Origin of the sequence: Neolewinella lacunae (assembly GCF_014349155.1) — a bacterium.
Classification (GTDB): domain Bacteria; phylum Bacteroidota; class Bacteroidia; order Chitinophagales; family Saprospiraceae; genus Neolewinella; species Neolewinella lacunae.
In genome coordinates this window covers 1-57,671 of the sequence record NZ_JACSIT010000106.1, presented here as the reverse complement: position 1 = coordinate 57,671, position 57,671 = coordinate 1, and the positions used below count along the sequence as shown (strand labels likewise).

The window sequence follows — 57,671 nt, the reverse complement described above, 5'->3', positions numbered from 1 at the left end:
CGAACCGGGGCGTGCCGAAGGTAATGCAGTCGGCAAAGACACTATAAAGGTCGTTGTTGAGTACGTTGAGTTTTACTTCACCGTCGATGGCCGCGTAAGCACGGTCTTCAACGGCAAATTTGTTCCGCTGCACGTCCAGGGTAGTGACGTGGAATACCAGCGGGGCGGGGGTGCCTTCCACGGCGTAGGCGAGGAACTCATCACCGAGGAATCCTTCGTTGGGCAAGTAAGCCATCACGCCGTTGGAGTCGATCATCGACCCGTTGCTGGGGCTGCTGAGCGGAGTTGCGCCCTCCGGAGCGAAGATGAACTGTCCATCCCGACCCGAGAAAACCCGGACGGTATCGGGACCGACGTCGCCCGGGCCTGCCGTAACGTTGATCGTGACCGTACCCAGGTCGCAAGTGCCGAAGGTGCAAATAACGTAGTTGAGGTCCGTAAGGCCAACGAAGCCGGGGTTGGGGGTGAACAGGATTTCCTCGCCGACGATTTCGGCGGTACCGGCGTTGACTACGGGCACGGAGGCCAGGGAGATCTGCCCGGTGTTGGATTTATCGTTGTTCAGTACCGGGATGCGGACGGGCGTGGCCTTGGTCGTTACCGCCAAGTCGTGCTCCGCCGAAATGATGGCTTCGAGCACGGAGACGCGGAATTCAGTAAACGCTACGTTGACCCCGAAAGGGAAACTGACGAGCAGAAAGTCGTCGCTCCCCTGGAAGTCTTCGCCCGGCGTGTACGTCAGCGTGTAGAAAAAAGTAGGATCCTGCACCAGGCGAACCGTTCCGTTCTCTGCGGCGCGACCGATGACCGGTGCGAAACGCGAGGTAAAGGTGTAGGTGACCGGTTCATCCGTCACCGTGACCAACTCCTGAACCTGCGCAGACACGCCGCGAACGGTGCCCAGCAGGAGCAACAGCAACGCTATTTTAAGCAGCCGTACGTTCATGAGTTAGATTTGTTTAAACCGGTTGAGGGCACAATATAGCAATTAGCTCGGACGTAATAGGGTATTCGGGATAAAATTGCGTGTTTGCTCGTGAATTTTTTTTCGCCCCCCTCGGCTCATTTTTTGCTGGTTACTAGGTGTTTAGCCCGTAACTTTGTGAACAATGAATGAAAAATCCAATAAGTTAATTAGCCTTTTTGCCAGCCTGGACCGTACCCAATTGCGCTCCTGCCGCAAATTGGTGCAATCCCCCTTCTTCTCCAGCAACGAGGACTTACTGCGCTTTTTCGACGAAATCGCCGCCCGACTGGAGCGCAAGGCAAGCCTGGATAAGCGACAGATCTGGCAGTCCGTTTTCGGCAAGAACAAGCCCTACAACGACGTTCGTTTCCGCAAATTCACCTCCGATTTGTTCAAGCTTATTAAGGACTATCTGGTCCAGGAATCCCTGGAGCAGGAGCCAGAACTGTGGCGCTACCTCTACTTCTCAGCGTTGGAAAGACAGCGGTCCACGAAGCTGATCAAGGGCATCGAACGCAACTGGGAAGACCTCACCACGGTCAACTCCACCGACGATGGCCTCCAGTACCTTTACCTCCACCTCCTCGAAAAGAAGAAGTACCAGCTGCTCAATTACGAGCAAAAACCCGGCGAACGCTCCAACGTCGAAGACATCAGCAAGTCGCTGGATACCTACTATTTCATCTCCAAACTCCGCGACGCCACCAACGCCAAAGCCCGGGCCCTGAGCGAAAAACAGGACTACTCCCTCTACATGGCCCAGGAGGTGGTCGCCTTCCTCGACGCCAGCCCCGAGCACCTCAACGAGCCTTACGTCCGGGCCTACTACTACATGTACAAGATGATGGCCCAGGACGAAAACGACGAGGCCTACTTCAACTACAAAGAGATCATCCTCAACCGCCACGAGCTTAAAGTGGCCACGAAGTACAACTTCATCCAGCCCGCCCTCAACTACTGCGCGGTCAAAATCTCGAAGGGCCAGCGCTCCTTCCTCGAAGATTACCTGGAGATCTATAAGTTTGCCCTGTCCCTGAACATGGACTCATTAGACGGATTCATTAACTCGGCCGCCTTCAAAAACACGGTGCAGGTTGCCATGCAGCTCGGGGAGTTCGACTGGGCCGAAGGCTACATCCGCACCTACCAGGATAGCCTCCCGCCAGAGGAACGCGCCAACACCGTCAACTTCAACCTGGCCACCATCTACTTCTACCAGAAAAAGTTCAGCGAAGCCCAGGAGTACCTCCGCGAAGTCGAATACAGCAACATCGCCCTGAACCTGAACACCAAGATGATGCTCATCGCGATCTACTACGAACTCGGCGAAGGCATGGCCCTGGAATCCCTCTTCGACTCCACCATCGCCTACCTCAACCGCCACAAGGAATTGCCCGAAGACCGCGACAAAAACTACCGCAACCTCATCCTCTACACCCGCCGCCTCTCCCGCCTCACCCCGGGCGATACGGAAGCTTACCAGAAGCTCAAAAAAGAAGTACAACACGAGAAATACCTGGCGTCCAAAGGCTGGCTGGAGGAGAAAATTGACTCCTTTAGGCCCTGAGGTAGTTCAGTAGTTCATAGTTCAGTAGTGCAGTAGTTCATAGTGCAGTAGGGGGCGGGCCTCTTTACTCCCTCTGCCTCGCCTATCCCTCGCGGCAGCTCATTCACGCATTCACGCATTCACGCATTCACGCATTCACTCCTCCCGCCACCATCCGCCACTTCCCCCGCATATCCTGCCGGCGGCGGGCGTTCTGCGCCCCGGCGGAGGCCAGCAGCGCCAATACCTGATCGTTGCTGAACTCATTGGTTTCCACGTACACCTGGGTGGGCGCCGTTTGGCGGGCCAGCGCAAAAATCCGCCGGTAAAAAAGCAGGGGATCGCCTTCGGGTACGAACAGCGCCAGGGCGGGTTCGTGGGCCAGGGTAGCGGCGTCCATCACCGCCCGTTCGGAGGGAGGAATGTAGGGAGGGTTGGAGACGATCAGATCCCAGTGTCCGGACGCCTGGTCTTCCAGCACATTGAAGCGATTGAAAGTGACTTCCAGGCCCAGCGCGTGGGCGTTGCTGGTGGCGACTTCCAGGGCGTCGGGGCTCACGTCGTAGCCCGTCACGTGCCAGCCCGGCCGGCGGGCCTTGAGCGCCAGGGCGATGCAGCCCGAGCCCGTCCCCAGGTCCAGCACCCGCAGCGGAGTGTCGGCGGGGTGTTCTTCCAGGATCCACTCCACCAGCTCTTCGGTTTCGGGGCGGGGAATGAGCACGGCGGGGGATACCCGCAGGCGGAGACCGTAGAAGTCGGCCACCCCTGTTACGTACTGCGTCGGCTCCCCGGCTTTGAGGCGGTTCAGGGTGGCCCAGGCCAGGATTTCTTCGTCCTGGCTCAGCAGTCTTGGCCGTTGCCCGTGCCGCCAGCCGAAGAGGTCTTCCAGCACCAGCCGGGCCACGCTGGCCGTTTCGCCAGCCCCCAGCAGCGGGGCCAGCTCATCCACTAAATGCTGGGAAAGTTGATCAGTTCGCATCATGGCCCATCGCTCCTAAAAGTCATTTTTCCACATCATCGACTCCATCGGCCGCACTTGGACCTGGTTGTATTTGGCACTTGCTTTCTTGTTGTAGTAGTTCTCAATCTCCCCATCCACACCAAAGTAAATCAACTGCCCGATGGGCATCCCGGCGTACACGCGCACGGGGTGGGTACAGCTGATCTCCAGCGTCCAGTGGTTGCAGAAGCCAACGTCGCCCTTGCCCGCCGTCGCGTGAATATCGATGCCCAGGCGCCCCACGCTCGATTTGCCCTCCAAAAAAGGCACACTGCTGTGGGTCTCGGTATACTCCAGCGTCACACCCAGGTACAGCGTGTTGGGGTGGAGCAAAAAGCCCTCCTCCGGGATTTCATCGTGGATGATGGCGTTGTGGGCCCGGGCGTCCAGAATGTGGTCTTTGTACCGGGCAATGTACTTGCCCAGGTGCACATCGTAGCTGTTGGTGCCCAGGTGCTTGCGGTCGAAAGGCTCGATCACGATTTCTCCCTTCGCGATGGCGGCCAGGATTTTTTTGTCGCTCCAAATCATGCGGCGAAGATAAGCGCAACGGCCGGATGTCCGTAGCTTCGCCAATCCACAGTCCCACAGCATGAAAATTGTTTTTCTCTACCTCAAGCGTTTTGCCCTGTTCATCGTGGCATTTTTGCTGCTTTACGTGGTCTTTTCCCTCCTTCTCACCTACCTGCCCACCCGGCCCCAGGCCAGCAAGGGCGAGAAAAACCGGGTGATGTACATTTCTTCCAATGGCGTCCACCTCGACATCATCCTGCCGGTCAACGCGCTGCCCGATGCCTTTCTCCGGCAACTTCGGCCAGCAGCCAGCACCGAGCTACTGGCTTTTGGTTGGGGAGACAAGGGCTTTTACCTCGATACGCCCACCTGGGCGGAACTCCGGGCCAGCGTCGCTTTCAAGGCCATGTTCCTGCCCAGCCCCACGGCCATGCACGTCACCGAGCACCGCGCAGTAGCGCAAGGGTGGAGTAAGGTGGCGCTGACGCAGGTGCAAAGTGAGGTCTTAATCGCCTACCTGCTGCGGTCGTTCCGGACGACGGCAGACGGCCAGATCACCGAAATCCCCGACGCTGGCTACACCAGCAAAGACCGTTTTTACGAGGCCGTTGGCAACTACAGCTGCTTCAAAACCTGCAATACCTGGGCCAATACCGCCATGAAACGCATCGGCGTCCGCACCGCCGTCTGGACGCCCATCGACCGCGGCGTCCTCCGCTACCTCTAACGCGCAACTTTTGGGCCTGCGGAGGGGATTGTCCGCTGCAAGTTCCCGCAAAGAAGATAAGTTAGCACCCAGAAGAACCAGCCACACTGTCTACTTACCTATGCCCCCAGCCCTCGACTACGATTCGCCCGCCGAAGCAGCGGAATTTGCCCGGGAGTTTGCGGCCCTGAGCGCCGGTCGTTACTGGGGGGCCGATCGTCCCGCGCACCTGCTGGTCATTTATCGCCGGCTCGTGGCTGCGCTCGGGCCCTTCGCCCAGCAACTGCGGGCCGCCACTCCCCTCCCCCAACGCCCGCCCCTGCTGGCCCCCTGGCTGGCGGAGTGGATCGACGAGGAAGCTTTTGACGATGCCCTCTTCGACGTCCAGCTCTTCCTCGACGCCCGGGGGGTGCCAGGCGAAGTTTTGCGGGCAAGCTTCGGCCAGCCCCTCCCCTTGCGCTCAACGAACGCGCTCGGCATCCTGCGTTCCGCGCCCCCGGAAGCCGTCCGGCAATGGACCGACCTCAAGCAACACTACCCCCTAACCCTCAACGACGAACGCATCGTCACCGGCTACCACCTCGTGCTGGAAGCTTTTTTCCACGACCAGGGCAGCGCCGGAACGACCGCCGAACTCGTCCTTTTCCTCACCGAAATTCTTCCCCACTTCGAGGCCAAACTGCCGGACTACGCACCCGGCCAGGAGATTTACCGCTGTGGCGACTGGTTCAGTATCTGGCGGCAGCACCTGCTGCGGACCGTACCCAACCTGCCCGCCGACGACGCTTACTACGACCTCGATTTTTCCCTCATCATCCGCAACCTGCCCGCCGCCATCTGGTGGAACAATGGCCTGCCCTACCGCAACCAGGAAAAAGCTTTTCACTACTACAGCCAGGATTTTTTCTGGCTGGCCCGGGGCGGTAGCCTCCGCAAAATCCCCGATCACCCGCCCTACTCCCGGCGCATGGCCATGGAGTTCCTGGACCTACCCGCTGAGCTGAATACGGGAGAAGCCGATATTTACGTCTACTGCTTTCTGCGTTCGCTGGGTTGTTCGCACGCCATGTGCCTGGCCCTGCAACGCTTTTTTCACCGCCCGGAAGACCCCGCCAGCCTGGGCACGTGGTTGCAGCGCCTCGATCCCATCGTCCAAAAACTGCGCGAATTGCCCAGCACGTGGCGGGAACACGACGACGAAACCAATGCCCTGCTGGGCTACGTCTACCACTGCTTCCGCGATCAGCCCGGCTTTTCCATCTCCGGCCGCCCCATCGCCGCCATCCAGCGGGAAGCCGACGCCTACTACGCCCGCATCGCCGAACGGCAGGCGCTCGCCCAACGGCGCGAAGCCGAACGACGGGCCGCAGCCGACCGCGAGCAAGACATTAACAAAGCATCCTGGAAACCCCTCGCCAAGGTCCAGCCCTGGAGCCAGCACTACGCCCGGTACGAACGCGTCCTGGCCCACACCATCACGGAACTGACCACGCGGGAGGCCTTGGAAAGGGAATCCGCCACCATGCACCACTGCGTGGGGGGCTACTGGCAGCGTTGCAAACAAGGCTACTCCTCCATCTGGTCGCTACGGGAGCAGCGCCACAATGGGCAGTGGTTCAGCGTGCTGACCATCGAAATTTCCCCACCCAGCAGGAACATCATCCAGGTGCGGGGTCGCTTCAACGCTTCCCCCAATGCGGGGCAAATGCGCATCATCGAGCAGTGGGCCCACCGGGAAAAACTCGGCATCAATTTGGGTTGGGATTGGGCGTAGCGGAGGATAAGGGCGGGAAAGCTGCGACCTCCGCAATTGACAAACCTGGCGTGCGCCAAGCAAAAAAATCCGCGGGAAGCCGTACCTTCCACCGCTCCCCGGGGGCACTCCGCTAACCACTGAAAATTTTAGTCTTTTGATGCGTAATCTATCCTTACTGCTTTTGCTGCTCGTCAGCTTTTGCCTATCCGCCCAAAACCTGGGCTACCAGAAACCCGACAAAGCCATTCTCGACCTCATCGACGTCCCCCTCGCGCCCATCGTACTGATGGATGACACCCGGGAAAACATGGTGCTCCTCTACCGCGACGCCTACGGCTCCATTGAAGAGTTGAGCCGCGAGGAACTCCGCCTGGGGGGCCTGCGGATTGACCCGGTGACGAACATCGGCAGCCGGACGCGCTACTACAACCGCGTGGCCGTCCGCAAGATCGCCGCTACCACCGCCGAGGCCACCCCCGTAACCGGCCTGCCCGAAAATCCCCGCCTGGCCAACCTCAGCTGGAGCCCCGACCAACGCCTGGTGGCCATGACCCACACAACCAGCACGGGCGTGGAACTGTGGGTACTCGACGTGGCCAAAGCCAGCGCCCGCCGCGTCACCGATGCCACTACCCTGCCGATCAACGCCAACCTCGGCGACGCCATCAACTGGTTCGAAGACGGTCAGGCCCTCCTCGTTAAGGTGCTTCCCGCCGACCGCAAAAAACTCATCGACGGGGCCACGGCCGTACCCACCGGACCCACCGTATCCACTGCCGACGGCAAAAAGGCCCAGAACAGGACCTACCAGGACCTCCTGAAAAACCCCAACGACGAGCACAATTTTGAACAGTTGGCCCGCTCGACCATCGTTCGGGTGGCCCTCGATGGCAGCGTCACGCCGTTTTTGCCCACGGGCATGTACGCGGGCATCAACTTCAGCCCCGACGGCGCCTACGTGCTGGTCTCCCAGCTGGAGCGACCCTTTTCCTACCTCGTCCCCTACAGCCGCTTTCCGGAGGTGACCACCGTGTACGCCAAAGACGGCAGCAAGGTTAATACCGTCAATACCGTGCCCCTCATCGAAGACCTGCCACAGGGTTTCATGGCTACCCAGCCCGGCCGCCGCAACGTCAGCTGGCGGCAAGACCGCCCCTCCTCCCTCATCTACGTCGAAGCCCTCGACGGGGGAGACCCCGCGCAGGAAGTGCCGTTCCGCGACGAAGTGTTCCGCCTCCCGCCGCCTTTCTCCGGCAAGGGCATCCCTATGCTCAAGACCATCAACCGCTTCGCCGGCATCCAGTGGGGAGATGATGACACGGCCATCGCCTACGACCGGTGGTGGGACAGCCGCAACACCAAAACTTACGTCTTTAACCCGGGAGACGCCCGTGTGAAACCCACCATCATTGCCGACCGCAATTACCAGGACCAGTACAGCGATCCCGGTCGCTTCGTCACCACCCACAACCGGTACGGCAGCACCGTGCTGGCCCTGCAAGACGGCGCCGCCTTCCTGCTGGGCGATGGCTACTCCGAAAAAGGGCAGTTCCCCTTCCTCGACCGGATCGACCTCGGCAGCGGCAAAACCGAACGCCTCTACCAATCGAAGTACACCGACCGGCTGGAAAACCTCCAGGACTACGACCCGGCTGCCAACCGCCTGATGGTCCGCATCGAATCCCCGACGGACTACCCCAACTACTACTTCCGCGACGTAAAAAGCGGCAAGCTGACGCAGGTGACCGACTTTGCCAACCCCTTCGCGGCGCTCGGGGAGGTCCACAAAGAAGTCATTACCTACCAGCGCGAAGACGGCCTGGAACTTTCCGGCACCCTTTACCTTCCGATGGGCTACGACCGCAGCAAAAAAGAAAAGATGCCGATGATCCTCTGGGCTTATCCCCGGGAATTCAAAGACAAGGCCAGTGCGGCCCAGACGACTTCCAACCCCAACGAATTCATCTACCCCTCCTACGGCAGCCCAATCTACTGGGTCACGCGGGGCTACGTCGTGCTGGATGACGCGGCCTTCCCCATCGTCGGGGAAGGCGAAGAGGAGCCCAACGACAGTTTCCGCAAGCAGCTGGTGGGCAACGCCAAAGCCGCCATCGACGCGGTAGATAAGCTGGGCTACATTGACCGGACGCGGGTGGCGGTGGGTGGCCACAGCTACGGGGCCTTCATGGTGGCCAACCTGTTGAGCCACAGCAACCTGTTTGCCGCCGGCATCGCCCGTTCCGGTGCCTACAACCGGACGCTGACGCCCTTCGGCTTCCAGAGCGAGCAGCGCAATTACTGGGAAGCGCCGGAGGTCTACAACGCCATGTCTCCCTTCATGCACGCCGAAAAAATGAAGACGCCCCTGCTGCTCGTCCACGGCGAGGCCGACAATAATTCGGGCACCTACCCCCTGCAAAGCGAGCGCTATTTCAATGCGCTCAAAGGCCTGGGTGCTACCGTCCGCCTGGTCATGTTGCCCAAGGAAAGCCACGGCTACCAGGCCCGCGAGTCCATCTTCCACCTGCTGTGGGAGCAAGACCAGTGGCTGGAGAAATGGGTAAAAAACAAGGGAGAAGTTAAACCCTAGCAGGCAGGCTCAACCCGTTGTAAAACTGGATTGTTTCAAAGGGCGCGGCCGCAGGTGCAAGGGGAAAGACGGAGGAGCAGGCATTGCTCCCTCATCCCTTTACTTGCACCTGCGGCCGCGCCCAATTCCTGAAGTGCCAAATCGCCATGCTCGTCAACAAAGTCGCCAATTCCCGCCTCGTCACCCTCAAACTTGAGGACTACTGGCCAGCGGCCCCCTTCGCCGTTTTTGACCTCAAAGACCACCTCTTCATGGAGTTGATTTTGAAGGAAAAAGACTTTCGCGAAGCCGTTGGGGCGCACGATTTTAGTCAGTACCGGGACAAAATCCTGTTAGTTTACTGTTCCGCCGACGCCATCATTCCCGCCTGGGCCTACATGCTGGTGGCGGCTGCGGCCAGTCCTTTTGCCGCCGATATTTACCAGGGCACGGAGGAAGAATACCTGCGGGCGCACTTCCACCGGGCGATTGCGGGCCTTGACGCCCAGGCATTTGAAGGCGAGCGCGTAGTGATCAAAGGCTGCGGGGAAAAAGCGGTTCCTGCCTCGGCGTATTTGGACATCACGGCCAAGCTGCGGCCCGTGGTAAAGTCCATCATGTACGGCGAGCCATGCAGTACGGTACCGGTGTATAAAGAGCCGATGGCGCGAAAGTAGGATTTGTGCTTATCTTGGGCCTTCCCGGCGGCCCAGCAGCCGCCCACTTTACTCCCAAGAATAACCGCCAACCCATGCGCTGTAGCCGCCTACTCTTTTTACTCTGCCTCGCCCTCGGATCTTTTGGCCTGCGGGCGCAAGACGTCCATTACACCCTCCACGACTACGCACCCCTGTGGCTCAACCCCGCCAACACGGGGGCTTTTTCGGGTTCCATCCGGGCCGGGGGCATCTACCGTGGGCAGTGGCACAGCCTCAATGATATCAAATCCCCCACGCTTTACGTGGATGCGCCCTTGCCTTTTGCCTTTCGCAAACAAGACTGGATTGGGGTGGGCCTCAGCCTGGTCAACGACAATTCCGGTGTAACCGGGGTGAATAGCACTCCTGACCAGAGAATCTCCCTGGACATCGTCCAGAATTTTTTCGGCTTTAGCGGTTCTTACCACCTTTCGCTGGATAAAAAGCGGACCAATATCGTAACGCTAGGCGTTCAGTACGGCAGCATCTCCTACGGCTTGACGCCCGAGGGGGTACTCAACCAGCAGCTCAACATTGATGATGAACTGGGCGGACAGGGCATGACTGGCCGCAGTGAGTTGGATGGCATGGGCATGGGTGGCTCCGGCGGCGGCATGGGAAACATGAACGACAACAACCAGAGCGTCAATGACCTCAACGCGGGCGTCAAACTGAAGATGCTCATCGATCCCGACAAAAACAACGTCTTTGAGGCGGGCATTGCCCTGCTGCACCTGACGGCCCCCAAGCGGATGTCCCTCACCCGGCGGGATACCGCCTCGGTGCCACGGCCAGATACGGGCCCCATGGAAACGGAAGACACCCGCCGCCGCCGGGGCACCATCCACGCCCACGCGCGTTTGGACCTGGAAATGAGCGAAAAATGGCGCTTCCAGCCCACGGTGTTTTTCCAGAACTCCGCAGGAAGCAGCTCCATCTCGCTGCAGGCCTGGGGCAGCCGCAACCTGAAGGAAGACCTCGACCTGCGCCTGGGCCTCGGCTACCGCACCAGCGACGCGGCCAAGGTGATGGTCGGCTTCGACTTTGCCCAACTGCGCACGGCCCTGAGCTACGACATCACCCTGAGCCAGGCCCGAGCGGTGACCAACTTCCAGGGGGCCTTCGAGCTTTCGGCGGCCTACATCTTCAATATCTACAAAAAACCAACGGTGACGCCCACCCTGCTTTGCCCCAGGATATAAGAGTATGTCTAAATTTTTGCTTCCTGATAATCAAGCACTTATGAACCTGGCGTCACAAAAAACAGCTTACGTAGTCCACTATGCGCGCTCTTTTTTGTGTAGCCAGAACCATAAGTCATTGACCATCAGTTCTCAAATATTCCAGACAAACTCTTAACGCTTCCCTTGCAAGCCTGCCGCTGCCCGGCGCGTTAGTGTTTCCGGGCCCACGCCCACCAACCTTGTTCTTTCAGCCTCCACCGATGAAATATATCCTTTCCGCATCCCTCGCCTTGTTTCTCGCCTTACCGGCCTTTGCCCAGCCTCTTTCGGGTGCGGCCAAGGAGGAGCAGCTGCTGTGGGCCGCCGACTCCGCCCGGAGCATGCAAAACTGGTTCGTTGCCCTGCAGAACTACCAGGAAGCCTACGACCAAAGTGAAGACCCGGAACTGCGGCCCGTCATTGCGCTGATGAACCTGCACCTGCGGGACATCGCCTCGGCCGTCCGCATTTACACCCAGGTTTTCCGTAAAGCGGAGCCGGGGGATACGACCAACAACGTCCACCGCTACCACTTCGCGCGGGCCCTGAAGATGGATGGGCAGTACGACGAAGCCCGCACCTACTTCGAGAATTTTCTGCAACACGCCGAAGACGAACGCCTCATCGCCCTGGCCAGGCTGGAGCTGGAAGGCATCAAGTTGTACCGCGATGCTCCGCAGGAAACCAGCGAAGTGACCCTGGAAAACGCGGGCCGCAAAGTCAATGCGTCCTTTAGTGAGTATTCTCCCGTCCTTTCCAGCGACGGGGAAACGCTTTACTTTTCTACCTGGCTCTCCAGCGAAGCCATCGTGCAGGGCGGCAACGCGGAAGGTACGTTCAGCCAGGTCTACATGGCCTCCAAAGACAACAAGGGCGAATGGGGCAAACCCGAAGTGTTGGGCAAAGAGGTGAACCGCCCCGGCGTCCACTCCGCCAACCCGGCGCTTAGTGCTGATGGCCGCCGACTCCTCTACAACCGCCTGGAGCTGGAAAGCCACCGCATCGTCGGGGCCAAAATTTACGTCAGCGACGTCGACGACAACGGCTGGAAAAGCGGCAACCCCGTAAGCGGCATCAACAGCGACGACTACCTGGCCCTGCAACCCGCTACTGGCGAGCTCTTCGGTCGGGAAGTATTGTTTTTCGTCTCCGACATGGCTGGCGGCTTCGGGGGGATGGACATCTACTACGCCAACTACGAAGGCGACGGCAAGTACGGGGCACCCATTAACCTGGGCCCCACCGTCAACACCGTTGGTGATGAATGGACGCCGTTTTACCACGATGGAAACCTTTACTTCGCCACCGACGGGCTGCCCACCATGGGGGGGCTTGACCTGTTTTACGCCACCTGGAACGGCAGCGAATGGAGCAGCCCCCAAAACATGGGGCCGGGCTTCAACAGCAGCGTCGACGACCAGAGCCTGAGCATCTTCGGCGACGGACTGGTCGGCTTCATGACCAGCAACCGCGAGGGTGGACGTTCCGTGAAGAGCAAAACCTGCTGCGACGATATTTACACCTTCCAGATCGCCAGCCTCTACGCCAACCTGGTGGTGGGCCTCTTCAGCGAAGCCAAGCAGCCACTTTCCAACGGCACCATTGAGCTGCAACCCCTCGTAAACGGCAACCCCGCCGGGGCTGGCCAGCAGAAAAGCCGCACGGATGGCAACCGCTTCGACTTCGGGCTGGCCCTCGAAACCCAGTACCAAATCGTGGCCTCCCACCCCGGCTACTACCCCGATACTGTAGAGATCAATACCCTCGGATTGGAAGAGAGCAAGGAATTCCAGCAAGTCTTCTTTCTCAAACCCATCCCCGCGCCGGTGGAGCCAACGGAGTTTTACGATACCGTAGCCATTGAAGAGGCCATCACGCTGGAGAACATCCTTTACGATTTCAGCGACGATAAAATCCTGCCCGCCGCCGAAGGAGACCTGCGCGTAGTGCAGAGCATCATGGAACAGTACCCCGACCTGGTCATCGAGCTGGGTGCCCACACGGATAGCCGTGGCGATGCCGTTTATAACCTGGCGCTGAGCAAGCGCCGCGCCGCCAATGCCCGCAAGTGGCTCATCGTCACTGGCGGCATTGATGGCCGGCGGATCAAGACCCAGGGCTACGGCAAGACGGTGCCCCAAACCGTCAGCGCCCGCCTGGCCGAGCGCGTCGACTTCCTCTCCGAAGGCGACGTACTGACCGATGCCTTCATCAACGCCCTGCCCGATAAGGAGACCCAGGAACGGGCCCACAATTTCAACCGCCGCACCGAGTTTAAAATCCTGGAGGGCCCAACGAGCATCATCATCCGCCGCGACGTCATTGAACGCAAAATTGAAGGACCCCGCCGCGGCGCCGAACCCCGCTCCTCCGTTCCACAGCCCGCACCTGCGGCCGCGCCCCAGCGCCAGGCCATCCCCAGCCGGGCCCAGGCTGGCGTAAAAAAGGCCGCCAGCCCCGCAGCAGAACTGCCCCTGAAAACGGTGGCCGCCACCGACACCATTACGCCCTTCTCCAGCCTCTACGGACAAAAGCAGATCGCTGGCCTGCCCGTCCTGCAATTCAAGCCCCGCACCATCCAGCTGGGCGAAGTGAAAAAAGGCGAAAAACGCAGCTTCAAGTACACCTTCACCAACACGAGCAAGGTGCCCGCCAAGATCCAGCTCATCCAGGCCTGCGACTGTACGACCTACGAGCACAACAACGCCAAGATCTACCAGCCCGGGGAGCAGGGCGTGATCAACGTGACCTTCGACAGCAGCGAAAAGGAAGAAGACGAGACGATCACGATCGATATTTACCTCGCCCAAAAGGACAGCCGCGGAATGCCCATCATGGAGATGGTAGAGTACAGTTTTAAGCTGAAGAAGTAGCTACTCCTGCTCCCTTGCCCGTCTGGGTGCAAAAGCGAAATTCTGCGGGCAACTGGTGGGGCTATTGCAGATTCCTGTACAGTTGTTATCTTTAAGGCGTAACGCAAACGATTTACGCCCCATCAACGTTTGGGTCAATCCTTCGTTTGGCCAGTTACCTTCAATCACTTTTTCACCCATCAAAACTTCCTATCACCTATGGTTGAGTATTACAAGTTGGCGTTAAGTAAGTACGCCGAATTCACGGGGCGCTCCCGTCGCAGCGAATACTGGTATTTCGTTTTGGGCAACTTGCTCGTGTATCTGGCCCTTGCCGCTGTGGGTACCCTCCTTGGCGCATTGGTCGGAGGCGGAGAGACCGCTATGTTCCTGATGATCGGTCTGATCGGCCTGTTTGGCCTGGCCATCTTCGTTCCCAGCCTGGCCGTTGCCATTCGCCGCCTTCACGACACTGGCCGCAGTGGCTGGTGGTACCTGATCGTACTGGTTCCCTACGTAGGCGGTATCGTACTGATCGTGTTCATGTGCCTGGATAGCCAGCCCGGTGCCAACAAGTGGGGCCCTAACCCCAAAACCGGTGCCACGTTCAACGACGTAACCAGCCACCTGGTGGACTAATCCCAGCCGCAACGCAAACCAAGAAGCCCGCCCCGGAACTGCTCCGGTGGCGGGCTTTTCTTTTGCCGGCTAGCGCATGAACTCCCAGGCCGTTTGGTAGCGGCCGTACTTTTCTACGTACTCCAGGAAGCCGGCGAAGAAGGCGTCGTGGCCGATGGTCGCGCTATCGCCCACCACGATGAGGTATTTTTTGGCGCGGGTGAGGGCCACGTTCATGCGGCGGTAGTCCGCCAGAAAGCCAATTTCCTGGCGCTCGTTGGAGCGCACGAGCGAGAGGTAAACCACGTCCCGCTCCCGCCCCTGGAAGCCATCGACGGTGTTGATGGTGATGCGCATACCCGCCAGGCGGCTTTCGTTTTCCAGGCGGTCTTCGGCCTGTACCGCCTGCTCGCGGTAGGGAGTGATGATGGCCACGGTGGGCAACAGGTCTTCGGGTGGGATGCTGCCGTGCAGTTCCAGCAGGTGCTCGATCAAGACGTCGAGTTCACCGTCATTGTAGCGGCTCTGGAAGCGGGGGTGCAGCTTTTCCTCGAAGCCCGTACCGGCCGTATCGATGAACACCACCGACTCGGCGTGGGGAATGCCGGGCAGGGTCCGCTGCGCCACCAACTCCGCCGCCCGGAGGCGACCGCCGTAAAAGTACTCGTTGCTGAAGCCCATGATGCGTTCGTTCATCCGGTACTGCACTTCCAGCAGCGCGTGTTCGAAGGCGCGGGGGTGAAAGCGCACTTTGTCTTGCGCAGCTTTCCCCTTGCCCGATGTGGGGGTGGCCGACTGCGGCACCGGCGGCAGGCATTTTTCCAGCAGGGTGATGTTGAGGCCACCGCGTTCGGCATCCCGGCTTTTTACGGTGGGCGGCAGCTGGAAGGGGTCGCCGGCCAACACCACGCGGTTCGCCTTCAGGATGGGGATCCAGGTGGCGGGTTCCAGGGCCTGGGCGGCTTCGTCGATGATGACGGTTTTGAATTCGTGGTTGTTGAGCAGCGAGGTGGCGGCCCCTACCAGGGTGCAGACGATGACTTCGGCCGTATCCAGGAGGTGATCGAGCGTACGGTCTTCGAGCTGGCGGGCCCAGTTGTTGAGGCGGCCGGCGTCGCGGAAGAGCAGGCCCTTGTCTTTACCGCCCGCTTTGTGGGCTTTCTTGCGGAGGTCGGCGGCCTCCTGGCGGAGTTTTTTGACCTGGAGGGTATCGGGGTGGCTGGCGATCTGGAGGTCGAGGGTGTGGCGCATTACCTCGTCTTCCACGCGGCTGATGTTACCGGTGCGCACCACGTGGAGCCCGCTGGCGGCCAGGCGGATGGTGACCAGGTCGGCGGCAGAATTGCTGGGGGTGCAGAAGAGGACACGGCCTTCGGTTTTGACCAGCTCCCCGACGGCGGCTACCAGCGTAGTGGTCTTGCCGGTGCCGGGCGGGCCGTGGATGAGGGCCACGTGCTCGGCCCCCAGCAGGTGGGCTACGGCAGCGCGCTGGCTCTGGTTGAGGTGGGCCAGGTGGGCCACGGCCGACTCCGCAACGGGGCGGTAGCTGGCCGGGCGGGCACCCATAATGACGTCGCGCAACTCGGCAATGCGGCCGCCTTCGACCTGCTCCAGAATTTGCAGGGCGCGGTCCATCTCCACGTAAGTCCGCTCGTCAAACATCAGGTCTACGCCTACGCCGCCGGCCCCCAGCCAGTCGGGCAGGTCTTCACCGCCAAGGACGATTTCCATGCGGCCTTTCTTAACGAATTTGATCACGCCGCTGCGCTGCGGCGCATTGGCGTGGGGCTGGGTGGTGAAGAGATTGACGGAAGTGCCGGCGCGAAACTGGTGGGCCTCCTCGCCTTCGCGGGTCACGGCCACCACGGGCCGGCCGCCGATGCCGTAGCTCGCCTCACTCACCTGCAGGGGGTACCAACTGTAGCCTTTGGCCACGCGCTGGATCAGGGGCATGGCCTGGATCACCTCCAGGTGGAGGCGGCGTTCTTCGTCACGCTCCAGTTTTACCAGGTCGCGTTGGTGGGACAGTTCGGCTTTTTGTTGATCGTTCACGGGATAATTAGGGTACGGTTAAGGCGGCAGATTGGCCCATCAAACATAGGGCTCATTTTGGAAATCGGTAGGGCAACACCTGGCAGGGCGCGGACGCAGGTGCAAAGGATTGGTGACGGAGCAATGAAAATCGTGGTTTAACCCGCAAATTTCATCTGCGAACCCGTGCTTGAATTCATACCCCGCATTCCCTCTTTCGCCGAACACGGCATCCCTGGCTCGGGTTTTGAAAATAACTCAGCTCAGGAACATCGTTGGCCTTCTTCTTTTCTGCCCTTGCAGGCAACCTGGTATGTACCAGCACGCCCTACTGCATCGCACCATAAGAAAAAAAACAGCTTTCCCTAGCGGACAAGGTGCCCGCCTACCGGCTTTGTTCTCCTGCGTTGGTCTACTAACTTTTTAGCGCTTTATCCCCTAACCCAAACCGACTATGAAGATTGCGATCCTCGGCAATTACCCACCTAAGGCGTGTGGTATTGCCACCTTTACCGCATCATTGGCCCAGGCCCTACGCTGCAACCTGACGGCAGAGCACCTCCTCGATTTTGCGGAGATCATTGCCATCGAGGAACCTGGGCAAGCCCTGGAATACCCCTCCGAAGTGGGTTGCATCTTGCCCAAAGAAGAGGTGGTGGCCTACCGCGCCACGGCCAACTACCTGAATACCTCGGGCTTCGCCCTGCTCATTGTCCAACACGAGTTCGGCATTTTCGGCGGCCCCGACGGCAGCCATCTGCTGGAACTTACCGATCGCCTGAAGATTCCCCTTCTGGTGACTTGTCATACCGTACTGAAAGTGCCCAGCGCAGGGCAATTGAGCGTCATGCGCCGCCTCATCGCCCGGACCGGGGTAATGGTGGTAATGTCTAAAATGGCTAAGCAGTTTTTACAAGACGTCTACAACTGCCCCGAAAACCGCATCCAGGTCATTGAGCACGGCGTCCCGGGAATCCGGACGGCAAAACGGGAAGTACTGCGCGAGCAATTCGGCTGGACGGATCAACGGGTGCTGTTCACATTCGGCCTGCTCAGCCGGGGCAAGGGCATCGAAACGGTCATCCGCGCCCTGCCAGCCATCATCAAAGAACACCCCGGGGTCCGCTACGTCGTCTTAGGCAAAACCCACCCCAATGTGGTCCGCCAAGACGGCGAAGCGTACCGGGAGTGGCTACAGGCGCTGGCGAAGGAGCTGGGCGTAGCGGAGCACGTGGAGATGATCAGTGCTTTTGCTAGTGAGCAGTCCCTCTTCGAGTACTTGCGGGCTACCGATCTCTACGTCATCCCCTACCCCAATGAGGCCCAGATTTGCAGTGGCACCTTGGCGTATGCGATGGGGGCTGGCGCGGCCGTAGTGAGCACGCCGTTCTGGTACGCTACCGAACTGCTGGCCGATGGCCGGGGGCGGTATTTCCCCTTTGGAGATTCCGCAGCGCTGGCGGAAGAAGTCAATCAACTCCTCCACGAGCCCCGCGCCATGGAATACATCCGCCAGCGCGCTTTTGCCTACGGGAAGAACCTGCGCTGGCGGGAAATTGGGGGCCAATACCTGCGGGCTTTTGCCGATGCCCGCCTGGCTTTCGAAGAGCTGTCCATTGCACCTGCGGCCGCGCCCCTGGCCCCCTTGCGGCTGGACCATCTACGGCGGATGACGGACCACTGCGGCCTATTGCAACACGCCAAACACGCCACCCCCCTCCGGGAAGAAGGCTACTGTGTGGACGATAACGGCCGCGCCCTCGTTTTCACTACCCTGGCATTACGGGAAAAAACGCTACCGCTGGCCGACCGACAGTTTTTGCTTTCCTGCACCGACCGCTACCTCGCTTATTTACTTTCTGCCCAGCACGAAGACGGCAGTTTCCGCAATTTCATGAATTACCAGCGGCAATTTTTGGAGGAGCACGGCAGTGAAGACAGCTTTGGTCGGGCCCTGTGGGGTTTGGGCAGTTGCATTGCCCATCCACCCCGCCAAGACCACCAACGCTTGGCCCTCGATAGTTACCGGGCAGCGATTGGCCACCTGGATGGTCTGCGCAGCCCACGGGCCCTCGCCTACGGCATTCTGTCTTTGGTCGATTACCTGACCTTCGCCCCCGATGATGTAGACCGGCGCGATTTGCTCGACCGCGCCGTCTCCCGGATCATGGCCCACTACGGAGATTGCAGCTGCCACTCCTGGCAGTGGTTTGAGCGCTACCTGACGTACGACAACGGGATTTTGCCCCTGGCGCTTTACCGCTCCTTACGCATCTTCGATGATCCGGCGGTCCGCCAAGTTGCCGAAGCGAGTACGGCCTTCCTCACTAAGCAAACCTTCGTCAATGGCCGCCTGCGCCCCATTGGTTGTGCGGCCCCCTACCTGCCCGGTGAGCCATTGCCCCAATTCGACCAACAGCCCATCGAGGCAATGACCCAGGTACTGCTCTACGCCGAAGCCCACCGCTACCACGGACGGCCGGAAGACGCCGAGCTGGCGCGCCGTGCCTACGCTTGGTTTGTGGGGAGTAATGATTTGGGGCTTCCGCTTTACAACCCGGAAACTTGCGGGGCATACGATGGCCTTACCGCCAGCGATGTAAATCAGAACCAGGGCGCGGAGAGCCTGCTGGCTTACCTCATCGCGCGGATCACCATCGCCCCGCTGGCCGTTCAGCCTCCGGCCGCAATCCGGGAAGACAAGCAGGAAGTACTGCGCGGCATGCTCAACGGATTTACCCCCGGCTGGGCCAAAAAACCCGCGCCCCAGCCAACGGCAAAGCCAAGCCAAGAAGGCATCGTTTCCAGCACCGCGCTGCAACACTACCTACGGGCCGACTGTGATCACCTCCGTTCAGCCTTCAAATTGGAGGCGGTTCCCACCACCCAGGCCACCCAACAAAGCCAGCAAGGCTCCCGTTACCTGAAAAAGTCTTCGTGACCCCTATGCAGGCAGCCATAAACCGAAAGCAATTACAACTCAAAGGAGACCCCACGCGGGTCATTGGTCGCTTTTTCTGGGCCGGGGAGGCGCGGGCTGCGGAGCTAATCCACCGCGTCTTAAAGATGAGCGATCACGAAACCCACCAGGCATTGATGCGCACGCTGCGCGGTTTCGCGGGCCGACACCGCAACCTGAACCAAGTCTTCCTGCGCCACCTCAATGCGGCCCTCGATCGCGTCCCCGCCGAAAGGGCGGCGGTGGAGCGCACCAGCGACGAGAAAAAATCTTTGATCGGGGCCTTTTTTACCCACGAATACAGCATCGAATCGGCCGCCTTTTTCAATCCCAGCCTGGTGCCGGCGCTTGACCAGACGGACCTCCAAGAAGGGGAGATCCGCCTGGTGATGAGCGTGCGGGCCGTCGGTGAAGGACACATTTCTTCCATCGTCTTTCGCAATATCATCCTCAACGCCCAGAACGAGCCCCGCAGCGAAAAGCCGAGTGCTTTTGTCGGGCTGGCCGAAACAATCCACTACGCCAACTACGACAAAAAAGATTTTGCCCGGAGGATTCAGGAAGAGGCCCACCTGGACCCCAGCCTACTGAGTCGACTCATCGATCCCCTACCCGCCAACTTCAACCACCGCGAGCTCTTTGAGCAGTACTGGGCCCTCTACGGGTCTTATCCGGAGGACAGCACGGAGCGCGAAGACCTCAGCCACCTCATGACCGTGGCCGACCGGTATTACGAAGTCCATTTCAGCCTGGATACCGACCTGAGCGAGCGGGTGCTTCACCCCATGATCGACTTTGAAATGAAGGGCATTGAGGACGCCCGTTTTCTTCAATTTCGGCGGGATGACGGTTCTAAGGTCTATTACGGTACTTACACGGCCTACAATGGCCAACAGATCCGGCCAATGCTGATCGAGACGCCGGATTTTTACGAATTCACCATCCGCCCCATCTACGGAGATGCCGCCATTAATAAAAACCACGCCCTTTTCCCGCGCAAAATCAATGGGCATTACTACGTCCTTTGCCGGGTGGACGGCATCAACAACTACATCGTCCGCACCAATCGGCTGCAGGTCTGGGACGATGCCATTCTGCTGAGTCAACCGCAGTTCACCTGGCAGCTTTACCAGATTGGCAACTGCGGCCCCCCGATCGAAACGAAACACGGCTGGGTGGTCATTACCCACGGCGTTGGGCCGATGCGGAAGTACTGCCTGGGGGCGATGTTGCTCGATTTAGATGACCCCACCATCGTACTAGGACGCCTACCCGAGCCCTTACTCAGCCCCCGGGAGGACGAGCGAGAGGGCTACGTGCCCAACGTCGTTTACAGCTGTGGCAGCATCCTGCACAATGACGAAATATTCATCCCCTACGGCATTTCCGACGAGGCCATCCGCTTTGCGACCATCGCCTTGCCCGACCTCATTGCCCGCATGGTTGCGCCCGATAATATGGCGAAGCAAGACATGTACGTGAGCGCCGAAAATGATTCCAAAGGAAATGACCAGGAAGGGGCGCTGACGCAGGTGCAGGGTAAGGGAACCAAGCGCAAGGAATTGCCCACTCCCTTGCCGTAGCTTCCAACGGATAGGAAGGATTCACCCGAGGGTGTATCTTGCGGCCATGGAATTTGCCCCCCTGCTCAAGGCCATCAAAAACAAGGAGTTTGCGCCGCTCTACCTGTTGCACGGGGAGGAGGCCTACTTCATCGACCAGCTGGAAGCCGCCATCGGGGCCAACGCCTTGCAGGAACACGAACGGGCCTTTAACGAGACCATCCTTTACGGCAAAGACGCCGAGTACCTGCACGTCATCGACGCCGCCCGCCGCTTCCCCATGATGGCCGAGCGCCAACTCGTGCTGCTCCGCGAAGCCCAGGACATGCGCAGCCTCAAAGACCTGGTTGCCTACGCTGAAAAGCCCTCACCCACGACCATCCTGGTCATCAGCCACAAGCACAAAAAGCTCAACGGCAACCTGGCCCTGGCCAAGGCGCTGAAGAAAAATGGCGTCGTTTTCGAAGCCAAAGCCCTCTACGAGAACAAGGTCCCCGGCTGGATCGAAGCCTACCTCAAAGAACGCAAGTACAGCATCGAGCCCGCCGCCGCCAATTTGCTGGCCGAATTCCTCGGCACCAGCCTGGGCAAAATCAGCAACGAACTGGATAAACTCCTGATCAACCTCGCCCCAGGCACCAAAGTGAGCACCCAGATCGTCGAAGACCAGGTGGGGGTCAGTAAAGATTACAACGTTTTCGAACTGCAAAAAGCGATTGGCCACCACGACATCGTCAAGGCCACCCGCATCCTCAATTATTTCCGCGGCAACCCGAAAGCCGCCCCGCTACCCATGGTGCTGGGGAGCCTTTACAACTACTTCAGCAAGGTTTTTTGCCTGCTGGAGCTCCAGCAAAAGAAGACTGCCAAGGCCGACATCATGGCCGCCATGGGCCTGCGCTTCGACTTTTTCCTGACCGACTACCAGCAGTCGGCCCGCAACTTCGGGGGCTCCCGCATCCTGCGCGTCTTCGCCCTGCTCAAAGAATACGACTTAAAGAGTAAGGGCGTAGACAGTAACCTGGCCGGTAAGCAGGAAAGTGAATTGCTTAAGGAGTTGGTGTGGAAGATGATGCACTTGGGGTAGCCTGGGGTGGGCTGACGCTGCTGCCTTGCCTTGGGCGACCTGCGGTCTTGGGGGTCGGGCTGAAGCCGCGACAATACCTTGGGACCCGCGGTCTGTTTGGTCGGGCTGAAGCCGCAACAATACCTTGGGACCCGCGGTCTTGGGGGTCGGGCTGAAGCCGCGACAATACCTTGGGACCTGCGGTCTTAGGGGTCGGGCTGAAGCCGCGACAATACCTTGGGATCTGCGGTCTGGTTGGTCGGGCTGAAGCCGCGACAATACCTGGGGCTTAGTTCTTATCGTCGTAGAAGGTTTCTTTGTCTTTTACGACGACTTTAGCACCGCTTTTCAGGTTGCGGCTCAGTTCAGAATAAGGTCCGGCGACCACTTGCTCGCCGGGTGTTACGCCGGTCTTGAGCTCGATGAAGCTGGCATCCTGCAGGCCGGTAGTGACGGCAACCTGGCGTACGGTATCGCCCTGGACGACGAACACTACTTCCTCGAGTTCATCCGTGCCGAGGTCTTCCTCGGTTTTCTTTTGGCGGGTCGTTACCGATTCGATGGGGACGCTGATCACGCCGTCGGAGCTTTTCGTCAGGATGTCTACGCCGGCGGACATTCCGGGTCGGAAGGGGTAGATATTGCCCTGGGCAACGAGGTCGGCGTAGCTTTCGGGATCGATGCTGATGCGCACCTCGAAGTTGGTCACCTGGTCGCTGTTGAGCACGTTATCGGCTACACCGGCGGTGGTGCTGGAGTTGGCGATCTGGGTGACGCGGCCAATGAATTTGCGGTTGAGGTAGGCATCCACTTCCACCTCGGCTACGTCGCCGATTTTCACGGACGGGACGTCGTTTTCGCTCACTTCCACGCGCACTTCCATGGCGTTGAGGTTGGCGATGCGCATCAGTTCGGTACCCGCCATTTGGATGGTACCTACTACGCGTTCCCCTTCTTCTACGTTGAGCAAAGAGATAACCCCTCCCATCGGTGCGTAGATGGTGGCACGGCGCAGGCTGGTGCGCAACTCATCGAGGGTAGCTTCGGAAGACTGTACGCCGAACTGGGCGGCGCGGGCGGATTCTTTGGCACCTTGAATGTTGCTTTCGGCGGCGCGGAGGTTGGCTTCGAGGGCGCGTAAACTAGCTTGGCTGGTTTCGAGGTCGGCCTGGCTCACTACACCGTCGGCCGCGAGGGCCTTATTGCGGTTGTATATCTCCTTGGCGTTGATGAGTTGGGCCTCGATCTGGGCCTTCTGGGCTTCCAGGCTCTGGATCTGAGCGCGGGAGTTGGCCAGCTGGGCTTTGCTGCTGTTCACGCCAGCCATCCCCCGGGCCACCTGGCTCTGGAAGGCATCGGCGTCGATCTTGGCCAGCAGCTGACCGGCCTTGACGCTGTCGCCTTCCTCCACGTACAGTTCCACTACCTCACCGGAGACGTCGGAACTGATTTTGACCTCCGTCTGCGGGAAAATTTTTCCGCTGGCGGAAACGATTTCCTGGATGGTGCGGGCTTTGGCTTCGGAGGTGAAGACGCGCGTGCCCGTTTCTTTTTTACCGCCAAAGATGGCCGCCCCGATGATGCCGAGGATGATGAGGCCGAGGACGGCGAAGATGATTTTACGTGCCATGGTAAGTTGTGGTCAGTTAGTGCGTAAAGATGGGTGCCGGCGTAAGTCTGGCCGGGGGGAAGTGATGAGGAGGGGGGTGGGAATGCTTGCTAATTAATCCAGGGTAAAGCCCTGGCCGAGGTAGAAGCGAATTACCTGGCGGTTGAAGATGAGTTGGTATTTGCTGCGGAGGAACTCCGTCTGCGCCTGTTCGAGGCGGTTGGTGGCCGTCACCAGATCGAGGCTGTTGGCAGCGCCGGCGCGGAAGAGGCGCTGGGCATTGTCGTAAGCCGCCTGGGCAGCGTCCTGGCTCGCTTCGGCGGCCCGGTAGGTTTGGCGGGCAGCCCGCAGGTTGGTCAGGGCCAGCTGTACGTCGTTGCGCAACTGGTTGTTGGCCTGCTCAATGTCGAGCTCCGCGTTGAGGCGCTGGACCTCCGCGCGCTGCACGTTGTTCTTGTTGCGGTTCTGGTTGTAGATGGGGACGTTGAGCGACATCCCCACCGACTGTCCGAAGTTCTGGTTGAGCTGATCGAAGTAGCCCAGGTTGGGAAAGACCAGGCCCGTGGTTTGGAAGTTGGCGATGGTCCCCGGCTGGCCATTGATGATAACGGGGATATCGGGCCCCTGGACGGTGACGGGTTCGCCCGTAGGGTTAGAAAAGTCTTTGGCGATGCTGGAAAAATTGGTGCTCAAACTACCAAAGAGGCTAACCGTGGGCCGCATCCCGCCTTTGGCCAGTTCGATGGCCACGGCCGCAGATTCCCGGCGCAATTCCGCTGCCGCAACGGTCGGCTGGGTGCCGCGTGCGGAGAGATAGACTTCTTCAATGTCGTAGTCCTGAAAAAGCTGGGCTTCGGTGGGGTTCAGGGCCGGGGTGGCTACGGTGAAGGGCGTATCGTAATCCAGCTCCAACAAAATTTTCAGGCTAAGGGTAGCCATTTCGACCTGGTTTTCCAGGTCCACGATGGTCCGCTGGTTGGCCGCCGCCTGGGCCTGGAGGTCAAAGCGCTGCGCGGCGGGCAAAGCACCGGCCTGGATGAGGGCGTCGGTATTGGCCAGCTGCCCTTCCGTCAGCGTCAACTGGGCGCGGGCGTTGGCGAGCTGCTCCTGGAGCAGAATGATGTTGAGGTAGCCGTTGGCGACCTGCAAACCGATGCTGTTGCTGTTTACTTTGGCGTCCATCTTGGCCGCCGCCAGGTCAATTTCCGCCTGGCGCAGGCTGTTCTTGATCTGGCCGCCGTTGTACAAAACGACGTTGGCCTGCAACTGATAGCCCTGAAAGCCGATCGTCTGCTGCTCGAAGGCGTTGGTGGTGGGGTCAATCGTCCGGCCGAGCTGGGCCCCGATGTTCGTCCCCCCGTTGGCCGTGGGCAGGCGGTTGTTCCTGGCCTGCTGGGCTTGCAGGCGGGCCAACTCCACAAAGTTGTCTTGCCGCTTCACCTGCAGGTTGTTCGTCAGGGCGTAGTTAACGGCCCGTTCCAGGGTCCAGGGGCCGGTGTCCTGCCCCGACAGGGAAAGACAAAATACCAGGCAGAGTAGTAAAAGCGTAGCGTAGCGCATAGTCAGTATTCTATGGTCGGCAAAGCTACTATGTGGAGACGGGGGAGAAAATTTAATCTATGAACGGACGCCCTTTTTGGATGAATGCAAGGGTTCGGCCCCCCATTGCGCTTAGACGACTTCCACCCGCACCTGCGTCCGCGCAAAAGGTCCCACCGCCACACGGCCCCTGCTGGCGATAGCGCACGCTCAATTCACGTTGCTGTTGAGCACGGCGGTGCCCACCAGCCGGTCGTAGCGCCCACCGATTGGCCGCCAGTAAATGAGGCCGAGGTAGTCGTTCTCCGTCTCGTCAAAACTGCCTTCGGTGAGCTCGTAGCTGAGCTGGTCAGCCGGTCGGGAAGACTTTTCCGGCGGACGCTGCTGGGTGACGTAGTGGTAATTGTAAAAACCCTGCTTGAGCATCGCCCGGCCCACGTAGGCACTGATGTTGGGGTTCCAGACCATCTTAAATTGGGGTTTGAGCTGGTATTCCGTCAGCCCGCCAAAGATGTAGACGTCGCGCTCCAGGGGGGTGCCGGTAGCGAAAACGAAGGTCATCTCGATGTATTCCCCCGTAAACTCCAGGCCAAAACGGTTGAAGTTTTCCTGCAAAAATTCGTCGGCCAGGTTGATCACCGGCTGGTCGAGGCGAAAATTTACGAAGTCTCCGTTGAGGTCAAAATAATTAAGGTAAGAGCCATCGCCCCGCGGACGGTCAGCCTGCATCATCATGGCAAAGTAGTCGCCTTCGTTGGTAATGCTCACCATTTCAGTACGGGGTGCCCGGATGGAGCGGATGTCGAGGTTGCGGTACTCGTTCATGCCCCGGAAACTCACCTTGCCCTGGTAGTCAAACAGTACCGACTCCCGCTGCAGCATGCTGGGCTGGATGCCAATCACGGCATTGTCCCAGCGGTAGTTCTGGATGACGGTGGCACTCAGCTCGCGCAGGGGCGCGCGCACCTCCAGTTGTTTGGTGTTGACGGTGAGGTCCACCTCCTGGTGGCTGTGGATTTTATCGACCGTGGCCGAACGCATCACGCGGCCGCTCACGCCGGCCAGGGTTTCCTGCACCATAAAGCGGCGGGTGATGACGGGATAGGGATCGTCTTCGGCGTCGTACACCACCAGCAGATAGTTGCCGCTGGCTTCAATTCTCATATTGCGATTGGGGAAAACCAGGTCGTAATGCACGTATTGTTTCAGGGTGCGCAGGCTGAAGTCGTAGTCTTCCAGGTAGTCTTCGGCGTAGCCCGAGTTGTACTCCAGGGGGCTGAGGTCGGAAGGTTCCCAATTTTGGTTGCAGTGGATGAATTTATAGGAGTAGCGCCGCACTTCGTCGCTCGTATCGTCAAAAGAAAGCCGCAGGCGGGCGTTGCCGTTCAGTTCGATCAGGGGGTAGCTGTGGGGAAAGCCATCGAGGTGAAAGCGCACCGTCGTGATGTTGTCCACGTAAGTATTATCGTAGTAGCGCAGGCCCTCATCCTGGCTGCGCAAAAGGGGGCTGCCACACAGCAGCAGGAGCAATAGGGCGCCGGAGCGCAGGTGCAGGGAAAAGACAAAAGAGCAATGCTTCATAGCGAGGTCGGGTAGTTAAGCGCAAGGAAAATACCGCAGTAAAATGATCAACTCCGATGCTTCCCGGCCCTGATTTAAACGTAAACCCAGGCAAAAGGATACGCCTTAGCAGTCATCTTCACCTTTTTTTAAGTGCCTGGCGGGGCCCACTAACGTAGGGAGAATCCCGCAAATGGAAGCGCCAGGGTTGGCTGATCCACGGTTCTCCGGCAAAATGGATGCCGATGCGTGGCGTGGCAACGATGTCGGCAGCAGCGATGGGTGGCCCCGTCATGTCCAGCCGCAAAGGACCAGCGGTGCGGCACAAATCCACGCCGTTGTGGCGGCGGTCGATGCCCAGGGCGCGGGTGAGTACGCCCGGGCCGCTGCTCAGTTTTGGCCCCGGACGCTCCATGTTGCGGCGTTGGAGGATGGTTTCCAGTCCGCGGCTGGGGGCCCCGGCCCGGATCAGTACGGCGTGGGCCTGGCCCTCCGGCCCTGTAACGACGTTGAACATTTCGTGGATGCCGTAGCAGAGGTAGACGTAGGCGTGGCCGGGCGGACCAAACATCACCTCCGTACGGCCGGTGCGGCGGTTCCCGAAGGCGTGGCTGGCCCGGTCTTCGGGCGCCCGGTAAGCTTCCGTTTCGGTGATGCGCACGGCCGTCTCCACCCCGCCGGCCCAGGAGATGAGCTCCACCCCGATCAGGCTACGGGCGATGTGGACAACGTCTTCGCCCCGGAGGAGATCGGCCAGGACGCTGCTCATTTTACGAGGGCCTGGTAAACGAGGATGCGAAACTTGCGCACCACCTCGCCGTACTGCGGGATGGGGTGGACGTTGGTGTACACGAGTAGGATGAGGTCTTCGGCGGGGTCGATGGTGTACTCCGAGCAGTACATACCGCCCCAGGTGACGCTGCCGGGAGTAGCCTGGTCGCCGTAGCGGCTTTCGGGGGTGATGACCTGGAAGCCAAGGCCAAATTTGTCTTCGCGCGTCCACACTTCCGCCTCGCCGATTTGGTTGCGCATCATGAAATCCACCGTTTTGGCGCTCAGCAGGCGTTTGCCCTGGAAGGTGCCACCGTTGAGGAGCATCTGGCAGAAGGCAGCGTAGTCATCGATAGTCCCTACGCTGCCCGCGCCGCCGGAGTAGTAGCGTTGGGCTCCGCGGGTGGCGAAGTCGCGGTAGGTGGCGTTTTCGTGCAAGGTCAGTGGCCCATCGGCGGTGAGTTTGGAATAGAGGCTTACCAGGCGGCCATGTTTGGCGGCGGGGAGGTAAAAGTGGCTGTCGTTCATCCCCAGGGGCGCAAAGAGGTGGCGTTGGAGGTAGTCGTTGAGGTTTTCCCCGGAGACGACTTCCAGGACGCGGCCAGCCACGTCAATGCCCAGGCCATAGGTGAATTTTTCCCCGGGCTGGTGCAGCAGCGGGCGGGCGGCGATGCGGTTTACGACGGCTTCCAGGCTTTCGTCTTCCAGGCTGGCAAAGAAGGGGACCTTGAGTTCCTCGCGGCCCTCGAACGGTAAGTCGTAGGGAATACCCGCCGTGTGGGTCAGCAGGTCGAGAATGGTGACGGGGCGCTGGGCGGGCACGGTGGTGTATTCCTTGGTGGTGGCATCGAAATCTTTGACGACGCGGACGTTCGCGAAGGCGGGGATGTATTTGGCCACCGGGTCTTCGAGCAGAAACCTGCCCTTTTCGTATTCCATCATCAGGCCAACGGTGACCAGCGCTTTCGTCTGGCTGGCGATGCGGTAGATGTCGTCCGGAAGGCTGGGGGTGCGCTGTTCCAGGTTGGAGAAGCCGTAGGTCCCCCGGTGTACGATCTTGCCCCGGCGGGCGACGAAGGTTTGGGCGTTGGGGATCACCCCATCGTCCACCAGTCCTTGCAGGAAAGCATCGACCCGCTGGAGCCGGACGGGGTCGAAGCCCTGGTTCTCGGGGCGGTCGGGCGTAAACTGGGCCCGGGCGGCTGGCAAAAAGACCAGCGTAAAGAAAATTACAGTGAGCAATCGGTGCATGATCAGTTGGCGTTTACGGACGGGCCAGGCCCCTCCCTGGGGCCAAAGTAGGGCAAAGTGCGCAAAAAAATTCCCGTGTCTCCTTTTGGCAGCCAGCCAAAACCAAACGGCCCCTTTCCGCAATTACGCGAAAAGGGGCCGGAGGAGAAAAAAGGGTGATCAGGGCAAACCCTGGCACACGATAGCCTAAAAATCTTTCAGTTTCCGCTTGACCATTTCCACCTGCTGGATTTGCTGGCCGATTTCCCGGGATTTGTTTTCCTGATCGGTGCGGCTGCGCTCAATGGCCAGGCGGGCGTCCTCAATGGCCTTTTCAGCGTCGAGAATGGCTTTTTCGTACTTCTCCTGCTCTTTGCGGAGCTTATCGAGTTCTTTTTCCAGTTCCTGGAGCTTGGCTTCTTCGTTGGCTACGTCCAGTTCGATTTGGGCCCGGCTGACTTCCAGGGCGAAGCGCATGAGCATCTTTTCGGCTTCCACGTAACGGGTGCTGTTGAGTTCGGGGCTGACGTAGCCTTCGGGGGTGGCGATCCAGATGGTCACTTCGCTGCCCGTGCCGGAAGAGCGGACGGCGCTGTACATATCAACCTTCCCGCCCGCGCTGACGCCGGGGATGGAGAAGTTGAGGGATTCCAGTTCATCCTTTGTTTTCTTCACCTTCTTGGTACGGACGTCGTAATTTTCTTTGAGCCAGTCGGTCCAAAGCTTCCCGACGAGCTTATCCTGGGCGCTGGGCAGTTCCAGAATCAGGGCATCGTTGTTGCCCCGGCTGTGGGTCAGGCGCTGGGCGGTGACCTGGGCGGAGAGTACTTCCGTACCCGCCAGAACGAGGAGCAGAAGGAAGCAGAGTGAAAAGAGTAAATCTTTCATTTTCATAGCAGTTGGTTGTTTGGTGAGACGCTGGAAGTCCAGTTGGTCACTAAGATAGACTTTAATGGCGGGACAATCCGCGCCGGCAGCCTTTTTTCACAGTTGGTTCAGCGCAAGTTCATCCTCCGGCGGAGTTCAGTACAGGGCGATGGGAGCGGCCAACAGGGCGTCGGGAATACCAAAGCCATTGACCAGGGTTGCCGCGTCGGGGCGGAGTTCGCTGCAGAGGACGTCGACGGCCTTGCGGATGGCCTTAGACTTTTGCCCGGTGATGTAGTCGCTTTCCAGGTACCAGCCGCTGTGGGTTTCGATGGTGTGGAGGGCGTAGAGCTGGACGGTTTTTTTCAGCAGGGCCTTGGCGGGGTGGCCGGAGGCCAGGGCATCCACGCGGGCGAGGCTTTTTTCCAGTACGAGGGCTTCCACCCAGGCCTGGGCGGCTTCGATCATGTGGGTTTGGCAACGCAGGCCCGCCGCGTAGGCGCTTTCACCTTCCTTGATGTAAGCCCGGAGGCGCTGCGCGAGGGTACTCACCAGACGGCGGGCCCGGAACTCGAACGCCGCCTGGTAGAAGGTGCGGGAGGTGAGGTGTTCGCGGTCGGTTTGCCGGATGGTGAAGGGGTTTTGTTCGGTGACGATGGTGGTCATCCGGCGGCCCATATATTTCAGGACCGCGAAGCTGCCGTCTTCCTGGAAAGACTTTTTGAAGTCCGAAAGCAAAGACTTGGCCAGCAGCTGCAACAATACCGTATTGTCGCCTTCGAAAGTGGTGAAGATGTCGGTATCGGCCTTCAGTTCGGCGAAGCGGTTTTCGGCCAGGTAGCCTTTCCCGCCCGTGGCTTCGCGGCATTCCTGGATGGCCGCGGTGGTAAACCAGGTGGCGTAGGCTTTGAGGCCGGCGGCCATGGCTTCGATCTCCTGCATGTCCTCCGGCTTGCGGTCAATGTAGCGGTGGAGGAGGTAATCCAGGCCAAACTGGGTAGCGTAGGCTTTGGCGACCAGCGGCAAAAGGCGGCGTTGCTGGTTGGGGTAATCGAGGATGAGCGTTTCGGCCTTGAGGGGGTCGGCGGCAAACTGGCGGCGGCGCAGGCCGTAGCGCACGGCGATGGCCAGGGCCGTCTTGGCCGCACTCAGTCCGGCCCGGGGTACGCACACGCGCCCGCCCACGAGGGTGCCGAGCATGGTGAAAAAGCGGCGGCTGGGGTTTTCAATCGGGCTGTAGTACTGGCCTTCGGGGGTGATGCCGCCGTATTTGTCGAGCAGGTTATCGACGGGCACCCGGACCTGAGAAAACCAGATGCGGCCGTTATCGACGCCGTTGAGGCCCAGTTTGTAGCCATTGTCTTCCACCCGGATGCCGGGCAGTAGCTCGTGCTTGGCGTCGCGCAGGGGTACTACGACGGCATGGACGCCGTGGCTTTCGCCGTCGACGATGAGCTGGCAAAACACGGCGGCCAGGCGGCTGTGGAGGGCGTTGCCGATGTATTCCTTCCCCGCATCCTCGTTGGGGGAATGGACGATGAGTTCCCGCGTCTGGTGGTCGTAGACGGCGGTGGTTTCGAGGCCGCGGACGTTGGAGCCGTGGCCCGTCTCCGTCATCGCGAAGCAGCCGGGCAGTTCGAGGGTGCCCGTCTTTTGCAGGTATTTATCGTGGTGGCGCTGGGTGCCGAGGTTAGCCACTGCCCCACCCCAGAGGCCAAATTGGACGCCGAACTTGATCGTCAGGCTCAGGTCGTGGTAACCCAGGGTTTCGAAGGCGACGGAATAAGCCGCCATATCGTCTTCGCCGCCGTAAGCTTTCGGGAAGGCCAGGGCACCGATGCCTTCGCGGCCCAACTCCTCGCACCAGGCCAGGACCTGCGCGCGGTAGTCTTCCTTGAGGCGGAGGATGGAACGCTCGAAAGAGGGGCGTTGGAGGATGTCTTTGACGCGGGCGATGGGTTCCGCCCAGGGGCCGTCCAGAATGGCCTGGAGGACGGCGGGGTCTACGCTGGCTTCTTCGGTAAACTCCTGCAACTTATTGCGCTGGTCGTAGCGGGGAAAAAGGCTGCGGTAAGTCGTTTCATCGACGCCGCCGAGGCCGAGTTCGAGCTCCGTGAGGGCGGGCAGTTGGGCTTCCCAGAAGGCTTGGCGATCGGGGGCAAAGCCTTCGGCGGCGTGGCCCAGGAGGCTGCCCAGCTCGGCCAGGCTGGCCAGGCGCTCGGGGGGCAGTTGCTCGGCACCGTTGCGGACCAGGGTATGCCAGCGCTGGAACAATTCGCGGGCCGGGGGGTAGGCGGGGTCCGACCAGGCGACCAGCAAGCGCTTGTCTTCCGCATCCAGAAAAGGCAAGTCGGCGGCGCGTTTGCGGATGGCGTGGATTTCTTTCAGGTTCAGGTGCCGATCCGCCCAGGCCGCGTACAAAAGGGGAAGCATAGCCTGGATGCCCGGAGAAAGTTGGGTGTTCATTTGGAATTCCGCGCCCATTTTGCTTGATCGTTTGGTTGGTACTGGGTAGAACACGGGAAAGGGGGCTGGGTTGACCCCCAGCCCCCTTAGATCGGTCTGTTGGACATAGATCCGCTACCCTCTGCGGCTATTAAAAAGCACCTATTGGAGCGGTAGAATGAAAACCATCTGGCAACTGTCTAAGACTTGGTCAAACTTGACAGGTTCGCCTCCGAAACCAAAGTACATCTTACCGTATATGCTGTCGGCCCGATTTGAGACACCTTTAAAAACCATTTTCGGGACATACAAGCCATCAATTCGTTCCTCAGGTTCGTATACTCCACTCATGTGAAAGTCGAAAAGTATGCTGTCCCTATTGGGGCCTATTTCTCTTGTATAAAATGTTATCAGGCTTGTAGCTACGCCAACAGGCCTGCTTACCGTTCGTGGAGAGTAAATTTCTCGCCTAGTCCTGTAAAAGTTACCAAAAAACTGCGCATCAGGATGAACGGTATCCGCAGCAACTGTAAATGCCATTCCTTGATCGTAATAACACTCAGTCATAGAGGAGAAGTAATAACCTGCTGGCAATTCGAAGCAATCCAAATCACCAATGGTTTTATTTTCCGGCGGGCAGTCGCAAGTTTCGCGCGCATCGTCGTACGTAAAGCCGACCCCACAGGGTGTGTCTTGTGGATTGCTAATGCGAACTATGTATTCCTCGTCATCCGGGCAGCCGGAGAAAGTCAGCAATGCCGCTAGTAGAATCAAGTAGTTTTTCATTGTACAACCATTTTTTCTTGGAAAATCACCTCTCCATTCGCTTCATTGTAGAGGGAGACGAAATACACTTGCCCTCCGCTTATGCTTCGCTGCTTAGATTGAAGGTACTTCCTTAAAAGCTCTGGACTGAAGCGCCAAGCGCCAGATTCGGGCACCGCAAAACGGTCTAGGGTGGTTTTCTCTTGTTGAACTATCCTACCCATTACGTCATAAATTATTAATTTCACCGTACTACTTCTAACGGATTTATTGACGGAGGTGCCATTATCGTGAAAGGGGTTTTCGATATCTGGAAAGGGGTCTTCGCCATCGCTCCCAGTAAATCCTATATTGCAAAAGTTTGCCGAAAATTTTGATCGCCCGATTAAGTGAGCATAATCGAATGGGACAGAAAAATCACCTCTTTCATCTGGGGTGAGTCTGAATTCATTTCTTGGAGAGGCTGCAAAAATTTCCCTCGCAACTTTAGAACGAAGTTCTGTCTTGTCACTCGGCGGGATGAAGGAAAATTCAGGCGCAGGAATATAATTGTGCTGTACTAAAGAAGGATCGAAAGAGTGACTCCAATAAAAGGCCTGTACATTTGGATCGCAACAGTCTGGTTCATTGTTTCCTGATAGTGCACCCGCAGGTAAAAAAGCAGTAAGGTAAAAATCGGATTTTATTATGACTTCACTTTGCCAAGACCTAGTCCCTCGAGATACCATTCGGGCACTGGACATTATGCCTACGTACAAACTTTTTCCAGGCTCTAGTACGTACTCTTTTGGCGTTGCCACTAGCTGAGAAGGAGTTCCTTGTGCATTTACCCCACAAGTAGCTGCTGGCACCATCTGCGCTGGCTGCCCATCCAGAAGTTCACCAACTTGAGCAATCGTTTGGTTTACGAGGCCGCTTTGCACAGCCAATAAAGCGGTTTGTTCAGGGACGGAAGGAGTAGTACCTACCAAATCTCCACCAAATACGATGCTGGCAACAGTTGCTGCAACCAGAAACGTCAATTGTAAGGCATCGCCTATCCAAGAGTCGTTTGGGTTTGACTCACAAGCGGCTGAGTTGAAATTACGAAGTACACCAGGAATAAAAAGAGTTGGATTAATATTTGGCCCATTTTCCTGTACACTGTAAGCTACGGCTACATCTTCCCCTATAGCTACAGCTCTATTTCCGTTCCCACTTTGTAGTTTTTGCGCTCTAACGTCAATGGTTGACTCATAAAACCACCTTATTTCTACTTCCTTTTCGCATTGACAATTAGGGTCTACTCTTGTAGCCCCCCCACTACAGATTAAGGTAAAAATTTGCCCAATACGAGCCCCAAAATTAGGAAGTAACGCATCAGTAACAGCGGGTGTAGCTGATGCGTTGGAGTTACCAACTTCCCCGCCCCAAAAATCTCCACCATCGCGTTTCCAGCCGTCGGAATAGGCAAACCAGGTTTTCGCTGGGCCCACCCCCCCTTGGAAAAATTCTAACTCCCTACCATTAAGGTTGGCGACATGACGAGGGTTGGGTTGGCCAGTATTTTGCCCCAACTCATAAAAGCCATTGGGGCCCTCTGCATTACGAATATCTCCAGGGGAAAGCTGGTACTCGGCAGGAACGCTTAAGCCTGAACAATCACATTTGGCCACCTTTTCGCCGTTTTGCCCCTTCAAATGTTTGAGTACCTGCTCTCGGCTAAGCAGGTCTTCAAATTCAAATACAGGTTTGCCACTTAAGAAGTGATGCTGAACGAAGGAGGCTTTTTCGACGGGATTATAATCAGAAGTGAGTACCAGATCCAACAAGGCTTCCGTTTCGATATAGCCTTTGTTATTGTATGCGTCTTTAAGGAAGTCGTGGAAAGATCTGGATGCTGAATACCAGTAATCAGCTTTGACGATGTCTTTCCCCAGTCGAATCAACCTCTCGTTTCCACACCGATCTGTGTAGAATATGGTAGTAGTTGGGTCTACAGAAGCTAAGTCAATAGCAAAGTAGCCGTTTTGTAGTTTCGCTTCCCCACTTTTACCTTTTCCTGATTCAAACATTACTGCAGTAATCCCCAGTAGGTCGTTTGGATTTTCCGGAGAAAAAACTATTCTTTCACCGCTGTGCAGGTTAATTATTTGAGGGATCCCGAAGTGGATGTACGGGCAACTTTCATTACTTGCCAGCAGCCCACTAGAAAAGGATAGCGCAACGCAAATACAAAAGAACGTAGCGCGCATAAGGCTACTTAGGGTTGAGGGTTGAGGGTTGAGGGTTGAGGGTTGAGGGTTGAGGGTTGAGGGTTGAGGGTTGAGGGTTGAGGGTTGTACATGAAAGGGTATTTGTAGTGCTCGAAGACCTGGAATTAGATCGTCTAAACACGCATGTTATGCTGCGAATATAATCCCAATTTTTCAAACGCAAAAATAAAATTTCTCTTTTTCGTGCGTTGGTCAAAAAAATCTTTGATAAGGAATGAATAAGCCCTACCCCACTCGTGGAACTTGGCATGAGAGCCGGTTGAAATGAGGACCCGTAATTTCCCGCTTAGAGGAATCATGTCACTCAAACCAGCCACAGTTCTTTATCTTGTGGGCTTCACTCCGATAAATCCTCTCCGTGCAACGTCGTCAATTCCTCGCCGCTTCCACCGCTCTTTTGGCCTTTCCCCTGCACCTGCGCTCCGGCGCCCTGAATACTGCGGTACCCCGGGTGGCATTGATCGGGACGGGCTGGTACGGCAAGAGCGACCTGCTGCGGCTGCTTCAGGTAGCCGAGGTGGAGGTGGTTGGCCTCTGCGACGTCGATGCCGAGATGCTCGCTGCGGCCGATGCGCTGCTCCGCAAGCGCCACCCCGGCCAAAAACCCCGCCTTTACGCCCGCCACGCAGACCTGCTGGCCCAGGAAAAACCCGACTTGGTGATGATTGCCACACCCGACCACTGGCACGCCATCCAGGCCATTGACGCGATGGCCGCCGGGGCCAACCTGTACCTGCAAAAACCCATCGGGGTAGACGTCCGCGAATGCGAATCCATCGTAGACGCCACCAAAAAATACGGCCGCACCGTGCAGGTCGCCCTCCAGCGCCGCAGTACCCCCCACCTGCTGGAGATGAAAAAGAAGTACCTCGACTCTGGCCTCATCGGGCGGGTACACCACGTGGAGATGTGCTGCTACTACCCCATGCGCGACACCGCCCAGCGCGAGCCCGTGCCCGTACCCGCCAGCTTTGATTACGAGCGGTGGACGGGCCCGGCACCCATGCTTCCCTACAAGGGCCTCCCCCACCGGCGCTGGCGGGCTTTCCGGGAATACGGCAACGGAATTGTGGGCGATATGTGCGTCCACTACTTCGACGCCGTGCGCTGGTTGCTCGGCCTGGGTTGGCCCGAACGCATCAGCAGCCAGGGCGGCATCTACGTACAAACCGAGGCCGATGCAACCACGACCGATACCCAGACGGCGGTTTTTGAATACCCGGAGCGGGGACTGAACTGCGTATGGCAGCACCGGAGTTGGGGGCAGGCGCCGCAGGCAGACTGGCCGTGGTCCTTTACCATCTTCGGTACGGAGGGCAAGCTCCAGGCGGATACCCACAAGTACGAATGGACGCCCATGGGCGGACAGCCCGTGCGCGTGAAGGTGGAACTGGAAGGTGAGCGCTACCCCGAAGATTTGCAGGAAGAAGGCATCGAACTTCACGTCGCCCCGGCTACGCGGGCCCACCTGACCAACCTGCTGGACGCCATCGCCGGAAAACAGCCGCTGGCCGCGCCGGTGGAAGAAGGGCACATCTCCACCACCTCCTGCATCCTGGCCAACCTTTCGCTCGACCTTGGCCGCCCCCTGCGTTACGACCCGGTGGCGCGCATCGTCGTTGATGACCCCACGGCGACGGCCCTGCTGGCCCGGCCGCGGCGGGCGGGGTTTTAAGGGGAGAACTTACATTTCCACTTCGCGAAACAAATCGTCCATAGTGAGGGCTTGATCGATTAAACCCCGGCTGTGTTCATTTTCCAGGATGGGGAAAGTGGTGACCAGGGTGACCTGGAGTTGTTTACGGGTATTACTGGCGGTAGCAAAGAGGCCCATTTTTTGTCGGATGGCCAAAGCCGCTGCTTTATCCAACACGTAGCTGCCGTTGTAAAATTTGATCTCAAATAAATTGATGATGTGATCATTTCGATCCAGGAGGAGGTCAACTTGTACCCCGGGTAGTTGGCCCGCGCCCCGTTGGTAGAAAGTGGAGGCTTCGGCATAAAGCCCATCTATACCCATCGCAGCTTTGAGTTGGCGGATGTGCTTCAGGCAAACCCCTTCGTAGGCGTAGCCACTCCACGATTTCCAGGTCTGGGTTTGGCTTAGGCGTTGCCAGGTTCCGCGGCCTTCATTTCGCCGCGGTTCAATAAACTTCAGGAAGAAGAGAGAATATTCATCCGTCAACCGATAGCGGATGTTCTTCCGTTTCTTTTTAAAATCATAGTACCCCGTGATGAACCCGGAGCTGATGAGTTCTTCCATTACTTTAGAAGAACCGCCACCATCGCTCAGCCCCGCTGCCTGGAGCAATTCCTTACGCGCCATCCCACCACGCACTACCGCAAGGGCGCGAATGATGCTGACGTGGCGCTCTGCCGCCTCAAACAAAGCCAGGTAAAGATTATCAAACTCCGCATTAAGCAAGCCATTTTCGGCAAAGCAAATGTCGTCAATGTTTTGGACCGCACTTTTGCCAGGAGCCAATTCTTTGAGGTAATGCGGAATCCCCCCCATGGTCATATAGACCTGCAGCAACTGGTAGCGGTCCATGCGGATACCCCTACGCTGTAAAAACTCCTCCGTTTCCCTGAGATGGAAGGGCTTTAAAAAAATGCGTTTGGTGATGCGGTTGTAGAGGCCGCCTTTGTGGTTTACTACCTTATTGATCATCCACGACGCGGCGGAACCACAAATGACGATTACCAGGTTTTGCTGGACGGCCCAACTGTTCCAGAAAAGCCCAAAGGCTTCCAGAAAACCCGATTTGGGAGTAGCAATCCAAGGAATTTCATCGAAAAACAACACAGTTCTTTGTTGCGCCAGGTCTTTCACCTTCAAGTAGCTGATGAGCAACTGGAAGGCCGCCTGCCAGTCTTGCGGCACCTCCAAGGGAAAGTCCGACCCGGCAAAAGCAGCCAACTGGTAGGAAAAATTGCGCAACTGCTCCGTTTTGCCCCCGTGTTGCAGCCCCGTCATCTCAAAACAAATCCTCCCCCGGTAGGCCTGCCGAACCAGAAAGGTCTTTCCCACTCTGCGTCTCCCGATTACGGCCACCAGTTCCGCTTCCCTGCTGCGGAATGCGGCCTCCAAGATGGAGAGTTCGGCCTGTCGGCCAACGAATTCGGGAGAGGTAGTGGGCTCCATGGGTAGCTTTCTTTTGCTGCGGAGTCAAGTAATCTTCTTCAGCGTTGGTCCAAAAGTAACACTTCCAGCGAGCTATCCAAACACATAGCTCGCTGAAACTACCTAAAAAAGACCACTTTCAGCGAGCTATCCAAAAATATAGCTCGCTGGAAGTACAGATTTTGCCAGTTTACAGTAGTACAGCAGGGGGTGTGCGGTGCGTGGTTGGGCAACTAGTTTAACGTGAGGTTGAGCCTTTGCAATAACCACAACTTGGTCTTCAACGACCTTTAGAAGGCAGTTCGGTAGTGGGGCATTGTTTACTACCGAACTACAAAACTACCGAACTAAAGAATCATTCCGATCTAACCATCTGAAAATCAGTGAATATCTCCCCAACCTGACGTTAGTTTAAGGCCTCACCTCATTCCCCAGGCCCACCAGGTTGGCGAACAGGCGATAGGCCCCGGGCACGCCAGCGGGCAATTCCCGGAAGAAGCTGTAGCCGGTGTAGACGTAGTGGCCTTTGCCGTAGGGCGCTACCAGCAGGCCGCCGTCGAGGGGCTGCTCGCCGGGGTCGTTGCTGCTGATGATGGCGGTGTACTCCGGAGCCCAGTTGCTGGGGAAGTAGAGGCCGCGTTCCTGGACCCAACCGGCAAAATCCGCGCTGGTGATCTTGTTGGGATAGTTCAGGACGGGATGGTCGGGAGCCAGGATGCGCACTTCGGCGTCTTCCACCGTCACGCGGTCGCTGCTGAGTTGGAAGGGATAGGGGCCCAGCTCGGTCATGGGAATCTGAACGCCCCGGCTGGTATTGTACTGTACCACCAGGGTACCACCGTCCTTGACGTACTGGAGCAGACGGGGTTGGTAGTTGGCGATGTCGTCAATGGTATTGTAGGCACGGACCCCGACGACAATGGCGTCGAATTGGCGAAGGCTTCCCGTAGTGACGGCGGCCTTATCGAGGGTCGTCACCTGGAAACCGATGTTGGTGAGGGCTTCGGGGATGGCATCGCCGGCGCCGGGCAGATAGCCGATGTTGCGGCCGGCGATGGCGAGGTCGATTTTTGCTACGGGGACGGAAGCGTCGAGGTCGGCCAGCTGAACGGGCAGGTGATCGTGGTCGATTTTGACGAGTTTGCGGGTGTAGCCGCGTTCGGGGTCTTCATCCCCCTCCAGGCGGGCCAGGGGAACGATCGTGCCCTGCACCTGGCCAGCCGGAGGAGTGAGCGCAAAGCTGAAGTACTGCTCCTGGCCCTTGCGTTCGAGGTGGAAGGCCACTTTCTCCGGGCTCACTTTCCAGCCGTTGGGGATGCATAATTCCAGGTTTCCGCGCAGATCGGCGCGGGCGGCGGTGAGTTTTACGCGGACGGGTTGGGCTTCGCTGCCGGTAAAGAGATAGCTGCTTTCGCCCAGTTCCACGAATACGGGAGGGAGGACTTCCAGGGGCTGGACCTGCTCGCCCTTGACGGGGTCGGTGTAGGCGTGGCGGACGGGCCGGGTGAAGAAAAATTCCTCGCCGGCGATGTCGAGTTGAAAAGTGACCTGTAGCGGGTCATCGCTTTCGCCCTTGCCGCGGAGTTCCTGCTCATCGACGCGGTACATGCCCAGTTCTCCGTTTTCGAGGAGCCAGTAGGGCCCACTGGAGCCCTGGCCGGGCTGCACCATCAGGGTAAGTTCCTGGGTGAAGGGGCGGTTGGTGGCGAGAACTTCCTGGACAGTAGCCCGGGTCATAACGGTCCCTTCAATGAAATAATCGATCAGTTTGACGGGTTGCGTGCTGCGGTTGGTCGCTTCGATTTTGACGGTGATGTTCTGGCCAGCCGTGGCGATGGGGTCGTCGGTCGTCCCGGCCAGGTAGAGGCCGAGGGTACCGGCGATGATTTCTTCCAGTTCGGCCAGTTTTTTGCTTTTCCAGAAGCCGTCGGGGAGGTCCTGAAGCATTTTGCGGACGCGGAGGAGATCCGGGACGGAGGCGGCAGGGTCATCGAAGCGAAAGCGGTCTTCGACGACCTGGAGGACCTGGCCGATTTTTGTGCCGCCGGGGATGCGGTTCCAGGTGATGTCGATGTTGCCAAAGACTTCTCCCTCGACGTCGTTGTCGTCGCCTTTAAGCAATTCGAGTTGTTCGATGGCTTCGCCGCGGGAGCCGGCGCTGCCGAAGCCCTGGCTTTTGTGTTGGCTGCGGCTGCGGGCGGCAATTTCGGAGACGCCTTCGCCGCGCTTGGGCAGGTAGGTGCCTACGTCTACTTTAATGATGTTTTCCTGGACCATGTGTTCGGGCACGCCACGCCAGGTGTAGGCGTTCCAGTAGATGCGGCGGGGTTGCCAGGGCTCGACGTACTTAAGTTGCTCGGGGAAGGCGGTGGGGTCGCCGGCCAGGTCGAAAGCTTCCAGGCCGATGATGGCGCTGGCGGTGTGGTGGCCGTGGGTGCTGCCGGGGTCGCGGGGATCGAAGCGTAGTACGATCACGTCGGGTCGCCACTGCCGGATGACCCAGACGGCGTCGGCCAGCACCTTTTGCTTATCCCAGATGGTGAAAGTTTCGTCGGAATGCTTGGAGTAACCAAAGTCGTTGGCGCGGCTGAAAAACTGGGAGCCGCCATCAATGCGGCGGGCGGCGAGCAGTTCCTGGGTGCGGGTCAGGCCCAGCAGTTCGCGGATATCGGGGGCAATGAGGTTCTGGCCGCCGTCGCCGCGGGTGAGGCTCAGGTAAGCCGTTTCCACCTTATCGACGTTGGCCAGGTAGGCAATCAGGCGGGTGTTTTCGTCGTCGGGGTGCGCCGCCAGGTACAGGGCGGAGCCGAGTACTTGCAGTTTCTGGATGCCAGCGTGCAAATCTCCCGCAGTGGGGCGGCTGGCAATTTGGGCGAAGAGAGAAAAGGTGGTAAGCAGGACGAAACTGACGATTAAGACAAAGTGCTTCACGAAGTGCGGAAAATTTGCTGTGGGAATGAAGACAGTTCAGGGCGGGGGCTGGTTGCAGGAGCCCTGAATTTTATTGGGCGCGGCCGCAGGTGCAAGGGAAGTTGAATGTCAGATGTGGGATGTCAGATGTGGGATGTGGGATGTGGCACGTCTGACATCTGACATCTGACATCACCCATCTCACATCAGACATCCACTGCACCTGCGGCCGCGCCCCCGAAGAAGCCCGAAAAAAATGAACCTAAGCCACTCTGCCTGCATTCCACTGGATATGGCAACAATTCTGATTGGCGGTGGGACGGGTTTTATCGGCATGCACCTCAGCCGCCGGCTCCGTTCCTTGGGCCACCAGGTTCGTCACCTCAGTCGCACGGCCGATCGGTCGGCAGATTTCCCGGCTTACCACTGGGATGTGGCAGCGGGCAAGATTGACGACGCGGCATTCGACGGCGTGGAGTACGTCATCAACCTGGCTGGCGCAGGCATTGCGGATGCGCACTGGACGGCCAGGCGCAAGCAACTCATCATCGATAGCCGGACCCAGAGCACCGCCCTGCTGGCCAGCACGCTGGGCCGCCTGCAATTACGCCCCAGGCTCTACCTCTCCGCCAGTGCCATTGGCTTTTACGGCGACCGGGGCAACGATTTAATGCGCGAGAGCGATTCTCCCGGCACGGGTTTTCTCAGCAAAAGCTGCGTCCTGTGGGAAGAAAGTACGGAAGCCATCCGGGGTTTGGGCATCCCCCTTTTCATCAACCGCACGGGCATCGTTCTCCACCCGGAGGGCGGCGCACTCCAGAAGATGCTGTTGCCCCTCCACGCCCGCGTCTCCACCTACTTCGGTGACGGCGCGCAGTACTATTCCTGGATTCACCTGGACGACATCGTCAACATCTACGCCTACGCAATTGAGCACGGGCTGACGGGCGTGTACAACGGCACGGCTCCGGAGCCGGTGACAAATAAAGTGCTGGCCGCTGCCCTCGGCCCCGCCGCCGGGAAATCCGCCCTCCTGCTTCCCGCCCCCTCTTTTGCCCTCAAACTGGCCATGGGAGAAATGAGCCATACGGTGCTCGACAGCTGCCGCTGCTCCGCTGCCAAAGTTCAGGCGGCGGGCTTCGAGTTTGCCCACCCTGAATTGGAGGGGGCCCTGCGGGACTTGCTCGCCGACCGCTAAACCAACGCCTGGCCGCTACCGCCCGCCCCCCATGATCCTGACTTACGACGGTACTTTTGCCGGTCTTTTCTCGGCCATCTTCGAGGCCTACCGCCTCGGGCTGGAAGTAGAAGACATTGTGGCCGAGGACGTTTTTCAACAACAACTTTTCAGCCAAAGCCTTTCCATCGTTACCAATGACGAACAGGCCCGCCGGGTGGGGAAAAGCCTGGACCAAAAAGGCGGCAGCGGCACGACCAGGTGGCTACGCCGGGCCTTTCTCACCGAGCAAGCAGGTACCGAGCGCCTGATCTACCACTTCATCCGTCGCCAGCTGGTCAGCGAACACCCCGTCCGGCAAGACGCCAGCGATGAACGCATCCGCCGTTTGCAGCGCCTCGACCAGCAAATGGGCCGCGAAGTACACCGGATGCACGCTTTCGTCCGCTTTCAGGAACTGCCCGATGGCTTGTACGTTGCCCTCATCCAACCCGACTTCAACTGCCTCCCTTTGCTGGGCGATCACTTCGCCGCCCGCTATCCCGCCATGCCCTGGCTGATTTACGATACCCGCCGCCACTATGGCCTGCACTGGGACGTAAGCACCAGAAAGGCGGCCTTCATCACCCTCGAATCAGGAAACGACGGCCACCTTCGCCAGCTCTCCCAAGACCTGCTGGCGGCCAAAGAGACCGCGTACCAGGACCTCTGGAAACAATACTTTCACGCCGTAGATATCCCCGAACGGCGCAATATCCCCCTGCACCTGCAGCACGTGCCTAAGCGGTATTGGAAGTATTTGACGGAGAAGTGAAGGGGGAAGGAATAAAGGGGGAAAGGAGTAAAGGGGGAAAGGAGTAAAGGGGGAAAGGAGGGCGCGGCCGCAGGTGCAAGGTTTGCCAATGGGAGCAGTGAACGTCCGCTCCGAAGGGCTGGATGCTGTTCAGCCAAGGGTGTCGTTGAACGGAAGCCCTACCGGCTCTGGAGGGGCCGCTTATGTAGCTTCGGGTGGAGACGTTTTCGATAGTTTGTTAATGCACCACCAATTTCAGCGTTTGCCCACCAACCGTCAGAAGATAAAAGCCGGGGCTTAGGTTCTGGGCAATCCGGGAGCCCGTGCCACTTAGAACGGGGCGGCCACTGGCTTCGCGCAGCACCCAGGGTTCGGCCCCGCTTACCCCCGCCAGGAAGAGTGGGGTTCCGCTGGGTGCCGGATTGGGCCAAACGGCGGCGGTGGTCACCCCCTGCATGACGACGGCGCGCACGGTGCTGAGGGCCTCCGTCCCATCGAAGTCGCGCTGCCGCAGGCGGTAGAAATGGGTACCCGGCCCCGGGTTGGCGTGTACGAAGCGATAATTAGCAGCGAGGGACGGCGGGACGCTGCCCACTGCGGCAAACTGTCCGTTTTCCGTGGCGTGCTCTACCGTCCAGCCCGCATTGTCAGTTTCGGTGGTGGTAGACCAGGTAAGTTCAACGTCTTTGCCCGTAGTGGTAGCCTCCCAGCTTTGGTAGCTGACGGGTAAAGCACGTAAGTCGTCGATGCCGACGACAAAAAGCCCGTTTTCCATGTCGCTGCCCAGAATATTGCCGGAAGGCAGGTAAGGGTAAGCGCCCCAGGTACCATCAACGTAGGAACTGCTGCCGAAGCTGGTATCGAAGTAACCAATGCGGCTGGGGCTGGTGGGGTCGCGGATGTCCCACACCTGGATGCCTTCGCCGTAGTAGCTGATTACCACCAGGCTATCGCCCAGCACGTAGGGATTGTGGGCCAGGCTATTGGTGCTGGGAGCCAGGGACGTGGACTTGAAGGTGCTCACGACTTCCATGTCGGCGGGATCGCGCACATCGACGATGTAGACGGGTTTGCTGGTCGTTTCGTCGCACATTACCATGTAGTCGCCGTTTTGGGTGCGCCAGGAGGAGTGATTGTAACCGGCCACCGTTCCCGATTGCTGGTACTGGGAAAGGATGCCGATTTCTACGGGGTTGGCCGGGTCGGCGACGTCGTAGACGAACATCCCCCGGCGTTCGGAATTGGCGTAGAGCGTGTCGTGGATGGCATACGCATCGTGAATGTAGCCACCGGTGAAGGGGGCCGTCCGTAAGTTGACCGAGGCCAGCAGCTGCGGGTCGGCGGGGTTCTGAAGGCTGTACACCAGGTAACCGTTGGACTGCGCCCCCGAATTGGTGCCGAACATGTAGAGTTTGGCGGGCGAAACGGAGGCGTCAATAAAGATGTTGTGGCAACTCAGGAAGTCGGTGATACGCGGGCTGCCCACGAGGGTGGCCGTGGTAGGCAGCTGGCTTAGGTCGATGATTTGCAAGCCTTCGGCGGCTTCGGTAACGCAGTAGGCGTAGTTTCCGAATACCTTGATGTCGCGCCAGGTGCTTTGGGAATTGCTGTAGGCGTTGAGGCGGGCAATTTCGGTGATGTTGCTGGGGTCCGTCACGTCCAGTACAATGACGTACTGCCGGGAACCGATCAGGGCATACTCCCGTCCTCCCGCTGCGTAGCCCCAAACGTCGTTGTACCGGACGCCGCCGCTGATGGGCAGGGTTGCATCGGTCCACTGGCCGAGTAAAGACATGTTTTGGGACTGCTGTGCGAACGCGGAAGTGGTAGCCAGCAGCAAGAAACAGAAGATGGTAGAGAGCAGCTTAAACACGGAGTAGGTCATTATGATCCACAAAGTTAAGCTACGCCGTTGTTTAAGCCCTGGGAGTACGCACTTTGGTCGGGCAGCGGTCCCCCGTTAATGATTGGTCAGGATATGGAGCAGGTGCCCGAGGTGGTGTTTGCCGTGCCAGCTGTAGTGGGCGGCCAGGGTATCGAGCCGGTAGGTCCAGCCCGATCCACCGTGGAAGGCAGTGCGCTCCCACTCGGCGTCAGTGCAGGCGGCCAGGATGGTCGTCCAGCGCAGGTGGAGGCCGCGCAAAAGTTCGAGGCTGACCTCAATGGGCACCGCCGCTACGTCGGGCAGTTCCGCCCAGCCCTTTTCATCGTAGGGGGTAAGGGTGGGGTGTTCTTCGGTCAGCACCCGCTTGTGGCGGACGTAGGCATTGACGTGGCTATCGGCAACGTGGTGAATGACCTGCCGCGCCGTCCAGCCGCCTTCCCGGTAGGGCGTATCAAGTAAACCGCGGGACTGGATGTCAACGGCAGCCTGGGCAAAAGCAGCCGGCAGCGCCTGGATATCTGCCAGATAGTTCATCCGCTGGGTAGTAGCCGTTGCAGCGTCGGGGAGGGTGAAGGGACCGATGGGGTAGCGCATTAGTAAAGGAGTAAAGGAGAAAGGAATAAAGGAGAAAAGTACCAAATAATATCCAATAGCTCCCCTGCCCCGCCATCCCTGACCCCGGCAGGGGTCGAACTTGAATAACCCCGGATGGAGGATGCACCGCATCCGGAATCCGGGGCTACTCCCAACAGCACATGCACCGCATCCGGAATCCGGGGCTACTCCCAACAGCACATGCACCGCATCCGCAATCCGGGGCTACTCCCAACAGCACATGCACCGCACCCGCAATCCGGGGCTACTCCCAACAGCACATGCACCGCATCCCGAATCCGGGGCTACTCCCAACAGCACATGCACCGCATCCGCAATCCGGGGCTACTCCCAACAGCACATGCACCGCATCCCCAATCCGGGGCTACTCCCAACAGCACATGCACCGCATCCGCAATCCGGGAGCGTTCCCGCAGAAAATGAGAAGCACTAAAAAACGCGGATTGGAAATTTTTTCGGGGCCGATAACCATTTTTTTACCGCATCATTCACTGGGTGTTTAGCCAGTGATTATGCCACATTACAGCCCGCGCCGAGTGATTGGGGCCGTGGTTTGGAATCATGTTTTGCGCCTGGAAGTGCGTGGGTGGACGAACAAACTTTTGGGAGGCGGTGTACTAGCGGAGCACTCCGGTGCGTTAATCACCTCGTCCGGACAAACATTCCCGGTCACATTTCGGCGGCCAGCGGTTGTTGCACCAACTCAGCGGTCGCCATCACTAAACCAACGCCACCATGGCAACCATTCCAAGCAATCCTGGTTCTTCCTCCAATTTCACCCCTTCTCCGGCTCCCCAGCCCAACCGTACGCCCCTGCTGGCCGGTGCCATCGCCGTCCTGTTGCTGATTCTTGCGGGACTCGGCATCGGCTACGCCAACCGCGGTGCGGAAAACGCCGAATTGCAGTCCGATCTCGTCGAGATGGAGCAATTCAAAGCCACTGCTGAAAAGCAGTACTACGAGAGCCTAGCCGAGCTCGAAGAAATGCGCGGCAGCAACGAAGAGCTCAACGCGATGATTGATCAGCAGAAAGAAGAGCTCCGCACGCAGAAAGACAAGATCGAAAGCCTTACCCGCGATAGCCGCAATCTCTCCGCAGCCCGACGCGAACTGGCCGATCTGAAGTCAAAGACCCAAGGCTACCTGGCCCAGTTGGAAGAACTCCGCCTGGCCAACGAAGCCCTCACCGAAGACAATGGTCGTCTGACCAGCGAGCGCGATCTGCTCAGCAGTGACCTCCAGGTAAGCCGCCAGCAAAACGAAAGCCTCAACAGCGAACGTGCCGTACTGGTCAGTGAGCGCGAACAACTCGCCTCTACCAACCAGGAACTGAGCCGTAAGGTATCCATCGCCAGTGCCATCAAAACCAATAACGTTACCGTAGTTGGCCAGAAGGAACGTGGCAACGGCAAGTGGACCGATCGCAACAGCGCCAAAAACGTTGATCGCCTCTACATCTGCTTCAACAGCCTCGATAACGGCGTTGCCAACACCGGCGACGAAAGCTTCCAGATCCGCATCATCAACCCCAGCGGCGAGACGATCCAGATCGACTCCGAAGGCAGCGGCATCCTGACGAGCAGTGCCACGGGCGATCGCATCCCCTACACGACCTCCATCAGCTTCAACTTCGACGGTAGTGCCGCCTCCCACTGCGCCGCATGGGCCGTGCCCAACCAGCAGTACCCCGAAGGCGTATATACCGCTGAATTGTACAACAAGGGCTTCTTCGTAGGAAGTGGCCAGGTAGAACTCAAATAAGCACCGCCCCCTTACGCCCCCGTAAGCATAAACCCTTAAACAGCGGGGCCGTAGACGAAAGTCTGCGGCCCCGCTTTACATTTGCCCCTCCTGGCACCATCCAAAAAATCATCCCCACCGTGTCTTCCCTCCAGCAACAAAGCGCCGAGCTCCTGTCCCAGGCCCTTGAATTGCCGACCGACCGGCTCGGGCAGCTCGACGAAGCCGCCCTGTTGCAGCACCTGGCCGATGCCATCGACTACTGGATGCAACACCGCATGGAGCAGCTCATGAGCCTCTGCTATACCCTCGACGTAAACGAGGCCGCCGTAGCCGAAGTCTTCCACCCCGCCGCCCCCGAACCGGCCAACCTGGGCCTCGCCCGCCTCCTCTACGCCCGCCAACTCCGCCGGCTCACCACCAAAGCAACGTACAAAACCGAACCCCTCGACGATGCGGATGCCTGGTAGAAAATTCTGGTTGCCTCTGCTCCTCCTCGGAGCCTATTTCCTGGGCAAAACCTGGTACCTGAGCCCGTCCCAGGACGCCGAAGCACCGGCGGCCGAATTCACTGCCGTGCGGGCCGATGGGCTTTCTTTTTCCCTCTCCGACCTCCGGGGTGGCTACGTTTTACTCGATTTTTGGGGCAGCTGGTGTGGTCCGTGCCGACGCGAAAGCCCCGCCCTGCGGCAACTCAACGCCAGCACGGCCGGGCAGCTCACCATCGTCTCCATCGCCATCGAGCAAGACAGCAGTGCGTGGAAAAGGGCGCGGACGCAGGATGCAAGGGATTGGCCCTTCCAGGTGATGGACTACACCCCCAGCTTCCGCTTTCTGGACGGCAACGTTGCCGCCCGCTACGGCGTCAGGCAAGTACCGACCAATTTTCTCATTGATCCCAACGGCACCGTCATCGGCGTCAACGTCCCCCTCTCCGCCATCGCCGGACGGATCACTGGCCAAAGCAACAGCGAATGAGAGACGACATTGACCCCCGCTTCGAGTATGCCGAGGCCCTCTCCGGCCCCATCCCCGATTATTTGCTGGCCGTGGAACGCCAGGCCTTCCTCAAAACCATGGCTCCGCAGATGCTCAGCGGGCCACTCCAGGGCAGAGTCCTGGCCCTGCTCAGCAAGTTCCTCCGCCCCCAGACCATCCTGGAAATCGGAACCTTCACCGGCTACTCCGCCCTCTGTCTGGCCGAGGGACTCGCCCCCGGCGGCCACCTCCACACCGTCGAGGGCAACGCCGAAAGCGCCTACCTGGCCCGGCAAAACTTCGCCACTTCGCCCTTCGCCGACCGCATCACCCTCCACCTCGGGCAAGCGCCCGCGATCCTGGACCAACTCCCCACCGCCTTCGACCTCATTTTTCTGGACGGAGACAAGCGCGGTTACCCCGCCTACTACGAACGGCTCATTGGCACCCTGCGCCCCGGCGGCTTGCTGTTGGCCGACAATGTGCTCTGGGACGGCAAAGTCCACACCCCCGGCCAGACCGATCCCGACCTGGAAGCCCTGCGCCACTACAACCAGCTCATTGCCGATGATCCCCGTCTGGAGGTCGTCGTACTACCCCTGCGCGACGGCTTATCCATCGCCCGGCGGGTGTAGCGCCCAAGAAAATCCTCCTTTACTGCGCCAACTCAGCGGTAGCCTCCTTCGGCAAACCTTCGATGCCGTTCACGGTCGTGTACTTGAAGCTGAGTTTTTTATCGGGGTAGATGTAGCTGAAGGCAGATTGCACGGCCATCGTTCCTTCGTGGAAACCGCAGAGGATGAGCTTGAGCTTACCGGGGTAGGTGTTGATGTCTCCGATGGCGTAGATGCCGTCGACGCCCGTGCTGTAATCGCGGGTATCGACCACGATGGCGTTCTTATCGATCTGGAGGCCCCACTCGGCAATGGGTCCCAGTTTGGGGGCCAGGCCGAAGAGGGGGATGAAGTCGTCTACGGCAATATCGGTTTCGGTGTCTTCGATTTTTACCGTCAGGGCCGTCACTTTTCCTTCGCCTTTGATGCCGCGAACTTCGGCGTTGGTGACCAGCTTAATGCGTCCGGCTTCGGCCAGCTCCATCACCTTCTCTACGCTATCGAGGGCACCCCGGAAGGAGTCGCGGCGGTGGACTAGGATGACTTCGCTGGCCACGTCGGCCAGGAAGATGGTCCAGTCGAGGGCCGAATCGCCGCCACCGGCCAGCAGCACGCGGCGGTTGCGGTACACCTCGGGGTCGCGGATGACGTAGGCTACGCCCCGGTCTTCGTAGTCGTTGATGTTGGGGATGGGGGGCTTGCGGGGTTCAAAACAGCCCAGTCCGCCGGCAATCATGATCACCGGTGCCTGGTGGACGGTACCTTTGGAGGTAGTAATCTGGTACATCTTCTCCCCTACTTTCTCGATGGTTTCGGCCCGCTCGCCCAGGGTGAAGCCAGGGTTGAAGGGCGCAATTTGTTCCATGAGGTTATCCACCAGCTCGCCAGCCAGCACGCTGGGGTAGCCTGGGATGTCGTAGATCGGTTTTTTGGGGTAGATCTCCGTCAACTGCCCGCCGGGCTGCCCCAGGCTATCGATCAGGTGGCAGCGCAACTTAAGCAATCCGGCTTCAAAAACGGTGAAGAGGCCAACGGGGCCCGCGCCAATGATCAGGATGTCGGTTTGAATCATTTTTCTTTTCAATTTGGGAGTAAACGCGATCGGAAAACAACAATTAGAATATTAAAAAACCCTCCGCCCGGTAAAAAGGTGGGCAACAACGGTCATTTTTAGGACAGTTGAGCAGGTGTGAAGAAGTGCCTACGACAAGTGCAGGCCACATTCGTCCTTGTCTTTGCCCGCCCAGCGGCCTGCCCTACCCTGTCCCGGGCGGGTACAGTGGTGGCAGCCGATGGAGCCGTAGCCCAGGTCTTCGAGTGGGTGCCGGGGCAGTTTGTCTTTTTCCAGGTGGTAAAGAAACTCGCCCTCGGTGATGTCGATCAGCGGGTGAAAGTGGATAAGCCCGTCCACCTGTTCAAAGATGCGCATGGCCGCGCGGTTCATCGTTTGGTAGCTGTGTACGCCCGACATCCACACGGTGTGGGCTTCCTTGACGGCCTTCAGGGGCAGTACCTTATTGTAGTGGCAGCAGCGGCTGGGCTGTGCGTCCCACATGGCGGTGTCCAGCGTCTGCTGGTGGCGCGCGGGGTCGGGGTGGATGTCGACCACTTCCAGGCCCGTCAGGCGGCTCAGTGTATCCCGGTATTCGAGGGTCTCCGGGAAGTGGTAGCCAGTGTTGAGCATGTGCACCTTCTGGGACGGATTGGCCCGGCTGACGAAGGTGAGCATCACTACGGATTTGGTGCCGAAGCTGCTCGTAAAGAGCACTTCTTCAACCGGAAAGTATTCGTAAAGACGGTGGAAGCGCGCTTCAAAGTCGAGGGCACCGAATTCGGCGTTAAGGGCTTCGAGGTCTGCTTTGATGATGGTTTTCATAACGAGGGGGTGGCTTCCGGCGCGGAGGGAGGAAGCAATGATTATGTATTTTTTTCGGTGCCTGGCGCGGATGGTCCCACCCACCCCCCCGAAGGGAGGAGTTCCCCCCGCCCCCCCGAAGGGGAGAGTGAGGACGAGGGAGCGGAGTTCGTCCGGGCCGCCGCTTCCACCAGGCATTCTCCGGCGGGGCATTGGCAGGCCGCGCCGGTGTGGGTTGCGGAGAGCAGGCTGTTGGTCACGGCGTTGAGCTGCCGGACTTTCGCTTCAAAGTCACCCGTAAGACGGTCCCTGAACGTTTTCAGGTTGTCGAGCAGGCTGGTGGTTTCCAACTCGGGCAGCTCTGCCTCCAGCCATTGCCGGAAGCGTTTGGCAAAGGTGGGGCTTTGGCCGTTGGTACTGATGGCAATCTTCAGCGGCCCCCGGGTGACGATGCTGCCCAGGTAGAAGTCGCAAAGGTCGGGCGTATCGGCGATATTGGCCAAACGGCGGGCGGATTTGGCGGCGGTGTGGACGGCGAGGTTGACGTCTTTGAAGTTGGTGGCGGCCACTACGAGGTCGGCCATCTCCACATCCTCCCGCCGAAAGGCACGGGCCAGCCAGGTGACGCTTCCGCCCGCCGCCGTGGTCCAGTAGCCCGCCAGCGCAGGGTCTTCGGCGGCGGCGGGGGGAACCTGGCTCCCCTGTCCTTCCCCCTGCACCTGCGACCGCGCAAGATGCCCCTCATCTTGCGTGGTCACGACGAGCGATAGCGGATCTCGGGACCGCGCCCCCGCTCCGTGCTGCTCCTCCAACAGGCTTTTGAGCTCCTCCCCCATCCACGGGGCGACAATCACTACGCGGGCGTTAGGACTGGACTTGAGGATAAAGCTCAGCTTTTCCTCGCCCACCGCGCCGGCCCCTACGACGAGGAGCTGAAGGCGATCCAGACGAAAAAAGGCGGGATAGAGCGGGTTGTTCATCGGGCGTTTGCTTTTTGTCGACGGGGACTGGCCTGGGCCACGGAAGCGAGGACGCGCCGCTGAAAGGCGGGGTGCTGGCAAACGGTCTGGCCGAGGACGATGATGCCCGGGCCGGCGTCGCGCTCGCGGAGTACGCGGGGGGCGATGTCGTCGGCAGTGCCTACCCAGACGCGTTCGTTGGGGCAGCTGCCGTTCTGGATGACCATCGCGGGCAGGTTTCCTTTGCCTTCGGCTTCCCAGAGGGCGCAGATTTCGGCGAGGCGGCCGAGGCCCATCAGGATGATGACGGTGGCGCTGGTGCGGGGAGCCAGCAGGAGGTCTTCGCTCAAACCGCCGTCGCGGGTATGCGCCGTAAGCACCCAGAAGCTATCGGCGTACCCCCGGCTGGTGGGTGCCACCCCCTGCAAAGCCGGCAGGCTGATGCAACTGCTGATGCCGGGAATGACCCGCACGGCAATGCCACGGGCTTCGGCGTGGGCCTTTTCCTCCTGCCCGCGCCCGAAAACGAAGGGGTCGCCGCCTTTGAGGCGGACGGCGTGGCCGTATTCCAGCGCGGCGGTCACCAGCATTTCGTTGATTTCCTCCTGCTTCATGGCGTGACAGCCGGCGCGTTTGCCCACGAAGATGCGCTGGCAGTGCGGTGGCGTTTCTTCCAGCAGTTCAGTGGAAATAAGCGCGTCGTAGAGCACTACGTCGGCCGTTTGCAGGGCTTTCAGTCCGGCGCGGGTGATCAGGTCGGGGTCTCCGGGACCGGCGCCAACGAGGCTGATGGTGGGAAGTGGCATGGGATTGATATTGGGCAGGAGAGGATGAGCGTCAGGCCTTGTAGTATTCGCCGATGACGACCTTGCTGAGTTGGGCTTCGCGCGTCTGGATGGTTTTGGAGACGAAGGCGCGGGCGGCGGCCAGGTATTCGGTGGCGAACTCGGGCGTGGCCGGTTGCTTGTTGATGCGCAAGACCAAGTCGGGGAAGGGCATGGCTTCGGGGAAGCGGTCGCCGAAGTGGGCAGCGAAATCGTTGAGGATGCCGATGTGGGTATTGCACTTCAGGTCCTCGGCCAGCAGGAGGGCTTTGGCGGCGGTGATGAAGGCAGAGTAGGCGTGGTAGACGGCGTCGGCCCAGGCTTCGCCCTCGACGGAGCGGCCGGCGGCAATGACCTTGTTAGAGGCGTCGTTGAGGATGGCCCCGACCACGTCGAGGCTCACCCCGGCGCATTCCCCGACGCCAATTTCCTGGCGGTAGTCGTGGTCCTGGCCCCAGTCGAAAAATTCTTCGTCGGTAATTTCGGTCGTGTCCCCCAGCGGTTTGAGGAGGTCGTAGAAGTAGCGTTTGCCCTGGCGCAGGGCGTAGTCGTTGTAGTATTCGCCGTCGTTGGCGTGGGTTTGGTAGTCGGCAAAGAGGTCGCGGACCACCTGGGGAATGCGGCGGGTGGGCACTTTGATGATTTTCTCCGCCACGAAGCCGCGGCCATCGGGGGCCACGCCGCCGCCCACTACGACCTGCATGGCCGGGGCGATGCGCTGCCCTACGCGGATGCTGGAGCCGTGGAAGCCGATGTTGGCGGCCATGTGCTGGCCACAACCGTTCATGCAGCCGCTGATCTTGATGCGGATGTCGTTTTCGGTCACCAGTTCGGGGAATTCATCGCGGACGAGCGCTTCGAGTTCCTGGGCCAGGCCGGTGGAGTTGGTGACGCCCAGGGCGCAGGTATCGGTGCCGGGGCAGGCGGTGATGTCGGCCGTAGTATCGTACCCGGGCAGGCCGAGGTTGAGGGCGTACAGACCGTTGAAAAGGTGTGGCAGGGCCGTGGGGGGCACGTAGCGCAGCACCAGGCCCTGTTGGACGCTGAGGCGGACGTCGTCGCTGGCAAATTCCTTGATCAGCCCGGCCAACAGGCGGGTCTGCTCGGCTTCCAGGTTACCGAGGGGGACGCGGATGGCCACGGCCCGGTAGCCACCCTGCTTTTGTTCGAGGACGTTGGTCTTGAGCCATTCGGCGTAGAGGCCGGGGTGGAGGGGTTCGGCGGGCGGGAAATTATCGGCGGGCACCTGGCCGAGGCGGGGGACGATGCTTTCGTCGATGGGGTAAGTCTGGTGGGCAACGGCGGCCATTTCGGCCTCGACGAGTTCCAGGAGCCGCTCCAGGCCAAGGTCAGCCAGCAGGTACTTCAGGCGGGCTTTCATGCGTTTTTCGCGCTCCCCGTAGCGGTCGAATACCCGGAGCGTTGCTTCCATGAAGGGGATGATCTTATCGGCGGGCAAAAACTCGTAGGCGGTGGGCGCAATCATGGCCACGGCCCCGAGCCCGCCGCCCAAAACGACCTTGAAGCCTTTCTCGCCGTTGCGGATGCGGGGGATGAAGCCAAAGTCATGGAAGTAAGTAAAAGCGCTGTCTTTCTCGCTGGAAGAAAAGGCGGGCTTGATTTTGCGGCCCATTTCCTGGCAGATGGGGTTGCGCAGGAAGTAGGCAAAGGCGGCGTAGACGTAGGGGCTCACGTCGAAGGGCTCATCGGGGTCAACGCCGGCCAGCGGACTGGCGGTAAGGTTGCGCACGGTATTGCCACAGGCTTCGCGGGCGGTCATGCCGGCCTCGCTGAGGGCTTGCCAGATGGCGGGGCTGTCGTTGAGTTTGACGTAGTGCAGCTGGATGTTCTGCCGGGTGGTGATGTGGAGCCGGCCGTTGGTGAAACGCTCGGAAATGTCGGCCAGCGCAATCAACTGATCCGGGGTGAGGTGGCCGAAGGGGATTTTGGTCCGGAACATGTGTACCCCGATCTGCCGCTGCCCGTACACGCCCCGGGTGAGGCGGTAGTGCTTAAAGCGGTCTTCGTCTTCCTGCCCGCGCTGGTAGGCGTAGATGCGGCTGGTGAGTTCCTGAATATCGGCCCGGTCGGGGGCATTCAGGTGGTCTAGCGAGGTCGGTTGCGTGGTAGTCATGCCCGAAATTACCCGGCCCGGCCCACTTAGTTTAGCGAAAAACATGAACAAAACAACATATAAATGAACGTCGCGGCAAAACAACTTATTGATTTTTAGTTTGTTACGAAACTATGAAACATGCATTTATTCAAACCTTAACATATCTTTATTTTATTAAATTGTATTTTTGGGCGCGGTCGCAGGTGCGGTGGAAGGGTACCGGAGAGCTGGGTGAGGCCCTTCCCTGCTTCGTTGTACTTTCCCTGGCACCTGCGGTCGCGCCCAAGTCACGGTAAGCGAAAAAGCTCCCGAACAAAATTTTTTCTCCTCCCGCAAACTCCGCACAAAAGCACAGCGAAGGCAGGAGAAGCGCCACAGAATTTGCCTCCCTGGGCGTTAAGACTGCGTTAAAGCGGGCTACCGAAAAGATTTTTCTTGTGTATGTAAAAATCTAGTGCTTATCTTTGGGCTCGTTACCGCAGGATGCGGACAATCATCATCCCCTCATTTTTTAAAGCGACACTCCTATAGTTTAAACGTCTACACTAACCATCAAGCCGGAATTGTACGGCTTCCTTCGGGAATAATCCCAAACTGTTGAAACACGTTAGTCATGGACGTTAAGTCGCTGAATGATCACGAATTGATCACCCAATACCTTGCCGGAGAAGATCGGGCGTTCGAGGAGCTCCTCGGCCGTCACCAACAAAAGATCTACACCAGCATCTACCTTTTCACCAAGGATCACAGCCAGGCGGAAGACATCTTTCAGGAAGTCTTCATCAAGATCATTGATACGCTCCGCCGGGGCAAGTACAACCACGAGGGTAAGTTCCTGCAGTGGGCGATGCGCATCAGCTACAACATGTGTGTGGATTCGTTCCGCCGCCACAAGCGCCGCCCCCAGGTTGGCCAGACGGAGACGTTCAACATTTTCGACGTGCTGCAAAGCCCCGAGCGCAACGCCGAGCAAGGCATGATCCGCAGCCAGACCCACGACCGGATCCGCAGCCTGGTTGACGCCCTGCCCCCCGAACAGCGGGAGGTGGTCATCCTGCGCCACTACGCCGACATGAGCTTCAAAGAAATTGCCAAGCTTACGCGCGTCTCCATCAACACGGCCCTGGGCCGGATGCGCTACGCACTGATCAACATGCGCAAGATGATTGATGAGAAGCAGATTGTGCTGCAGTAAATTGTCTTTTCCTTTATCCTGAATTTTCGAGCGTCGGTTGCACCCAGCGCTCGAAAAGACACAGCCCCATCCGGTCTCGAAAGGACTGGGTGGGGCTGTAGTTTTTGGGTTTCAAGCCGGATCCGGACCTCCGGTCCGGCTGGATTTTTTAGCCCATGGAGTTACATGGAGTGAGGCATGGAGTTACTTGGAGTGAGGGCAAAACTTGAGGAAAAGACCTTCCCCGTACGTACCGCAGGCCGGAACCGAGTCAATTCATTATCAGGAGTGTGCTTAAAACTTCAGGCCAAGCCCTACGCTGAAGTTTACCGTAACAACCTTTTGGCTTAGACTTTGATTCGTCGAAAAGGGAATGTCGTTGATGGATACCTCAACATTGGAGAACTCTGGCGTCGCTGTGAAATAATCAAGGTTAGTAATTAAAGCGATTTTGTTCCCTAAGTTAAAGGTGAAACCTCCTCCGTAGAGGCGCCCGAACGCTGATGCATTTTCGCTACTCTGCTCAACAATGAAGGTCCCGGCGGGCCCCGTTACGGTCGCTTCTACGTTAGGCGAACTTACCCCGACAATACCGGCCATTACCCGTGCGTGAAAACTTATTTTATCCGAGAAGGCTACCGAGCCAAACGCACCCAACAGTGCTGTGCGCATGCCCCAACGGCCACCTTCCGTATCAAAAGAAATACCTGGTTCCTGAAGGACGTCAGAAAAGAGGGCTTCTTCATCCACGGGATTTAGCTGGCTGCGCACCATGGCAGTTACCCCATATTGTCCTTTGCCTATCCTGTAGACCAAGGAAAGATCCACCATTGCCCCCAACAATGGTCTGTAGAGGTTTTCATGCCCTTTGGAAGTTGCGAAGCCCGAAATTACTGAAGTGTTGCTGGAGATTTCGAATTAAGTCCTCATCAAGGTCCAGTCGACACAAGGATAATATTCGTTGTGCTTGGAATTCATTCATGTGACGTTGTTTTACATCGGCGATAGAGAAAGCCCTAACAGGTTGCCCCGGGACTTGTAAATGGTAAGCTGCTTTGGCTAGCGAGCCAACAGTCATCGCCACATTGAAGTGGAAATCGTTTTTCTGCCAAGAGTAGGCTTGGCAGTGCTCCAAGCCCAGTTCTTGCTTCGCGTCGCGAAATAGAAATTCTTGTTGAAATCGACATTGGTAAGCATGAAGAACTTCACCACCGTTGAGATTGGTGTCAGTTGACATATAAAGTCGATGGCCATTTACCTGGCCTTCACTGTCTAGATCATGGACAACGACCAATACGACTTGACATTTAAGCGCTTCTACATTTACAATTGCCTCGTACGCAATCCATTTTCTATCTTCGTCGATAGCACAAGGCGTAAAGACATCCTCTCTGAGGTTGCGAACAGCTACGTAGCCGTCAAACTGCCGTGGTTTCCCCCGTCGCTTTTCTCGTGGGCCGCGATAAAGATAACGGATTTTAGCGTCTTTTCTTAAACGAGTAATCACATCGAAACCGTTCATAACCATTTGATCTACAAAAGGTTGTCGAGAAAAATAGGCATCTACCGCTATGTATTTTGATATTGACTGCAAGCGGTCTTTTCGGGCAATGATAGTCGAACCATAATACTCCAATAGTGTCTCGCTTTCGTGACGGTCAACGGTTTGTACCATGTCTAAATGCAAAGCTGCCTTGTTTTGTAAGTCGACGGCAGCTAGTCCGCTGGCCTCCATACCCCACTTGGGTTTTCCGTCGCTACCGCTGTAGTAATAGTCCACTCCGTCAGTATACTTACCAC

43 protein-coding genes (1 of these 43 running past the window's edge) are annotated in these 57,671 nt (G+C 58.7%); 19 read left to right on the top strand and 24 right to left on the bottom strand.

The genetic code is table 11. The features are described 5' to 3' along the window. Positions 1-946 carry the beginning of a T9SS type A sorting domain-containing protein gene (locus H9S92_RS11970; RefSeq protein WP_187466957.1) on the bottom strand. 1,505 nt of this gene lie to the left of the window's left edge, so only the first 946 of its 2,451 coding nucleotides appear in the window; the start codon lies at positions 944-946; its stop codon lies beyond the left edge, outside the window. 163 nt (positions 947-1,109) lie between these two features. Between H9S92_RS11970 and H9S92_RS11965 the strand changes: the two genes are divergently transcribed. After that, the gene (locus H9S92_RS11965; protein WP_187466956.1) at positions 1,110-2,534 is read left to right on the top strand and encodes a hypothetical protein; all 1,425 of its coding nucleotides are present in this window, start codon (positions 1,110-1,112) and stop codon (positions 2,532-2,534) included. A 127-nt stretch (positions 2,535-2,661) separates the two neighbouring features. Here the strand turns inward: H9S92_RS11965 and prmC are convergent, their stop codons facing one another. Together prmC and dcd are read right to left on the bottom strand one after the other, a co-directional pair. After that, positions 2,662-3,495, bottom strand: a complete 834-nt coding sequence (gene prmC / locus H9S92_RS11960) for a peptide chain release factor N(5)-glutamine methyltransferase (RefSeq protein ID WP_187466955.1) — start codon at positions 3,493-3,495, stop codon at positions 2,662-2,664. Between the two features lie 12 nt (positions 3,496-3,507). Continuing rightward, on the bottom strand, positions 3,508-4,044 hold the full coding sequence (gene dcd, locus H9S92_RS11955; protein ID WP_187466954.1) for a dCTP deaminase: 537 nt from the start codon (positions 4,042-4,044) through the stop codon (positions 3,508-3,510). 61 nt (positions 4,045-4,105) lie between these two features. On the opposite strand from dcd, the gene H9S92_RS11950 reads away from it, so the two are divergent. The 7 genes from H9S92_RS11950 (at position 4,106) to H9S92_RS11920 (ending at position 14,469) form a co-directional block, all read left to right on the top strand. Beyond that, complete coding sequence (locus H9S92_RS11950; RefSeq protein WP_187466953.1) at positions 4,106-4,753, top strand: TIGR02117 family protein; 648 nt, start codon at positions 4,106-4,108, stop codon at positions 4,751-4,753. Positions 4,754-4,853: 100 nt separating this feature from the next. Then, complete coding sequence (locus H9S92_RS11945; protein ID WP_187466952.1) at positions 4,854-6,506, top strand: PcfJ domain-containing protein; 1,653 nt, start codon at positions 4,854-4,856, stop codon at positions 6,504-6,506. A 139-nt stretch (positions 6,507-6,645) separates the two neighbouring features. Beyond that, positions 6,646-9,078: a S9 family peptidase gene (locus tag H9S92_RS11940; protein WP_187466951.1), complete on the top strand. Its 2,433-nt coding sequence runs from the start codon at positions 6,646-6,648 to the stop codon at positions 9,076-9,078. A gap of 146 nt (positions 9,079-9,224) precedes the next feature. After that, positions 9,225-9,734, top strand: a complete 510-nt coding sequence (locus H9S92_RS11935; RefSeq protein ID WP_187466950.1) for a DUF2480 family protein — start codon at positions 9,225-9,227, stop codon at positions 9,732-9,734. Between the two features lie 74 nt (positions 9,735-9,808). Next, positions 9,809-10,957, top strand: a complete 1,149-nt coding sequence (locus H9S92_RS11930) for a PorP/SprF family type IX secretion system membrane protein (RefSeq protein ID WP_187466949.1) — start codon at positions 9,809-9,811, stop codon at positions 10,955-10,957. Positions 10,958-11,199: 242 nt separating this feature from the next. Next, positions 11,200-13,851: a DUF1573 domain-containing protein gene (locus tag H9S92_RS11925; RefSeq protein ID WP_187466948.1), complete on the top strand. Its 2,652-nt coding sequence runs from the start codon at positions 11,200-11,202 to the stop codon at positions 13,849-13,851. Between the two features lie 198 nt (positions 13,852-14,049). Further along, positions 14,050-14,469: a DUF805 domain-containing protein gene (locus H9S92_RS11920; RefSeq protein WP_187466947.1), complete on the top strand. Its 420-nt coding sequence runs from the start codon at positions 14,050-14,052 to the stop codon at positions 14,467-14,469. Between the two features lie 69 nt (positions 14,470-14,538). On the opposite strand, the gene H9S92_RS11915 is transcribed toward H9S92_RS11920, so the two are convergent. Continuing rightward, a complete protein-coding gene (locus H9S92_RS11915) occupies positions 14,539-16,500 on the bottom strand; it encodes an AAA domain-containing protein (RefSeq protein WP_187466946.1) in 1,962 nt (653 codons plus the stop codon). Positions 16,501-16,933: 433 nt separating this feature from the next. Here H9S92_RS11915 and H9S92_RS11910 point away from each other — a divergent pair, with 433 nt between their 5' ends. Genes H9S92_RS11910 through holA form a run of 3 tightly spaced genes read left to right on the top strand, consistent with a single transcriptional unit; the run spans position 16,934 to position 22,087 of the window. Further along, the gene (locus H9S92_RS11910) at positions 16,934-19,420 is read left to right on the top strand and encodes a glycosyltransferase family 4 protein (RefSeq protein WP_187466945.1); all 2,487 of its coding nucleotides are present in this window, start codon (positions 16,934-16,936) and stop codon (positions 19,418-19,420) included. A 5-nt stretch (positions 19,421-19,425) separates the two neighbouring features. Continuing rightward, entirely contained in the window at positions 19,426-21,021 is a 1,596-nt protein-coding gene (locus H9S92_RS11905) for a glycoside hydrolase family 130 protein (RefSeq protein ID WP_187466944.1), read from the top strand. 46 nt (positions 21,022-21,067) lie between these two features. Continuing rightward, positions 21,068-22,087, top strand: coding sequence for a DNA polymerase III subunit delta (gene holA, locus H9S92_RS11900; protein WP_187466943.1), 1,020 nt, complete (start codon positions 21,068-21,070; stop codon positions 22,085-22,087). A 268-nt stretch (positions 22,088-22,355) separates the two neighbouring features. Here holA and H9S92_RS11895 read toward each other — a convergent pair whose 3' ends face one another. The 9 genes from H9S92_RS11895 to H9S92_RS11855 all read right to left on the bottom strand — a co-directional run bounded on the left by H9S92_RS11895 (position 22,356) and on the right by H9S92_RS11855 (position 35,086). Further along, positions 22,356-23,696: an efflux RND transporter periplasmic adaptor subunit gene (locus H9S92_RS11895; RefSeq protein WP_187466942.1), complete on the bottom strand. Its 1,341-nt coding sequence runs from the start codon at positions 23,694-23,696 to the stop codon at positions 22,356-22,358. A 93-nt stretch (positions 23,697-23,789) separates the two neighbouring features. Beyond that, positions 23,790-25,235, bottom strand: a complete 1,446-nt coding sequence (locus H9S92_RS11890; protein ID WP_187466941.1) for a TolC family protein — start codon at positions 25,233-25,235, stop codon at positions 23,790-23,792. A 189-nt stretch (positions 25,236-25,424) separates the two neighbouring features. Further along, the gene (locus tag H9S92_RS11885; protein ID WP_187466940.1) at positions 25,425-26,795 is read right to left on the bottom strand and encodes a type IX secretion system plug protein; all 1,371 of its coding nucleotides are present in this window, start codon (positions 26,793-26,795) and stop codon (positions 25,425-25,427) included. 118 nt (positions 26,796-26,913) lie between these two features. Beyond that, on the bottom strand, positions 26,914-27,543 hold the full coding sequence (locus H9S92_RS11880) for a DNA-3-methyladenine glycosylase (protein ID WP_187466939.1): 630 nt from the start codon (positions 27,541-27,543) through the stop codon (positions 26,914-26,916). Further along, positions 27,540-28,796, bottom strand: a complete 1,257-nt coding sequence (locus H9S92_RS11875; RefSeq protein ID WP_187466938.1) for a serine hydrolase domain-containing protein — start codon at positions 28,794-28,796, stop codon at positions 27,540-27,542. The genes H9S92_RS11880 and H9S92_RS11875 overlap by 4 nt, the downstream gene beginning before the upstream one ends. A gap of 186 nt (positions 28,797-28,982) precedes the next feature. Beyond that, entirely contained in the window at positions 28,983-29,663 is a 681-nt protein-coding gene (locus H9S92_RS11870; RefSeq protein ID WP_187466937.1) for a hypothetical protein, read from the bottom strand. A 135-nt stretch (positions 29,664-29,798) separates the two neighbouring features. After that, positions 29,799-32,108, bottom strand: coding sequence for an acyl-CoA dehydrogenase family protein (locus H9S92_RS11865; RefSeq protein WP_246463822.1), 2,310 nt, complete (start codon positions 32,106-32,108; stop codon positions 29,799-29,801). A gap of 141 nt (positions 32,109-32,249) precedes the next feature. Next, positions 32,250-32,873 (bottom strand): hypothetical protein, encoded by a 624-nt coding sequence (locus H9S92_RS11860; RefSeq protein ID WP_187466935.1) that lies wholly within the window; start codon positions 32,871-32,873, stop codon positions 32,250-32,252. Next, entirely contained in the window at positions 32,870-35,086 is a 2,217-nt protein-coding gene (locus tag H9S92_RS11855) for a hypothetical protein (protein ID WP_187466934.1), read from the bottom strand. The genes H9S92_RS11860 and H9S92_RS11855 overlap by 4 nt, the downstream gene beginning before the upstream one ends. A 379-nt stretch (positions 35,087-35,465) precedes the next feature. Between H9S92_RS11855 and H9S92_RS11850 the strand changes: the two genes are divergently transcribed. Continuing rightward, the gene (locus H9S92_RS11850) at positions 35,466-36,782 is read left to right on the top strand and encodes a Gfo/Idh/MocA family protein (protein ID WP_187466933.1); all 1,317 of its coding nucleotides are present in this window, start codon (positions 35,466-35,468) and stop codon (positions 36,780-36,782) included. A 9-nt stretch (positions 36,783-36,791) separates the two neighbouring features. On the opposite strand, the gene H9S92_RS11845 is transcribed toward H9S92_RS11850, so the two are convergent. Continuing rightward, the gene (locus H9S92_RS11845; protein ID WP_187466932.1) at positions 36,792-38,252 is read right to left on the bottom strand and encodes an AAA family ATPase; all 1,461 of its coding nucleotides are present in this window, start codon (positions 38,250-38,252) and stop codon (positions 36,792-36,794) included. Between the two features lie 390 nt (positions 38,253-38,642). Continuing rightward, positions 38,643-41,162 carry a PIG-L family deacetylase gene (locus tag H9S92_RS11840; RefSeq protein WP_187466931.1) on the bottom strand — a complete coding sequence of 840 codons (2,520 nt, stop codon included), beginning with the start codon at positions 41,160-41,162 and terminating at the stop codon, positions 38,643-38,645. A 271-nt stretch (positions 41,163-41,433) separates the two neighbouring features. Between H9S92_RS11840 and H9S92_RS11835 the strand changes: the two genes are divergently transcribed. Further along, the gene (locus H9S92_RS11835; RefSeq protein ID WP_187466930.1) at positions 41,434-42,339 is read left to right on the top strand and encodes a TIGR01777 family oxidoreductase; all 906 of its coding nucleotides are present in this window, start codon (positions 41,434-41,436) and stop codon (positions 42,337-42,339) included. Positions 42,340-42,370: 31 nt separating this feature from the next. Then, positions 42,371-43,132, top strand: a complete 762-nt coding sequence (locus H9S92_RS11830; protein ID WP_187466929.1) for a TIGR03915 family putative DNA repair protein — start codon at positions 42,371-42,373, stop codon at positions 43,130-43,132. Between the two features lie 217 nt (positions 43,133-43,349). Here the strand turns inward: H9S92_RS11830 and H9S92_RS11825 are convergent, their stop codons facing one another. Both H9S92_RS11825 and H9S92_RS11820 read right to left on the bottom strand, forming a co-directional pair. Continuing rightward, entirely contained in the window at positions 43,350-44,996 is a 1,647-nt protein-coding gene (locus H9S92_RS11825; protein ID WP_187466928.1) for a choice-of-anchor B family protein, read from the bottom strand. Between the two features lie 75 nt (positions 44,997-45,071). Then, the gene (locus tag H9S92_RS11820; RefSeq protein ID WP_187466927.1) at positions 45,072-45,590 is read right to left on the bottom strand and encodes a YfiT family bacillithiol transferase; all 519 of its coding nucleotides are present in this window, start codon (positions 45,588-45,590) and stop codon (positions 45,072-45,074) included. A 756-nt stretch (positions 45,591-46,346) separates the two neighbouring features. On the opposite strand from H9S92_RS11820, the gene H9S92_RS11815 reads away from it, so the two are divergent. The 4 genes from H9S92_RS11815 to H9S92_RS11800 all read left to right on the top strand — a co-directional run bounded on the left by H9S92_RS11815 (position 46,347) and on the right by H9S92_RS11800 (position 48,964). Continuing rightward, the gene (locus H9S92_RS11815; RefSeq protein ID WP_187466926.1) at positions 46,347-47,372 is read left to right on the top strand and encodes a hypothetical protein; all 1,026 of its coding nucleotides are present in this window, start codon (positions 46,347-46,349) and stop codon (positions 47,370-47,372) included. A 119-nt stretch (positions 47,373-47,491) separates the two neighbouring features. After that, a complete protein-coding gene (locus H9S92_RS11810; RefSeq protein WP_187466925.1) occupies positions 47,492-47,821 on the top strand; it encodes a hypothetical protein in 330 nt (109 codons plus the stop codon). A 10-nt stretch (positions 47,822-47,831) separates the two neighbouring features. After that, on the top strand, positions 47,832-48,329 hold the full coding sequence (locus H9S92_RS11805; protein WP_187466924.1) for a TlpA family protein disulfide reductase: 498 nt from the start codon (positions 47,832-47,834) through the stop codon (positions 48,327-48,329). Next, positions 48,326-48,964 (top strand): O-methyltransferase, encoded by a 639-nt coding sequence (locus tag H9S92_RS11800; protein ID WP_187466923.1) that lies wholly within the window; start codon positions 48,326-48,328, stop codon positions 48,962-48,964. The genes H9S92_RS11805 and H9S92_RS11800 overlap by 4 nt, the downstream gene beginning before the upstream one ends. Before the next feature lie 19 nt (positions 48,965-48,983). Here the strand turns inward: H9S92_RS11800 and H9S92_RS11795 are convergent, their stop codons facing one another. From H9S92_RS11795 to H9S92_RS11775, 5 genes are all read right to left on the bottom strand, one after another. Continuing rightward, positions 48,984-50,015 carry an NAD(P)/FAD-dependent oxidoreductase gene (locus H9S92_RS11795; protein ID WP_187466922.1) on the bottom strand — a complete coding sequence of 344 codons (1,032 nt, stop codon included), beginning with the start codon at positions 50,013-50,015 and terminating at the stop codon, positions 48,984-48,986. 129 nt (positions 50,016-50,144) lie between these two features. Then, a complete protein-coding gene (locus H9S92_RS11790) occupies positions 50,145-50,819 on the bottom strand; it encodes a phosphoadenylyl-sulfate reductase (protein ID WP_187466921.1) in 675 nt (224 codons plus the stop codon). Between the two features lie 41 nt (positions 50,820-50,860). After that, positions 50,861-51,778, bottom strand: coding sequence for a precorrin-2 dehydrogenase/sirohydrochlorin ferrochelatase family protein (locus tag H9S92_RS11785; RefSeq protein WP_187466920.1), 918 nt, complete (start codon positions 51,776-51,778; stop codon positions 50,861-50,863). After that, a complete protein-coding gene (gene cobA / locus H9S92_RS11780; protein ID WP_187466919.1) occupies positions 51,775-52,563 on the bottom strand; it encodes a uroporphyrinogen-III C-methyltransferase in 789 nt (262 codons plus the stop codon). The genes H9S92_RS11785 and cobA overlap by 4 nt, the downstream gene beginning before the upstream one ends. Positions 52,564-52,594: 31 nt before the next feature. Beyond that, entirely contained in the window at positions 52,595-54,715 is a 2,121-nt protein-coding gene (locus tag H9S92_RS11775) for a nitrite/sulfite reductase (protein ID WP_187466918.1), read from the bottom strand. Positions 54,716-55,310: 595 nt separating this feature from the next. Between H9S92_RS11775 and H9S92_RS11770 the strand changes: the two genes are divergently transcribed. Continuing rightward, positions 55,311-55,892 carry a sigma-70 family RNA polymerase sigma factor gene (locus tag H9S92_RS11770; RefSeq protein ID WP_187466917.1) on the top strand — a complete coding sequence of 194 codons (582 nt, stop codon included), beginning with the start codon at positions 55,311-55,313 and terminating at the stop codon, positions 55,890-55,892. A gap of 273 nt (positions 55,893-56,165) precedes the next feature. Here H9S92_RS11770 and H9S92_RS11765 read toward each other — a convergent pair whose 3' ends face one another. Together H9S92_RS11765 and H9S92_RS11760 are read right to left on the bottom strand one after the other, a co-directional pair. After that, entirely contained in the window at positions 56,166-56,702 is a 537-nt protein-coding gene (locus H9S92_RS11765) for a hypothetical protein (protein WP_187466916.1), read from the bottom strand. Between the two features lie 28 nt (positions 56,703-56,730). Next, on the bottom strand, positions 56,731-57,671 hold a 941-nt coding region (locus tag H9S92_RS11760), incomplete at its 5' end, for a transposase (protein ID WP_222936065.1).

Coding starts and splice junctions, on each gene's coding strand:
- dcd (WP_187466954.1), bottom strand. CDS start 4,044: ATGATTTGGAGCGACAAAAAAATCCTGGCCGCCATCGCGAAGGGAGAA.
- H9S92_RS11790 (WP_187466921.1), bottom strand. CDS start 50,819: ATGAAAACCATCATCAAAGCAGACCTCGAAGCCCTTAACGCCGAATTC.
- cobA (WP_187466919.1), bottom strand. CDS start 52,563: ATGCCACTTCCCACCATCAGCCTCGTTGGCGCCGGTCCCGGAGACCCC.
- H9S92_RS11775 (WP_187466918.1), bottom strand. CDS start 54,715: ATGACTACCACGCAACCGACCTCGCTAGACCACCTGAATGCCCCCGAC.
- H9S92_RS11860 (WP_187466935.1), bottom strand. CDS start 32,873: ATGAAAAACTACTTGATTCTACTAGCGGCATTGCTGACTTTCTCCGGC.
- H9S92_RS11965 (WP_187466956.1), top strand. CDS start 1,110: ATGAATGAAAAATCCAATAAGTTAATTAGCCTTTTTGCCAGCCTGGAC.
- H9S92_RS11855 (WP_187466934.1), bottom strand. CDS start 35,086: ATGCGCGCTACGTTCTTTTGTATTTGCGTTGCGCTATCCTTTTCTAGT.
- H9S92_RS11910 (WP_187466945.1), top strand. CDS start 16,934: ATGAAGATTGCGATCCTCGGCAATTACCCACCTAAGGCGTGTGGTATT.
- H9S92_RS11890 (WP_187466941.1), bottom strand. CDS start 25,235: ATGCGCTACGCTACGCTTTTACTACTCTGCCTGGTATTTTGTCTTTCC.
- H9S92_RS11930 (WP_187466949.1), top strand. CDS start 9,809: ATGCGCTGTAGCCGCCTACTCTTTTTACTCTGCCTCGCCCTCGGATCT.
- H9S92_RS11865 (WP_246463822.1), bottom strand. CDS start 32,108: ATGAACACCCAACTTTCTCCGGGCATCCAGGCTATGCTTCCCCTTTTG.
- H9S92_RS11815 (WP_187466926.1), top strand. CDS start 46,347: ATGGCAACCATTCCAAGCAATCCTGGTTCTTCCTCCAATTTCACCCCT.
- H9S92_RS11920 (WP_187466947.1), top strand. CDS start 14,050: ATGGTTGAGTATTACAAGTTGGCGTTAAGTAAGTACGCCGAATTCACG.
- H9S92_RS11950 (WP_187466953.1), top strand. CDS start 4,106: ATGAAAATTGTTTTTCTCTACCTCAAGCGTTTTGCCCTGTTCATCGTG.
- H9S92_RS11770 (WP_187466917.1), top strand. CDS start 55,311: ATGGACGTTAAGTCGCTGAATGATCACGAATTGATCACCCAATACCTT.
- H9S92_RS11785 (WP_187466920.1), bottom strand. CDS start 51,778: ATGAACAACCCGCTCTATCCCGCCTTTTTTCGTCTGGATCGCCTTCAG.
- H9S92_RS11765 (WP_187466916.1), bottom strand. CDS start 56,702: ATGGTGGATCTTTCCTTGGTCTACAGGATAGGCAAAGGACAATATGGG.
- H9S92_RS11830 (WP_187466929.1), top strand. CDS start 42,371: ATGATCCTGACTTACGACGGTACTTTTGCCGGTCTTTTCTCGGCCATC.
- H9S92_RS11895 (WP_187466942.1), bottom strand. CDS start 23,696: ATGGCACGTAAAATCATCTTCGCCGTCCTCGGCCTCATCATCCTCGGC.
- H9S92_RS11875 (WP_187466938.1), bottom strand. CDS start 28,796: ATGCACCGATTGCTCACTGTAATTTTCTTTACGCTGGTCTTTTTGCCA.
- holA (WP_187466943.1), top strand. CDS start 21,068: ATGGAATTTGCCCCCCTGCTCAAGGCCATCAAAAACAAGGAGTTTGCG.
- H9S92_RS11795 (WP_187466922.1), bottom strand. CDS start 50,015: ATGATTCAAACCGACATCCTGATCATTGGCGCGGGCCCCGTTGGCCTC.
- H9S92_RS11905 (WP_187466944.1), top strand. CDS start 19,426: ATGCAGGCAGCCATAAACCGAAAGCAATTACAACTCAAAGGAGACCCC.
- H9S92_RS11880 (WP_187466939.1), bottom strand. CDS start 27,543: ATGAGCAGCGTCCTGGCCGATCTCCTCCGGGGCGAAGACGTTGTCCAC.
- H9S92_RS11945 (WP_187466952.1), top strand. CDS start 4,854: ATGCCCCCAGCCCTCGACTACGATTCGCCCGCCGAAGCAGCGGAATTT.
- H9S92_RS11825 (WP_187466928.1), bottom strand. CDS start 44,996: ATGACCTACTCCGTGTTTAAGCTGCTCTCTACCATCTTCTGTTTCTTG.
- H9S92_RS11885 (WP_187466940.1), bottom strand. CDS start 26,795: ATGAAGCATTGCTCTTTTGTCTTTTCCCTGCACCTGCGCTCCGGCGCC.
- H9S92_RS11870 (WP_187466937.1), bottom strand. CDS start 29,663: ATGAAAGATTTACTCTTTTCACTCTGCTTCCTTCTGCTCCTCGTTCTG.
- H9S92_RS11940 (WP_187466951.1), top strand. CDS start 6,646: ATGCGTAATCTATCCTTACTGCTTTTGCTGCTCGTCAGCTTTTGCCTA.
- H9S92_RS11925 (WP_187466948.1), top strand. CDS start 11,200: ATGAAATATATCCTTTCCGCATCCCTCGCCTTGTTTCTCGCCTTACCG.
- H9S92_RS11835 (WP_187466930.1), top strand. CDS start 41,434: ATGGCAACAATTCTGATTGGCGGTGGGACGGGTTTTATCGGCATGCAC.
- prmC (WP_187466955.1), bottom strand. CDS start 3,495: ATGATGCGAACTGATCAACTTTCCCAGCATTTAGTGGATGAGCTGGCC.
- H9S92_RS11935 (WP_187466950.1), top strand. CDS start 9,225: ATGCTCGTCAACAAAGTCGCCAATTCCCGCCTCGTCACCCTCAAACTT.
- H9S92_RS11845 (WP_187466932.1), bottom strand. CDS start 38,252: ATGGAGCCCACTACCTCTCCCGAATTCGTTGGCCGACAGGCCGAACTC.
- H9S92_RS11820 (WP_187466927.1), bottom strand. CDS start 45,590: ATGCGCTACCCCATCGGTCCCTTCACCCTCCCCGACGCTGCAACGGCT.
- H9S92_RS11800 (WP_187466923.1), top strand. CDS start 48,326: ATGAGAGACGACATTGACCCCCGCTTCGAGTATGCCGAGGCCCTCTCC.